Source organism: Collinsella sp. wc0583 (assembly GCF_046116915.1).
GTDB lineage: Bacteria > Actinomycetota > Coriobacteriia > Coriobacteriales > Coriobacteriaceae > Collinsella.
Map to the genome: position 1 here is coordinate 230,686 of NZ_JBJXBN010000003.1, position 44,856 is coordinate 275,541.

At 60.6% G+C, this 44,856-nt stretch carries 42 protein-coding genes and 1 pseudogene (1 of these 43 only partly in view); 36 read left to right on the top strand and 7 right to left on the bottom strand.

What is annotated here, in order from left to right:
* The 5 genes from accD to ACKUUJ_RS03935 all read left to right on the top strand — a co-directional run.
* Window positions 1–924, top strand: partial view of an acetyl-CoA carboxylase, carboxyltransferase subunit beta gene (gene accD / locus ACKUUJ_RS03915; RefSeq protein ID WP_409064726.1) — the 3' portion only. 795 nt of this gene lie to the left of the window's left edge; only the last 924 of its 1,719 coding nucleotides appear in the window; its start codon lies off the left edge, out of view; its stop codon occupies window positions 922–924.
* Window positions 925–964: 40 nt separating this feature from the next.
* Entirely contained in the window at window positions 965–2,179 is a 1,215-nt protein-coding gene (locus tag ACKUUJ_RS03920) for a PTS transporter subunit EIIC (protein ID WP_409064727.1), read from the top strand.
* 151 nt (window positions 2,180–2,330) lie between these two features.
* Complete coding sequence (locus tag ACKUUJ_RS03925; RefSeq protein ID WP_409064728.1) at window positions 2,331–3,485, top strand: cation diffusion facilitator family transporter; 1,155 nt, start codon at window positions 2,331–2,333, stop codon at window positions 3,483–3,485.
* Between the two features lie 39 nt (window positions 3,486–3,524).
* On the top strand, window positions 3,525–4,145 hold the full coding sequence (locus ACKUUJ_RS03930; protein ID WP_409064729.1) for a histidine phosphatase family protein: 621 nt from the start codon (window positions 3,525–3,527) through the stop codon (window positions 4,143–4,145).
* Window positions 4,146–4,176: 31 nt separating this feature from the next.
* A complete protein-coding gene (locus tag ACKUUJ_RS03935; RefSeq protein WP_409064730.1) occupies window positions 4,177–4,404 on the top strand; it encodes a hypothetical protein in 228 nt (75 codons plus the stop codon).
* 99 nt (window positions 4,405–4,503) lie between these two features.
* Here the strand turns inward: ACKUUJ_RS03935 and ACKUUJ_RS03940 are convergent, their stop codons facing one another.
* Both ACKUUJ_RS03940 and ACKUUJ_RS03945 read right to left on the bottom strand, forming a co-directional pair.
* Window positions 4,504–5,265 (bottom strand): DeoR/GlpR family DNA-binding transcription regulator, encoded by a 762-nt coding sequence (locus tag ACKUUJ_RS03940; RefSeq protein WP_217750313.1) that lies wholly within the window; start codon window positions 5,263–5,265, stop codon window positions 4,504–4,506.
* A gap of 15 nt (window positions 5,266–5,280) precedes the next feature.
* Window positions 5,281–6,045, bottom strand: coding sequence for a DeoR/GlpR family DNA-binding transcription regulator (locus ACKUUJ_RS03945; protein ID WP_409064731.1), 765 nt, complete (start codon window positions 6,043–6,045; stop codon window positions 5,281–5,283).
* A gap of 284 nt (window positions 6,046–6,329) precedes the next feature.
* Here ACKUUJ_RS03945 and ACKUUJ_RS03950 point away from each other — a divergent pair, with 284 nt between their 5' ends.
* From ACKUUJ_RS03950 to ACKUUJ_RS04060, 23 genes and pseudogenes are all read left to right on the top strand, one after another.
* Window positions 6,330–6,785: a hypothetical protein gene (locus tag ACKUUJ_RS03950; protein WP_233543591.1), complete on the top strand. Its 456-nt coding sequence runs from the start codon at window positions 6,330–6,332 to the stop codon at window positions 6,783–6,785.
* Window positions 6,786–6,903: 118 nt separating this feature from the next.
* The gene (locus ACKUUJ_RS03955) at window positions 6,904–7,380 is read left to right on the top strand and encodes a PTS sugar transporter subunit IIB (protein ID WP_117647588.1); all 477 of its coding nucleotides are present in this window, start codon (window positions 6,904–6,906) and stop codon (window positions 7,378–7,380) included.
* Between the two features lie 80 nt (window positions 7,381–7,460).
* Entirely contained in the window at window positions 7,461–8,270 is an 810-nt protein-coding gene (locus ACKUUJ_RS03960; protein ID WP_409064732.1) for a PTS mannose/fructose/sorbose/N-acetylgalactosamine transporter subunit IIC, read from the top strand.
* Window positions 8,270–9,100, top strand: a complete 831-nt coding sequence (locus tag ACKUUJ_RS03965; RefSeq protein WP_117862213.1) for a PTS system mannose/fructose/sorbose family transporter subunit IID — start codon at window positions 8,270–8,272, stop codon at window positions 9,098–9,100. The genes ACKUUJ_RS03960 and ACKUUJ_RS03965 overlap by 1 nt, the downstream gene beginning before the upstream one ends.
* A gap of 169 nt (window positions 9,101–9,269) precedes the next feature.
* The gene (locus ACKUUJ_RS03970) at window positions 9,270–10,766 is read left to right on the top strand and encodes a sulfatase (protein WP_117647582.1); all 1,497 of its coding nucleotides are present in this window, start codon (window positions 9,270–9,272) and stop codon (window positions 10,764–10,766) included.
* Between the two features lie 102 nt (window positions 10,767–10,868).
* On the top strand, window positions 10,869–11,969 hold the full coding sequence (locus ACKUUJ_RS03975) for a radical SAM protein (protein WP_409064733.1): 1,101 nt from the start codon (window positions 10,869–10,871) through the stop codon (window positions 11,967–11,969).
* Between the two features lie 101 nt (window positions 11,970–12,070).
* Window positions 12,071–13,555 carry an arylsulfatase gene (locus ACKUUJ_RS03980; RefSeq protein ID WP_117862211.1) on the top strand — a complete coding sequence of 495 codons (1,485 nt, stop codon included), beginning with the start codon at window positions 12,071–12,073 and terminating at the stop codon, window positions 13,553–13,555.
* Window positions 13,556–13,570: 15 nt separating this feature from the next.
* Window positions 13,571–14,182, top strand: coding sequence for a hypothetical protein (locus tag ACKUUJ_RS03985; protein ID WP_117647577.1), 612 nt, complete (start codon window positions 13,571–13,573; stop codon window positions 14,180–14,182).
* 501 nt (window positions 14,183–14,683) lie between these two features.
* Window positions 14,684–15,481 carry a sulfite exporter TauE/SafE family protein gene (locus tag ACKUUJ_RS03990; RefSeq protein ID WP_409064734.1) on the top strand — a complete coding sequence of 266 codons (798 nt, stop codon included), beginning with the start codon at window positions 14,684–14,686 and terminating at the stop codon, window positions 15,479–15,481.
* A 687-nt stretch (window positions 15,482–16,168) separates the two neighbouring features.
* A complete protein-coding gene (gene rplC / locus ACKUUJ_RS03995; protein ID WP_035137484.1) occupies window positions 16,169–16,789 on the top strand; it encodes a 50S ribosomal protein L3 in 621 nt (206 codons plus the stop codon).
* Between the two features lie 46 nt (window positions 16,790–16,835).
* Window positions 16,836–17,462, top strand: coding sequence for a 50S ribosomal protein L4 (gene rplD / locus ACKUUJ_RS04000; RefSeq protein ID WP_006235032.1), 627 nt, complete (start codon window positions 16,836–16,838; stop codon window positions 17,460–17,462).
* Window positions 17,463–17,750, top strand: coding sequence for a 50S ribosomal protein L23 (gene rplW / locus ACKUUJ_RS04005; protein ID WP_022094197.1), 288 nt, complete (start codon window positions 17,463–17,465; stop codon window positions 17,748–17,750). It begins immediately after the preceding gene.
* Window positions 17,751–17,929: 179 nt separating this feature from the next.
* Complete coding sequence (gene rplB, locus ACKUUJ_RS04010) at window positions 17,930–18,760, top strand: 50S ribosomal protein L2 (protein ID WP_022094198.1); 831 nt, start codon at window positions 17,930–17,932, stop codon at window positions 18,758–18,760.
* 32 nt (window positions 18,761–18,792) lie between these two features.
* Window positions 18,793–19,053 carry a 30S ribosomal protein S19 gene (gene rpsS / locus ACKUUJ_RS04015; RefSeq protein ID WP_006235035.1) on the top strand — a complete coding sequence of 87 codons (261 nt, stop codon included), beginning with the start codon at window positions 18,793–18,795 and terminating at the stop codon, window positions 19,051–19,053.
* A gap of 14 nt (window positions 19,054–19,067) precedes the next feature.
* Window positions 19,068–19,439: a 50S ribosomal protein L22 gene (gene rplV / locus ACKUUJ_RS04020; RefSeq protein ID WP_006235036.1), complete on the top strand. Its 372-nt coding sequence runs from the start codon at window positions 19,068–19,070 to the stop codon at window positions 19,437–19,439.
* Window positions 19,440–19,445: 6 nt separating this feature from the next.
* A complete protein-coding gene (gene rpsC, locus ACKUUJ_RS04025; RefSeq protein ID WP_006235037.1) occupies window positions 19,446–20,156 on the top strand; it encodes a 30S ribosomal protein S3 in 711 nt (236 codons plus the stop codon).
* Window positions 20,156–20,551, top strand: a pseudogene (gene rplP, locus ACKUUJ_RS04030) (50S ribosomal protein L16); the annotation flags it as partial. The gene rpsC and the pseudogene rplP, both read left to right, overlap by 1 nt.
* 107 nt (window positions 20,552–20,658) lie before the next feature.
* Window positions 20,659–20,874, top strand: a complete 216-nt coding sequence (gene rpmC / locus ACKUUJ_RS04035) for a 50S ribosomal protein L29 (protein WP_006235039.1) — start codon at window positions 20,659–20,661, stop codon at window positions 20,872–20,874.
* Window positions 20,875–20,890: 16 nt separating this feature from the next.
* Complete coding sequence (gene rpsQ, locus ACKUUJ_RS04040; protein WP_006235040.1) at window positions 20,891–21,151, top strand: 30S ribosomal protein S17; 261 nt, start codon at window positions 20,891–20,893, stop codon at window positions 21,149–21,151.
* Window positions 21,152–21,269: 118 nt separating this feature from the next.
* Entirely contained in the window at window positions 21,270–21,638 is a 369-nt protein-coding gene (rplN, locus tag ACKUUJ_RS04045) for a 50S ribosomal protein L14 (protein WP_006235041.1), read from the top strand.
* 13 nt (window positions 21,639–21,651) lie between these two features.
* The gene (gene rplX / locus ACKUUJ_RS04050) at window positions 21,652–21,957 is read left to right on the top strand and encodes a 50S ribosomal protein L24 (protein ID WP_006235043.1); all 306 of its coding nucleotides are present in this window, start codon (window positions 21,652–21,654) and stop codon (window positions 21,955–21,957) included.
* A gap of 485 nt (window positions 21,958–22,442) precedes the next feature.
* Window positions 22,443–23,522, top strand: a complete 1,080-nt coding sequence (locus tag ACKUUJ_RS04055) for a Gfo/Idh/MocA family oxidoreductase (RefSeq protein WP_349088805.1) — start codon at window positions 22,443–22,445, stop codon at window positions 23,520–23,522.
* A gap of 3 nt (window positions 23,523–23,525) precedes the next feature.
* Window positions 23,526–24,272, top strand: coding sequence for a DeoR/GlpR family DNA-binding transcription regulator (locus tag ACKUUJ_RS04060; protein WP_409064735.1), 747 nt, complete (start codon window positions 23,526–23,528; stop codon window positions 24,270–24,272).
* Between the two features lie 344 nt (window positions 24,273–24,616).
* Here the strand turns inward: ACKUUJ_RS04060 and ACKUUJ_RS04065 are convergent, their stop codons facing one another.
* Window positions 24,617–25,276, bottom strand: coding sequence for an RluA family pseudouridine synthase (locus ACKUUJ_RS04065; protein ID WP_346979514.1), 660 nt, complete (start codon window positions 25,274–25,276; stop codon window positions 24,617–24,619).
* A gap of 15 nt (window positions 25,277–25,291) precedes the next feature.
* Window positions 25,292–27,787: a DUF3656 domain-containing protein gene (locus tag ACKUUJ_RS04070; protein ID WP_409064736.1), complete on the bottom strand. Its 2,496-nt coding sequence runs from the start codon at window positions 27,785–27,787 to the stop codon at window positions 25,292–25,294.
* Between the two features lie 378 nt (window positions 27,788–28,165).
* Between ACKUUJ_RS04070 and ACKUUJ_RS04075 the strand changes: the two genes are divergently transcribed.
* A complete protein-coding gene (locus ACKUUJ_RS04075) occupies window positions 28,166–28,543 on the top strand; it encodes a RidA family protein (protein WP_035137477.1) in 378 nt (125 codons plus the stop codon).
* A 122-nt stretch (window positions 28,544–28,665) separates the two neighbouring features.
* On the opposite strand, the gene ACKUUJ_RS04080 is transcribed toward ACKUUJ_RS04075, so the two are convergent.
* Entirely contained in the window at window positions 28,666–29,322 is a 657-nt protein-coding gene (locus ACKUUJ_RS04080) for a transcriptional regulator (protein ID WP_409064737.1), read from the bottom strand.
* A gap of 351 nt (window positions 29,323–29,673) precedes the next feature.
* Here ACKUUJ_RS04080 and ACKUUJ_RS04085 point away from each other — a divergent pair, with 351 nt between their 5' ends.
* The 5 genes from ACKUUJ_RS04085 (at window position 29,674) to xdh (ending at window position 39,049) form a co-directional block, all read left to right on the top strand.
* Entirely contained in the window at window positions 29,674–31,068 is a 1,395-nt protein-coding gene (locus tag ACKUUJ_RS04085; RefSeq protein WP_409064738.1) for a uracil-xanthine permease family protein, read from the top strand.
* A 196-nt stretch (window positions 31,069–31,264) separates the two neighbouring features.
* The gene (ssnA, locus tag ACKUUJ_RS04090; protein WP_195503601.1) at window positions 31,265–32,620 is read left to right on the top strand and encodes a putative aminohydrolase SsnA; all 1,356 of its coding nucleotides are present in this window, start codon (window positions 31,265–31,267) and stop codon (window positions 32,618–32,620) included.
* Window positions 32,621–32,768: 148 nt separating this feature from the next.
* The gene (gene ygfK, locus ACKUUJ_RS04095) at window positions 32,769–35,768 is read left to right on the top strand and encodes a putative selenate reductase subunit YgfK (protein WP_409064739.1); all 3,000 of its coding nucleotides are present in this window, start codon (window positions 32,769–32,771) and stop codon (window positions 35,766–35,768) included.
* A gap of 11 nt (window positions 35,769–35,779) precedes the next feature.
* Entirely contained in the window at window positions 35,780–36,259 is a 480-nt protein-coding gene (locus ACKUUJ_RS04100) for a 4Fe-4S binding protein (protein WP_195503603.1), read from the top strand.
* Between the two features lie 12 nt (window positions 36,260–36,271).
* The gene (xdh, locus tag ACKUUJ_RS04105; protein WP_409064740.1) at window positions 36,272–39,049 is read left to right on the top strand and encodes a selenium-dependent xanthine dehydrogenase; all 2,778 of its coding nucleotides are present in this window, start codon (window positions 36,272–36,274) and stop codon (window positions 39,047–39,049) included.
* Between the two features lie 660 nt (window positions 39,050–39,709).
* Here the strand turns inward: xdh and ACKUUJ_RS04110 are convergent.
* The gene (locus ACKUUJ_RS04110) at window positions 39,710–40,708 is read right to left on the bottom strand and encodes a hypothetical protein (RefSeq protein ID WP_409064741.1); all 999 of its coding nucleotides are present in this window, start codon (window positions 40,706–40,708) and stop codon (window positions 39,710–39,712) included.
* 655 nt (window positions 40,709–41,363) lie between these two features.
* On the opposite strand from ACKUUJ_RS04110, the gene ACKUUJ_RS04115 reads away from it, so the two are divergent.
* Window positions 41,364–42,743, top strand: a complete 1,380-nt coding sequence (locus ACKUUJ_RS04115; protein ID WP_409064742.1) for an ATP-binding protein — start codon at window positions 41,364–41,366, stop codon at window positions 42,741–42,743.
* Window positions 42,744–43,761: 1,018 nt separating this feature from the next.
* Window positions 43,762–44,496 (top strand): exonuclease domain-containing protein, encoded by a 735-nt coding sequence (locus ACKUUJ_RS04120; protein WP_409064743.1) that lies wholly within the window; start codon window positions 43,762–43,764, stop codon window positions 44,494–44,496.
* Between the two features lie 158 nt (window positions 44,497–44,654).
* Here ACKUUJ_RS04120 and ACKUUJ_RS04125 read toward each other — a convergent pair.
* Window positions 44,655–44,856 (bottom strand): hypothetical protein (locus ACKUUJ_RS04125; protein WP_409064744.1); only part of this gene is annotated, 202 nt, incomplete at its 5' end.

Below are 44,856 nucleotides of genomic sequence, written 5' to 3' on the forward strand. Positions count from 1 at the left end.
GAGATTGCGCTCACGGTAGGCGAGCTGCTGGCGCTGCACGAAGGGCGCGCACCCGGCCTGGGGGCACCACATGAGATCGTGCATACGGGCCGCCGCGGCAAAAAGCTGGGACATTTGTTCAAGCGCTCGGCCGCGCCAAAAACCGCGCTCGAGATTGTCAAGCAGACGCGCTCGGCAGATCGTGCCACGGCGGGCGAGATGATCTCGCTGGGCCTGGATGGATTTGTGGAGCTGCACGGCGACCGCTACTTTGGCGACGATGCCGCTGTGGTGGCTGGCATTGGCTGGAAAGACGGACGTCCCGTAACGGTCATCGCCATCGAGCGCGGCACCACGACCAAAGAGCGTATGCGCCGCAACTTTGGCATGGCGCATCCCGAAGGCTACCGCAAAGCGCGTCGCCTTATGCGCCAGGCCGAAAAGTTTGGTCGACCGGTTCTGTGCCTGGTCGATACTTCGGGCGCGTTTTGCGGCATCGGTGCCGAGGAGCGCGGTCAGGGCGAGGCGATTGCCCAGAATCTCATGGAGATGAGCGGCCTTAAGACGCCGATTGTCTCGGTGGTGACAGGTGAGGGCGGCTCTGGTGGCGCGCTGGCGCTGTCCGTGGCCGACCGCATCCTGATGCTCTCGAGCTCGGCCTATTCGGTCGTGAGCCCCGAGGCCTGTGCGTCGATTCTGTGGAAGGATACCGAGCGCGCGAATGAGGCCGCCGAGGCGCTGAAGCTCACGGCCCCCGATCTGTTGGCGCTCGGCATCATCGACGGCATTGTCGACGATAGGGGCCTGTCACATGAGGAGATTGCCGGTGCCGTCATGTCCTCGGCATTTGATGCCTTCGATACGCTTGGGCGGCTCGACGACGCGACCCTCACAAACCTCCGCTACGAAAAGTACCGCGTAATCGGTCAGTACCGCACGATGTGACAAAGGGACAGTCCGCATGTCACATTGGGAAAGGGTTCCTGTGTCACAAGTTTCTAACACCTCGTTTACAACGACGGTCTCATCAAATGCCATGGCCGTGGTGGACTATCTGTCCAAAAGCATGATGTCGGCGCTGCCGTTTATTGTCTGCGCGGCGTTGTTCCGCACCGTCGCCGTCATTATGGGCGAAGGCATGCTGGGCCTGTGGTCTGCCGATTCCGAAATCTATCGCCTGTTCAACAGTTGGCTCTATAACGCCGGCTACTACTTTTTGCCCATTTATCTTGGTTGGGCGGCCGCCCGCCAGCTCGGTTGTTCGGAGCAGCTGGGCATGATGCTGGGCGGCGTATTGATTGCGCCCGATCTGCTTAAGCTCGTCGATGCCGCATCGACGACGGGGGCATCGATGACTTCCGTGTATGGTCTGCTTCCTGCGCCGGTCAACGATTACACGACGACTGTTATTCCGGTTCTCATCTCGGTGCCCGTGCTATGGCGAGTGGAGTGTTTCTTTAAGCGCGTTATCCCTAAGGCCGTGGCGTTTTCGTTCGTTCCGTTTGCGACCATGCTTGTCATGGTTCCGGTTTCGCTGTGTATTACGGCGCCGGCGGGCAGCTATCTGGGCATGCTGTTGGGCCAGCTTATGTTTATGCTTGGCAATTCCGGTGGCATCGTGTCGCTGCTCACGCTCATGGGGCTTGCTGCGGGCTGGGAGTTCCTAAAGATCGCCGGCGTCAGCAACGTTGTCCTATCGCTCGCCTATGCGCAGTTTATGAGTGTGGGAACGGATTCGTGCATCCTGATCGCCGCGACGATGGCAACGTTCGCCGTTTGGGGCATGCCCTTTGGCGCGTCGCTTCGCGTTGCGGATAAGGACGAGAAGGCGCTCATGCTGGGCTATTCAATCTCGGGTGTTCTTGGCGGCGTAAGCGAGCCGGCGCTGTACGGTTGCGGCTTTAAATATGGCAGGTGCCTGACGTGCATGGCCATTGGCGGCGCCGTCGGAGGCCTTGTTGCGGCCGTGGGCCACGTTACGGCCTATACCATCGGCATGACGAATGTCCTTATGGTCATTGGCTTTGCCACGGGCGGCATCTCGAACCTGCTGTGGTGCTGCGCTGCCGGCGGTGTGGCATTTGCGGTGTCTGCGGCGCTGAGCTACTGCTTTGGCGTGGTGCCGGCGAAGGGACAGACGACGGGGGACGGAGCCGATTCACCCGAAACCTCGAAGAGCGTGGCCGAAGTAAGCGCGTAAACCTGTGCGACACAAGGACGATTCCTTTGCCATATTCCAAGGCCGTGGCCCGTGTGGGTTGCGGCCTTTTTTGTATCTGGGGGACAAAGTGGCTACACTACAATCCGTTTGAGCAATAGATATATAGGTAGTACCGTGGGGGCGGATGTAGATGGTCGAGTGGATTGTTAAGCGTGCGCAGGGCGACCGTGCGCGCGTGGGCACGTTGACGGGCGTGGTGTGTATTCTCGCCAATGTGGCACTATGCGCTGCGAAGGGCGTAATTGGCGTGCTGTCGGGATCGGTTTCGATTGTGGCGGATGCCATGAACAACCTGTCCGATGCCAGCTCGAATATCGTGAGCGTGCTGGGCTTTAAGCTGGCGAGCAAGCCGGCCGACCCCGAGCATCCTTACGGCCACGGTCGCTACGAGTATCTCTCGGGTCTGGTCGTGGCGGCACTCGTGCTGCTGATTGGCGTTGAGCTGGTGAAGTCCTCGGTCGAGCGCGTCATCCACCCCGAACCTGTCGAGTTCTCGCTTGCCCTGGTGGCAGTTCTGGTGCTTTCGATGGTCGTAAAGCTCTGGATGGCGGCCCTCAACCAAAAGCTCGGCGATCGCATTGAGTCCGAGACGCTGCATGCGACCGCGCAGGATTCCAAGAACGATGTTCTTGCCACGGGCGCCGTACTGGCGTGCGCAATTGTTTCGCAGGTGACGGGCATCAACCTTGACGCTTGGGTCGGCCTTGCCGTTGGTGCCTATATTGGCTGGAGCGGTTTTGAACTCATCCAGGATACGGTGAGCCCGCTTTTGGGCCAGACGCCCGATCCTAAGCTGGTCAAGCACATTCGAGACAAGATCATGAGCTATCCCGGCGTTTTGGGCGTTCACGATCTGATGGTTCACGATTACGGCCCGGGCAGGAAGTTCGCAAGCGCTCACGCCGAGATGGCGGCCGAAGCCAGCCCGATGGAAAGTCACGACACGCTCGATAACATCGAGCAGGCGTTTAGGGACGAGGACGGCATGATCGTCACGCTCCATTACGATCCCATCGTGACCGATGACCCCAAGCTGGCGAGCATGCGCCTGCGCATCAACGCTATGGCTCAACAGATCGATAGCCGCCTTTCGATTCACGATCTGCGTTGCGTGCCGGGCCCCACGCACACCAATGTGATCTTCGACTGCGTGCGCCCCTCGGATCTGCAAATGAGTGCCGAGGACCTAAAGCACGCGCTGGCACAACGGGTCGAATCGGAATATCCCAAGTCGGTCGCCAAAATCACGATCGACGAAGACTACGTAGGCCATACCCACGAGTAGGGCTGCGCCGGTAAAGCTAGTTATACAGAAGGGGAGAGCATGAAGCGTCTATATCTACTCCGCCATGGTCAGACGGAATTCAACGTAAAAAAGCTGGTCCAAGGTCGTTGTGATTCACCGCTCACCAATTTGGGTCGTCAACAGGCACAGACAGCAGCCGCATGGCTCAAGGCCCACGGCGTCGTCCCCAACAAAGTGGTCTCATCACCCTTAGGACGAGCCATGGACACGGCAAGTCTCGTCGCATGCGAGCTTCTCGGCCCGGACGCTGCTGTCGAGCCCTGCAAAGGCATCATCGAGCGCTGCTATGGAACCTTCGAAGAAGGCCCCCACGACGCCCTTCCCACCGACGTCTGGGATCCGGGCGAGGACCTGGTCCCCTTTGGAGGAGAAGGAAGCCGCGCGCTGCAAGAGCGCATGGTAGACACCCTCACCAATCTCATGGGAGCCGAGGGCATCGAAACCCTCCTAGCAGTAAGCCACGGCAGCGCCAGCCGCCAATTCATCAAGGCTGCAGCCCCAGAGGGCTTCGAGCTCCCAGCAAAACTCCCTAACTGCGCCATCATGATCTTCGGTTTTGAGGATTCGCAAGAAGAATGCGACGCGTCCCAAGGTAAGTTCACCTTGCAGCAAATCATCGATCCCCAGCAAAGTCTATAGCCTGAGCGAGCAAAGTTAAGCAGACATCAACGTGTCGTCTCCCGAGCTTTGGCTTGACACGCTGAACATCTACAAGGATAACCTTGAGGCCGTCGAGGCGTTCCTGGCCGACGCCCGCGCCATGGGCGACGGTCGTCTCAATGCGGTGCTCACCGGTGCCGGCACCTCCGATTACGTGGGTGAGGTTGTCGTCCTCAACCCCGACCTATCCCTCGTCGAGACCTATCTCGGTGGCGGGAGCGTCTACACTGAGAAGTAGCTGCTGACCTATTTGCGATTTGATGCGAATAATGAGACCCCGATTCGGCTTTATCGAATCGGGGTCTTTGCTGTGGTGTCCAGCTAAATCAAAACAGGCCTATTCTGCGACGATGATGCGAGTTGATTCGAGAACCATGGAACGCTGTTTGTCGTTGACATTTGCATCGGTGATGAGTGCGTCCATTTGATCGAGATTGTAGAAGCCGAAGAAGTCCATCTGTCCGATCTTGCTTGAATCGCAGACAAGGTAACGCTTGGCGGCGCGATCGCAAGCGAGCGCCTGTAAGCGTCCTTCCTCAAGGTTAGAACAGGAGATGGATTGGGCAAGTACGCCGTTGGTGCCGATAAAGCAAGTGTCGATACCGAGCGGGGCGAGAGCATCTTCGGCGATGGGCCCGACGAAAGAACCCGATCGTTTGCGATACTGTCCTCCCAGGGCCCAGATCTCCACATCGTTTCGCGTCTGGAGCATGTTCAGCACGATGATGCTGTTTGTGATGACGCGCAGCCGCATGCGCGGCAGCGCACGGGCGATGAGAGCGCAAGTCGAACCGGGTCCGAGGAAGATGGTGTCGCGCTCTCTGATGAGGTTGACAGCGGTGCGTGCGATATGCTCTTTTTCAGGGGAGCGGATTGAGAGCTTTTCAAAAAACGGGACCTCTTCGGCAGTGGGGGAGCCGCTTGAAAGTCGGATGCCACCGTACTCGCGGATGACGCCAGCGCGTCGCGAGAGCTCATCGAAGTCTCTTCGAGCGGTCATTTCAGATATACCAAAGATTGTTGCGGCTTGGGCAACAGTGACCATTCCGCGCTGAGCGCACAGCTCAAGTAATTGTTCGTGACGTTCGGGTTTAAGCATGGCTTGCCAATTGGATTATGCGGTAATGACGGAGGTATAGGCGCGGAGGGCCTCGATGGTCCGGGGGTCTGCGTCCTCGTTAATGAATGCCGCGGTCATATCCTCCAGTGTGGTGAAAAGGCAGAAGTCGCGCCTTCCGACTTTTTCAGCATCTACAACAAGATAACGCTCCTGAGCTCGAGAAAGAGCGTCTGAGAGGACCATGGCTGCATCGGGACGAGAGCCAAAGACCTCGTTTCCAAAAATACCGGTTGCCGAGACGTAGGCCTTGGGAGCGGATAGACCGTAGGGGCCGCGGCCGTTGTATGGCATGGTGAAAACTCGCGTGTCGTGACGCATCTTGCCACCAACAAAGAATAGATCTATATGTGGATTGTCGGCTAGCAGGTTCAGCACGGGAAGACTGTTGGTGACGACGCGTATGTCCTCCTGGGGCAAATACGAACACATGAGCTCGAGAGTGGAGCCTCCACCGAGAAAGATCGTATCGCCGGCTGAGACGGTTTGGGCGGCGGCCATAGCGGCGGCACGTTTCTGATCAACTTGAAAACGACGTTTCTCCTCATGCGGGGTCAAACGTGAAAGGGCTGTTCCGTGGGCGGAGTGTGGAAGCTGAGCCCCTCCGTGTACGCGCACAAGAAGGCCCTTGTCGGCAAGCTCGGCCAGGTCACGCCTGATGGTCATATCCGAAACAGATAGGGTATTAGATATCTCGTTTACCGATACCGAATGATGTTGGTCGAGCAAGTCGAGAATGGCCTGCTGGCGTTCTGATTTCATGAGTGCCGACTCTCTCATCGAGCGTTTGTTCTTATTTCAATGTAAACGAACAACATTAATAAACGCAAATCGTTCACGAAGGCACATTACCTTTCACCGGTCAAAACATAACGCTCACGGAAAAAACCATCAAATAGGAGGTAAATAAAGCTCATTCCAAAAATCATCTCTTGACCAATAAACAAATATAGACGAACATAGACGAACATAAACGAACAGAACGAACAGAACGAACAGAACGAACAGAACGAACAGAACGAACAGAACGAAGAGAATTAATAAGTATGAAAGGACAGAAGATGCGTATCGGTGTCATCCTTGCAAGTCACGGAGAGTTCGCTCAGGCCGCCCTCGGCGCCGTCGAGATGATTGCGGGCAAGCAGCCTGATGTCATCGCTCTTGGTCTCACCGCCGAGAAGAGCCTGGAGTCTTTCGAGTCCGAGATGCGCGAGGCCTACGAGACCCTCAGCGCCGAGTGCGAACTCGTCGTCACCCTATGCGACATCTACGGCGGCACCCCATTCAACGTGACCACCCGCTGCCTGCTCAACGGCATGAACATGGTCGCCTACACCGGCCTGTCTATGCCCGTTGCGGTCGAGCTCCTGCTCACCCGCGATGGCCTCGATTCCGCCGACGCGGTCCGTGCCCAGCTCACCGCCGCTCACGCCGGGGCCCAGCAGGAGATCAAGGCTCCCGCTCCGGCCGTGGAGGCAGACGAGGACGATTTGGACCTCTAGGCTCGTTAGCCCGTCGATTCGAGTGGCGCTCACCCGTATCCCCCCGAGTGGGCGTCTCGATCGAGTAGAGCATTCGTAAACGGTACTGAAGGAACGTGCAAACGAAAAGGAGAACAACATGGCACTCAAACTCGTCGACATCGATGACCGCCTGATTCACGGTCAGGTCGCCACCACCTGGATTCCCGACTTCGGCATCGAATCGGCAATCATTGTCTCGGATAAGGTCGCCAACGACCCCGTCCAGAAGTCCGTCGCCGGCCTCGCCGCCCCCGACATCAAGGTCTCCGTCTTCGGCGTCGAGAAGTTTATCGAGGTCCTCAAGAAGACCGAGCTCAAGAAAGCCACGATGGTGCTCTTCACCAACCCCATCGACGCCCTCAAGCTGCACGAGAACGGCTTGCCGTTCGACTACCTGAACGTCTCCGGCATGCGCTTCAACGAGCAGCGTCATCGCCTGCACAAGAACATGTCCGTCACCGCCGAGGAAAAGGCCGCCTTCGAGGAGCTCATTGGCCTCGGCGTCGACTGCTGGATGCAGACCACCACGCGCGATTCCAAGGAGCCCGTGTCCGAGCTCCTCAAGAACTACTAAGTAGGTAACCATCTCCGGGCATGTGAGCCCGGGGCGTGCCCATCGGAGGGAACGATGGGCGAATAGGGAAGGAGAGGCTTATGCTTCAGGCACTTCTGCTCGCCATCTGGGCGGGTCTGTGCACTTGGGACCAGTTCGGTCCCCACCTGGGCTTCCGCAAGCCCCTGCTGGCATCCGTCGGCGTCGGCATCATCCTCGGTGACATGACGACCGCCATCATGATCGGCGCGACCATGGAGCTCATGTGGCTCGGCGTCAATAACATCGGTGCCTACGTTCCGCCCGATGTCATCTCCGGCACCATCGTCGGTGCCGCCTTGGGCATTATGGGTTCCACCGACACCGCCAGCGCCATCGCCCTGGCAGTCTCCATCGGCATCCCCACCGCCACCTTGGTTCAGCAGCTGAACATCCTGGTCATGACCACCAACGTCTCGCTTGTTCACGGTGCCGACAAGGCCATCGAGTCCGGTAAGTTCAACGCTGTCAACAAGTTCTTCTGGACCGGTGCTCTGTGCTTCTTCCTGAGCCGCGCCGTCCCCGTCTTCATCGCCACGGGTATCGGCTCCTTCGTGATCGAGGACATCATGGCCTTCCTACAGAACCAGGTTCCGTGGGTTCTCACCGGCTTCTCCACTGCCGGTGGCATGATGCCCGCCGTCGGCCTGGCCATGCTCCTCACCATGATGATGAAGAAGAACATGTGGATCTTCCTGCTGCTCGGCTTTATCATGGCCGCCTTCCTCAACGTCCCGACCGTGGGCATCGCGCTCGCCGCTTGCGCCGCCGCCGGCGTGTGGGACGTCATTACCGAGGGCCAGAAGAATCAACCCGCCCCTGCCGCCGCCTCTGCCGCCGGCTCCGATGATGACGAGGAGTACGATCTCTAATGGGTAAGATCTCCAACTCCACCCTGAACAAGGTCCTGCTGCGCACCCAGGGTTGCCAATTCGCGCACAACTACGAGCGCATGCAGTCGCTGTCCCTGACCTACTGCTTTGCCCCTGTCCTCGAGGAGCTCTACAAGGACGCCCCCAAGGAGGAGCGCGTTAACGCCATGAAGCGCCACCTCGAGTACTTCAACACCCACCCGCTCGCGATCCCCTTCATCCTTGGCATCACCGCCGCCCTGGAGGAGACTACGGATGAGGATCAGAAGGACACCGTCGTCGGCATCAAGACCTCCCTCATGGGTCCCTTCGCCGGCCTTGGTGACTCCCTGCTGAACCTCACCTGGTTCCCGATCGCCGGCTCCATCGGCGCATCTATGTGCGTCGACAACGGCTCCATTGTGGGTCCGCTCGTGATGTTCTTGCTCATCAACCTGCTGTACTGGCCGCTGAAGTACTTCGGCCTGCACAAGGGTTACGAGATGGGCATGGAGCTCGTCGAGAAGGCGGGCGTCCAGGTCTTCGACCGTCTGGGCAACCTCGCCAACGTGCTGGGCGTCATGGTCACCGGCGGCCTGATCGCCACGACCGTTAAGCTCAAGCTTGCCGTGCAGTTCGCCTTCGGTGAGGGTGACCCGCTGGTGCTCCAGGACCAGCTCGACAAGGTGTTGCCCTTCCTGCTGCCTGTCGTTCTGACTTTCATCTGCTATCGCCTGCTCAAGAAGGGCCAGGGCAAGAACTCCGCCCAAATCATCATCGGTCTGATTGTGTTCTCCCTTGTGTTCGCCGCTATCGGTTTCTACTTCCCGGCGTTCAAGATCTTCGCCTAATCGCGAGCTTATCAAAAGGCAAATCGTTTGATGCCCGCGCCCCGCATGCCGGGCGCGGGCCTCGTTGTCTCATGTGCTCTCCATCGTGCGCGATCGGGGTGCGCTCCATTATGCCCATGTGCCTTTGGCGTATCGCCATCTGGCAATTCCAACTATCGAAAGGATGCCAATGAGAACCGTCCTCGTGCTCATGGATACTCTGCGTCGCGACGTCCTGTCGTGCTACAACCCCGCAACCGACGTCCAGACCCCCAATCTCGATGCCTTTGCCGAGCGTTCCTGCGTGTTCGACAACCACTGGATCGGCTCGGCTCCCTGCATGCCTGCCCGCCGCGACATCCTCACCGGTCGCTACAACTTCCTCGAGCGCCCCTGGGGCCCCATCGAGCCCTTCGATGTGACGCTGCCGGCCTGCCTGCGCGCGAACGGCAACTTCTGCCACATCACCACCGACCACTGCCACTACCTACGCACCGGTGGCGAGGGCTACCTCCAGGAGTTCAACACCTGGGATTACTACCGCGGCCAGGAGGGCGACCCGTGGGTCAGCCGCATCGATGAGCCGAATAACATGCCCGAGACCTTCTACGGGCGCGTGCGCGAGCAGTACCAGAAGAACCGTCAGCTCTGGCCCAACGAAGAGGACATGCCGAGCCCCAAGACCTTCCAGTCCGCCTGCGACTGGATCGACGGCAATGCTGGGGCCGACGACTTCTTCCTTATGGTTGAGGCCTTCGACCCGCACGAGCCCTTCGATGTGCCCGACAAGTACATGGAGATGTACGGCGGCACTGGCGAGCTCGACCGCGACTACTTCGAGATTCCTGAGTACAAGCGCGTCTCCGCCACCGACGTCAACAAGGGCGCGGAGGACTACCTGCAGCGCCGCTACAAGGCCCTCGTCACCATGACCGACCGCTGGTTTGGTAGGCTCATCGACAAGCTCGAGGAGCGCGGGATGCTGGACGATACCATGGTCATGGTCACCACCGACCACGGCTATTTCCTGGGCGAGCGCGACTACATGGGCAAAAACTACATGCACCTGTATAACGAGCTCGCGCATCTGCCGTTCATTGTGCACTTCCCGGGTAACGCCCGCGCCGGCGAGCATGCCCGCCAGCTCACTCAGGCCATCGACATCATGCCCACGGTGCTTGAGGCCCACGGCTGCGAGATTCCCGCAGATGTGTGCGGCACCTCCCTCGTGCCGCTCATGACGGATGCTGACGCGCCCACGCGTGGCTACGCCCTGTACGGCGTGCACGCCATGACCGTCAACGTCACCGACGGCCGCTACACCTACTTCCGCGCGCCGGTCGCCGGCAACCAGCCGTGCTTCGAGTACACCGCACTGCCGCACACCATCCGCAAAAAGATGGGTTCGGACTGCCCGGAGGAGATTGAGTGTGGCCGCTACTTCAAACGCACCAAGTACCCGCTGTTCAAGATCCCCTGTAAGAAGCCGGCCCAGATCGAGGGAGCCACGCCGCTCGCCGAGGTCGAGCAGACGATGCTGTTCGACCTTGAGAGTGACTACGGCCAGGTTAATAATCTCGCCGGCAAGGACGACCACGCCGAACAGCGCATGATTGACCTGCTGCTGCGCGGCCTGGAGGAGCATGAGTCCCCGGCCGAGCAAAAGGAGCGCCTGGGCTTGGCCTAAGATTCATGCGGTGATTGTGCGGGCCGGATGCGCCGCCTCGGGTAAGGAGGTGGTTTCCGGCCCGATGAGTGAGGGCTAGCCTGTGCGAAGGGGGTATGTGCCATGTGCGCGAAGCATATTGGCTTTTTGATAAAACCGGCATCGAGTGCTTGCAACATGCGGTGCAGGTACTGCTTTTACTGCGATGTCGCTGCTCATCGCGAGGAGCGGAGCGCCCGCGTCATGGGCGAAGACGTGGCAAGTGCCATCATCGACCGTGCACTCGCCGTGGCGAGTGATGCGCACATTTCTTTCGCCTTCCAGGGCGGCGAGCCCACCCTGGCCGGCCTTGACTTCTTCCATTCGTTCGTCGCGCGGGTGGAGGAGCGCCGTGAGAACCAGCGGGTGAGCTGGGCGTTGCAGACCAACGGCTACCTGATCGAAGAGGAATGGGCCGAGTTCTTCCGCGAGCACGGGTTCCTCATCGGAGTCTCGGTTGACGCTTATCGCGACCTGCACGATTCGATGCGTCCCGATGCGCACGGTGCCGCCACGTACGCGCGCGTCATGAGCGGCGTTCGCCTGCTGCGCGAGCGCGGCGTGGACGTCAACATACTCTCGGTCCTCACCTCGCAGATGGCGGCGCATCCACAGCGCGTCTTCTCCTTCATCAAGCAGGAGAAGATCACCCATATCCAGTTCATCCCGTGCCTGCCGGGCCTCGACGATGAGCGGGACACGTTCTCGCTCGACCCGCGTGCCTTCTCCTCGTTCTACCGCCGCTTGTTCGACTTGTGGTGGCGCGAGCTCGGTGCTGGGCGCTATGTGAGCATCTGGCTGTTCGAGAACGTCATGCAGATGGCGCTCGGGCAGTTTCCGTCGCAGTGCGGTATGCTCGGCCGCTGCGCTCCGCAGTTCGTGGTGGAAAGCGACGGTTCGGTGTATCCGTGCGACTTCTATGCGCTGGATGAGTACCGCGTGGGCGATATTCGCGTCGATTCCCTTGAGGCAATGACGACCTGTGAGACCATGCGCATGTTTTTGAACGAGCCGCGTCGCGATTGCGCGCGGTGCGCCGATTGCCCCTTTGAGGGCATTTGCCATCGCAACTGCAAGCGCCTGAACATCGCCTATTACGATGCGGGCTACTGCGGGCTGCGTGAGTTTTTGGAGTACGCCTATCCCGGCCTGCAGCGCGTGGCTCGCATGTTCACGCGGCGCTGATCCTGCCCGGGTTTTGCCTCGTCGTAGTTGTGTGGGGCTCTGCGCCCCTCCCGCCTTGACCACTCAATCTTCATCCCGTTCCCGTGAGTTTGGAGTTCCCTATGCCCCAGCAACCCAACGTTCTCCTTATCATGTGCGACCAGATGCGCGGCGACTGCCTGGGTATCGACGGCCATCCGGACGTGCAGACGCCCTACTTGGACACGCTCGCCGCCGACGGCATGCTGTTCGAGAACGCCTACTCCGCCTGCCCGAGTTGCATCCCGGCGCGCGCCGCCCTCTTTTGCGGCAAGACGCCCGCGGGCACGGGCCGCGTGGGTTACCAGGACGGTATCGCGTGGGAGTACGACCATATGCTCGCGCAGGAGATGCGCGACGGCGGCTACCAGACCGCCGTGGTAGGCAAGATGCACGTGCATCCGCCGCGTTTGGGCTGCGGCTTCGAGCACATGCGCCTGCATGACGGCTACATCGGCCACTACCGCAAGGCGAACCTGCCGTACTGGATGCACCAGAACGTCTCCGACGACTACATGCGCTTCCTCAAAAATGAACTGGGCGAATTCGCCGACGTGAACGGTTCGGGCGTTGAGAACAACTCCTGGATCACCCATCCCTGGGCCTACGAGGAGCGCCTGCACCCCACCAACTGGGTGGTGGACGAGTCCATCCGCTTTTTGGAGACCCGCGATCGCACGCGCCCGTTCTTCCTCATGACGAGCTTCGTGCGGCCCCACCCGCCCTTCGACGCGCCGCAGACCTACTTCGATCTGTACCGCGACATGGAGCTGCGCGCGCCTGCCGCTGGCGATTGGGATGACGCCGATGCCACCGAGCGCGATGGCATGATCTTGGACAGCGTGCACGGCTGCCGCGACGCCGAGCTGCGCCGCGAGGCCATGGCGGGCTATTATGCCTGCATCACACATATGGACCACCAGATCGGCCGGCTCATCACGGCGCTCGAGAACGACGAGACCTACCACGACACCGTGATCGTGTTCTGCTCCGACCACGGCGAGATGCTCTTTGACCACAGTCTCTTTCGCAAGGTGTTGCCCTACGAGGGCTCCGCGCGCATCCCCTTCATCGTGCACGTGGGCAAAAACGTCGATGTGCCGGGCGGCGAGCGCGTTCGCGGCGTGAGCGAGAGCACGGTGGAACTCATGGACCTTATGCCCACCATCCTCGAGGCGTGCGACCTGCCCGTGCCCGAGGGCGTGGAGGGTGCCTCGCTCATGGGCGAGCTTACCGGCGCCGCGCCGCTGAACCGTGCATACCTGCACGGCGAGCACAGCGGCAGCCGCGAGCAGTCCAACCAGTGGATCGTGACCCCGCATGACAAGTACATCTGGTTCACACGGACCGGGGTGGAGCAGTATTTCGACCTGGACGCCGATCCGCGTGAGGAGCACGACCTCATCGACGCTCCGGAGCGCGCCGCGCGCATCGCCGTGCTCCGTGCCTGCCTGATTGAGGAGCTCGCTGGTCGCGAAGAGGGATATGTTCGTGACGGCGAGTTGGTGGCGGGACGTGCGCCCGCCGTTATGCTTGAGCGCCCCCGGCCCTCGCGCCTCCAACGTTAAGAGAAAGGCCTATCCATGGATATGAAGACGATCGGCATTGTGGTCGTAGTGGTTGCGGTCGGGTTCACCATTTACATGGAGGTCCAAAAGCGCACAACCTTCGCCAAGCTCGAGGCGTACCTGCGCGAGGGCGACCTCAACAACTACCTCAAGGTCCTGAACCGCCCGCTCACTAGCGTGCTGTACCCCAAGTACAACGTGCTTTTCATGCGCTTGAACGCAGCTCTTGCCATGGATGACGTCGAGGCATCCGAGCGCATCATCCGCGAGATGGGTTCGCTCAAGATGAGCGAGGAGCAGACACTCGCGCTGGCGGCAAAGGCGTTCTCCTTCTACGTGGAGATCGGGGATGAGCCCCACGCACGCGAGGTGCTCTCCTACCTCGAGGAGCACGGTGATCGCGAGGCTGCGCGTGCCGACCGTCGCACCTATGACGTCTTCCTCAAGGGCTCGTATGCCTATATCGACGAGATGGAGCGCGCGTTGTCGGAGGCGGCTGGCATGGAAGAGGCCCTGCTCTGCCAGATGCTCTCGGTTCAGTACGAGAACAAGGGTGACGAGGGGCGCGCCGCGTCCTATTGCGAGCGCGCTGAGCGGACGCTCGCAGCAGCCATGCCTGACAAGTAGGGAAGAGTCTAGGCGCTTCATATGCTAGCAATCGTATTCGCCATTGCGTTTTTCGCCTCTACCATCAGTGCCATCTGCGGTGTCGGCGGGGCATCATCATTAAGCCCGTGATGGACGCCGTGGGTGTCGCCGACGTGGCGACCATCAACTTCCTGTCCGGATGCACCGCGAGGACAACATCGGGCACTTCGCCATGAGCGTTTCCACCGCGCTGCTGCTCGACGTCGTCTACGCGTGCATCTTCAACCAGGATTACTTCGCTAACTACTAGCGGCGTGTCGAGACGGTGCGTGGGCCATTGAGGGACTCGGCAGGCAGATTGGCGGGGACGCCTAGCCCTTGGCGCAACGGTGCTCCGCATGAGCGGCGTAAATAGGGACATATCGCGCAGCAGCGTTCGAGATATGTAAAAGTCCACAACCATACGCTGCGGTTTTGAATGATACGAACGCTTGCAATTCGTTGCATAGGGTGTTGCTCGATCGATAGGAGCTTGTTCGGATGGGTCCTCAATACATCTTGGTCTTCGCGGTATGCTTCCTGGCGTCGCTTCTGGGGCCGCTCTGTGGCATCGGCGGCGGCGTGATCATCAAGCCCGTGGTCGACGCGATGAACGTCATGAGCGTGAGCACGGTGAGCTTCCTCTCGAGCATGTCGGTGCTCATCATGTCGCTCTCCACGCTCGCGCAGAACGCGGCGAGCGGGCAGTCTGATATCGACGCGCGGGCGATGTCGCCCATCGCCGTCAGCTCCGCGGTGGGCGGCGTGATCGGCAAGATGTTGTTCAACCGGCTGGGGTCCGTGTTCCCCGACGCCGAGCTCGTCGGCGCGGTCCAGGCCGCCGTGCTCATCGTGCTCGCCGTCCTCGTGCTGGCCTACACGCTCAACAAGGCGCGCATCAAGGGCCTCAAGCTCGAGAATGCGTGGGCGCAGGCGCTCATAGGGTTCTGCGCCGGGGCGTGCTGGTCCTTCCTCGGCATCGGCGGCGGCCCCTTCAACCTGGCCATCCTCGTCTTCTTCTTCGCCATGGAGAGCAAGCCCGCCGCGCAGGCGTCGCTGTTCATCATCGCGTTCTCGCAGACGGCGAGCCTCATCTACACGCTGGCCACGGGCAGCGTGCCCGCGTTCCTCTCCGTGGTCCTGCTGGGCATGGCGGCGATGGCGGTGCTTGGGTCGGTCGTGGGGCGCCGCCTGCTGCGCCGGATGGACTCGGCGGCGGTCGATAAGCTCTACGTGTTCGCCCTCGTGTTCATCATCGTGATCTGCACGTACAATTTCATCCGGTTCTCGGTGCTCTAGTTCTTCGCCCCGAAACGGGATGCCGCGATAATGGAGCTGGAGCGCGGGCCTTCCTCTTCTGCCTTGAGGAGGTCGCCGTGTCCCGCTCGTCTCATGAGCGCCGATGGTGTTGAAGTCCTCTTGGCAATAAGTCGCGGCAGCGTCAGCCGCCAATTCAAAAAAGCCACAAGCGGAAGGCAAACCGATTCAAAGCAAATTCACCCTCCAACAAATAGTGGATCCCCAACAAAGTCTTTAGCCTGAGCGAGCAGAGTTAAGCAGACATCAACGTGTCGTCTCCCGAGCACGGCGGAGGGTCGGAGAAATATATTAAGGTCATCGCGAGTTCCGCACGCAAAGGAAAGCACTTAATGTGCTTTCCGTCTTGCGCAGGACTGTAGAGCAGCAAACTTAATATATTTCGCCGCCCCTCTGCCAAGCCCAGGCGACTCCACGCACTTTACCTGCGTAAACAATGTGAGTGAAATATGAATCTCGATGGATACGCCCGCAGCCGTGTATACTAAACAGCTGTGTGTAACCAGGGGAGTATTCTGGCTGGACAAAATGCCTGCTTAATAGGGTTGTCAGGTAGTCCGGACGCAATACAAGGCTGGGGAGCACGTCGTGTAAGTAGTGGTCCTCTAGGGGCGTACGCTCGGTGGTGTACGCATTGTCCCAAGACCACGCGAGAGTTGGGATCATATCTTGATCAGCATGATTCTCGGCCGCAAGATTGGCATGACCCAGGTTTGGGACGAGGACGACAACGTCGTTCCCGTCACGGTCATCCAGGCTGGCCCCTGCGCTGTCTCGCAGGTTAAAACTCAGGCAACCGACGGCTATGACGCCGTCCAGATCGGTTTCGGCGACATCAAGGCCAAGAACGTGAACAAGCCCATGGCTGGTCACTTCGCCAAGGCTGGCGTCGAGCCTGTCCGCTTCCTTCGTGAGGTCCGCGTCGAGAACGGCGAGGAGCACAAGGTCGGCGAGGTCGTCACCGTCGCTGATTTCGCTGATGTCGAGAAGGTCGACGTTATCGGTACCTCCAAGGGTAAGGGCTTCCAGGGTCGCATCAAGCGCTGGGGTCAGCGCCGCGGTCCTATGACGCATGGTTCTCACTTCCAGCGTCACCCCGGTTCTATCGGTCAGTGCGCCTATCCTGCGCGCGTCCTCAAGGGCGTCAAGATGGCCGGTCACATGGGTAACGAGCGCGTTACCGTCAAGAACCTTTCCGTTGTCCGCATCGATGCCGAGCAGAACCTCATCTTGGTCAAGGGCGCTGTCCCGGGTGCCAAGAATGGTCTCGTCGCCATCCGTATGGCCTAAGGGCCCAGCCCATTTAGCCCAGCGTCATACCAAGGAGAACACTTAAATGGCAAAGTTTGAAGTAAAGAACAGCGAGGGCAAGAAGGTCGCCGAGGCCGAGCTCGCCGCTGAGGTGTACGGCATCGAGCCGAACATCCACGTTATGCACCACATCGTCAAGTGCCAGATGGCCTCTTGGCGTCAGGGCACCCAGTCTGCTAAGGGTCGCTCTGAGGTTTCCGGTGGCGGCAAGAAGCCTTGGCGTCAGAAGGGCACCGGCCGTGCCCGCCAGGGTTCCATCCGTGCTGCCCAGTGGCGTCACGGTGGCGTCGTCTTCGCCCCCAAGCCCCGTTCCTACGCTAAGCGTATGAACAACAAGGAGGTCAAGCTGGCTATGCGCTCCGCGCTGTCCGCCAAGCTGGCCGATGGCGAGCTCGTGCTCGTCGACGACTACGGCTTCGAGAAGCCTTCCACCAAGGCTGCCGTCGCCATGCTCAAGGCTCTCGGTCTTGAGGGCAAGCGTCTGACCATCATCGTTCGCGATGAGGACGTCAACGCCTACCTGTCGTTCCGCAACATTCCCAAGACGTTCATCATCACTGCCGACGAGGCCAACACCTACGATCTCGTCAACAACAACGCCGTGCTGATGCCCGCCGACATCGCCGCTCACTTCGGGGAGGTGCTTGCATAAATGACCGCCCACGAGATCATCATCCGTCCGATCGTGTCCGAGCGTTCCTTCTCCGGCATGGAGCTGAACAAGTACACGTTCGAGGTCGCCAAGGATGCTAACAAGTATCAGATCAAGGACGCTGTCGAGGAGATCTTCGGCGTCAAGGTCGTTCGCGTGAACACCCTGACGGTCAAGCCCAAGACCAAGCGCGTGCGCTATGTCGCCGGCAAGACCCGTTCTTGGAAGAAGGCCATCGTCACGCTGGCCGAGGGCGACACCATCGAGGTCTTTGGCAACCAGGCCTAAGACTCGCTGCTGTTGAGTGAGCTCATGCCTCCCAACTAGGGGAGGCGAGAGCTCAAGGTTTTGGGCGTATAAAATGGACACGCCCGGAACCGTGTATACGTCCGGTGTCATCGCACCCGAGGCAGAACCTCGAATCCCTGTCTGCGATGGCTAACGGATTCCTATTGAAAGGGATTGTAATGGCTGTAAAGCACCTTAAGCCGACCTCCGCTGGTAGGCGTTGGCAGACGATCTCCGATTTCTCCGAGATCACCTGCACCAAGCCCGAGAAGTCTCTTCTCGAGCCCCTGCCCAAGAAGGCCGGTCGTAACAACAACGGCCGCATCACCACCCGCCACCAGGGCGGCGGCGTGAAGCGTCGTTACCGCGTGATCGACTTCAAGCGCAACAAGGACGGCGTGCCCGCCAAGGTTGCCACGATCGAGTACGATCCGAACCGTTCCGCTCGTATCGCTCTGCTGCACTACGCTGACGGTGAGAAGCGCTACATCCTGGCCCCCAAGGGCCTCGAGGTCGGTCAGACCATCATGTCCGGTTCTGACGCCGACATCAAGCCGGGCAACGCTCTGCCCCTCGCCGACATCCCCGTCGGTACGCTCATCCACGCCGTCGAGTTCCAGCCGGGCAAGGGCGCTGCTATCGCCCGTTCCGCCGGTAACTCCTGCCAGCTGATGGGTAAGGAGGGCAAGTACGCTATCGTCCGTATGCCTTCCTCCGAGATGCGCCGCATCCTCGTTACCTGCCGCGCCACCGTCGGTGAGGTCGGCAACGCCGATCACTCCAACATCGTCATCGGCAAGGCCGGCCGTAAGCGTCACATGAACGTGCGCCCGACCGTCCGCGGTACCGTCATGAACCCTGTCGACCACCCGCACGGCGGTGGCGAGGGCAAGAACCACACCTCTGGTCGTCCCTCTGTTACCCCCTGGGGTAAGCCGACGAAGGGCCTTCGTACGCGCAAGAAGAAGAAGGTCTCGAACCAGCACATCATTCGTCGCCGTAAGAAGTAATTTCGGATACCGAGTTTTAGGAGAAAGCACTTATGAGCAGAAGTCTCAAAAAGGGCCCGTTCGTGGAGACTCGCCTTCTCTCGCGTATCACCGCGATGAACGAGGCTGGCAAGAAGGACGTCGTGAAGACCTGGTCCCGCGCGTCCACCATCTTCCCCGAGATGGTTGGTCACACCATCGCCGTCCACGACGGCCGCAAGCATGTGCCCGTGTATGTTACCGAGTCCATGGTTGGTCACAAGCTCGGCGAGTTCGCGCCGACTCGTACGTTCCGTGGCCACAAGGCCAAATAGGGGGTTAACCGTAAATGGCAACTAAGTCTATTGAAACTGAGGCCACCGAGGTTCGCGCCGTCGCTAAGTACGTGCGTGTTTCCCCCAGCAAGGCCCGCCTGGTGGTCGATCTGATCCGCCGCAAGCCTGTCGCTCAGGCCTTCGACATCCTCCACTTCTGCGACCGCGCCGTCGCCGTGGATGTCGAGAAGGTTCTCCGTTCCGCCGTTGCGAACGCCGAGAACAACAACGGTCTGCGTGCCGACAACCTGGTTGTCGCCGCTGCCTATGTTGACGAGGGTCCGACGCTTAAGCGCATCCGTCCCCGCGCCAAGGGTTCCGCTTCTCGCATTCTGAAGCGTACTTCCCACATCACCGTCGTCGTTGCTCCTCGAAAGGAGGCGTAAAGCTGTATGGGTCAGAAAGTCTACCCCACCGGCTTCCGTCTTGGCATCACCGAGAACTGGCGCTCCCGCTGGTTCGCAGAGAAGGATTACGCTAAGACCCTCGGTAACGATCTCGAGATCCGCAAGTACCTCGAGAAGCGTCTTTCCCGCGCAGCTGTCTCCCGTGTCGAGATCGAGCGCGCTGGTGACAAGGTGAAGGTCATCATCCTCACTGCTCGCCCCGGCGTTGTCATCGGTAAGAAGGGTGCCGAGATCGATACCCTCCGCACCGAGCTCGAGAAGGTCGCTGGCGTCTCCAAGGGCCAGCTCTCCGTCGACGTTGTCGAGATCAAGCGCCCCGAGCTCGACGCCAACCTCGTTGCTCAGTCCATCGCTGAGCAGCTCGAGGGCCGCGTTGCCTTCCGTCGCGCTATGCGCAAGGCTGTCCAGTCCGCCCGCAAGGCCGGCGCCAAGGGCATCCGTATCCAGTGCTCCGGTCGTCTCGGCGGTGCCGAGATGGGCCGTCGTGAGTGGTACCGTGAGGGTCGCGTGCCTCTGCACACCCTCCGCGCCAAGATCGACTACGGCACGGCTGTCGCCAGCACCACCATGGGTGCCTGCGGCGTGAAGGTCTGGATCTACCTGGGCGAGAAGCTCCCGGGCCAGCCTGTTCCCAACCCTGCACTCGAGGGCTCTTCCCGTCCTCGTCGTCGTAACTCCGAGAGGAGGGGTCAGTAGTGCTTGCCCCTAAGCGTATTCTTCACCGCAAGGTGCAGCGTGGCTCCATGAAGGGCCAGGCCAAGGGTAATACCGAGCTGCATTTCGGCGAGTTTGGTATCCAGGCTCTCGAGGCCCATTGGATCACCAACCGTCAGATCGAGGCCGCTCGTATTGCCATGACCCGCTACATGAAGCGTGGCGGTCGTGTCTACATCACGATCTTCCCCGATAAGCCCATCACCAAGAAGCCTGCCGAGACTCGCATGGGTTCTGGTAAGGGTAACCCCGAGGAGTGGGTGGCCGTCGTCAAGCCCGGCCGCATCATGTTCGAGGTCAAGGGCGTGCCCGAGGAGGTCGCTCGCGAGGCTCTGCGTCTTGCACAGCACAAGCTTCCCATCAAGACCAAGATTGTTGCTGCCAAGAACGCTGAGCAGCGCATCGAGAAGGAGATGGCTGAGGAGGCCGCTCTCGAGGCCAAGTGGGCTGCTGAGGACGCCGCCGCCGCCAAGGAGGAGAACTAATGAAGCCCGCAGAGATTCGTGAGCTCTCGGACGCTCAGCTCGTTGAGAAGCTGAAGGAAATGCGCGCCGAGCTCTTTAACCTTCGTTTCCAGATGGCCACCAGCCAGCTGGACAACACCGCTCGCGTCAACACCGTGAAGAAGGACATCGCTCGCGTCCTCACGGAGCAGCGCGCCCGCGAGATTGCAGCGGAGAAGTCCGCTGTCGCCGAGTAGGACCTAAGGAGAGAACATGACTGATTCGCGTAACTCGCGTAAGGTCCGTACGGGTGTCGTTACCTCCGTCTCCGGTGCCAAGACCATTGTCGTCACCATCACCGAGCGCAAGCGTCACCCCAAGTACGGCAAGATGATGACCAGCTCCAAGAAGCTGCACGCTCACGACGAGGAGTGCACGGCTGGCGTGGGCGATACCGTCCGCGTTATGGAGACCCGTCCTATGTCCAAGATGAAGCGCTGGCGCCTCATCGAGGTCGTCGAGCGCGCTAAATAAGCAGTCGCTCTTACGACTTGTACGTTTCCGAAGATGTGCGTATGCCTGGTTTGCATACCACAGGCCGCCTAAAGGCTGCGCACCTCTCTTCGGTTCTTAGTTCGGAGGAACATCTACCATGATTCAGATGCAAACCATGCTGAACGTCGCCGACAACTCCGGCGCTCGCAAGATTCGCTGCATCAAGGTGCTTGGCGGTTCCAAGCGTCGTTATGCAGGCATCGGCGATGTGTTCATCGGTGCTGTCCAGGAGGCTACCCCTGGCGCCAACGTCAAGAAGAAGGACGTTGTCCGTTGCGTCGTCGTTCGCACCGTTAAGGAGATCCGCCGCAAGGATGGCTCCTACATTCGCTTTGATGAGAACGCCTGCGTTGTCATCAACAACGATGGTTCGCCCGTCGGCACCCGTATCTTCGGGCCCGTCGCTCGCGAGCTTCGTGACAAGAAGTACATGAAGATCGTCTCGCTCGCTCCCGAGACCCTGTAGTTAGGGGAGATATATGTATATCAAGAAGGGCGATAAGGTCCAGGTTCTCTCTGGTAAGGATCGCGGCAAGCAGGGCGTTGTCCTGCGTGCTCTCCCCGCCGAGAACAAGGTCGTTGTCGAGGGCGTTTCGGTCGTCAAGAAGGCCGTCAAGCCCAACGCTGCCAATCAGCAGGGCGGCATCGTTTCGCAGGAGGCTCCTATCGACGCCTCCAACGTCAATCTCGTTTGCCCCGAGTGCGGTAAGGTTACCCGCGTCGGTCACGAGAAGGACGGCAAGAACAAGCTGCGCGTCTGCAAGAAGTGCGGCCACAAGTTCTAAGCTGCCCGCAACATCAAGTTGCTAGCAAAGGCCCGGTTGCCCCAAGGCACCCGGGCCTTTTTCTATCCCTACTCATTGGGGACAGACTTAAATGACTTGTCGTTGGGGATGTTCTTAAACGGCTAGTTGATGGGGACAGTCTTTAGATTTGTATATCTGGCCATCTGGGATAGGCTTCAACGAAAGCGGCACCTAGGGACAGTCCTTTGATGTCTGGTGCCCCCAGAGGGGAGAAGTAATACAGCTGGCTCTGTCTTTTAGGGCTATGGTGTTCCGCCCCTTTGTGTTTCACAAGGATCGTCCCGTGCGCATTTATGCGCATAGCCATGCGCGATAATGCGCATAACTGCACAAACATCTGCCAACTATGGCTAAATAATGACTGATAAGAAAATAAACACGCAAACACGAGCAGATACGCGCGCAATTGTGCGAATATAGGGTTGTTAGAAATGAAGGACTTCCGATGACTCAGGAGGCACATAATGGCAGATTCCAAACAGGCTCCGCTCGACGCCGAAGCAGCCGCAAAAGCAGCGTTCACTTCGGTCCAGGACAAGCCATTCCCCGATGATATCTTTACGGCTCCCGAGCTTCGTTGGGCTGTGATCGGGTGCGGCGTTATCGCCAACCAGATGGCCCAGTCTCTCGCTCTTGCCGGTCGCAAGCTTGCGGGCGTCGCCAACCGCACGCTGTCCAAGGCTCAGGCTTTTGCTGAGCAATATGGCATCGAGAAGGTCTATGAAACGGTCGAGGACCTCTACGCCGATCCGAACATTGACGCAGTCTATATCACCACGCCGCACAACACGCATATCACCTACCTGCGAGCCGCTCTGGCAGCTGGTAAGCACGTACTCTGCGAGAAGGCCATTACCCTCAACTCTGCCGAGCTCGACGAGGCCCGTGCCATCGCCGACGAGCACAACGTGGTCCTTATGGATGCCACCACGGTGCTCCACATGCCCTTGTATCAGGAGCTGCGCCGCCGCATGGATGCCGGCGACTTTGGACGCATGAACCTCGCCCAGCTCAACTTTGGCAGCTACAAGGAGTACGGCGACCTGACCAACCGCTTTTACAATCGCAACCTTGCTGGCGGTGCCATGCTCGATATTGGCGTCTATGCCCTGTCCGTCATGCGCCTCTTTATGGCAAGCCAGCCCGCTGAGGTCGTTTCGCTGGGCAACACCTGCGAGACTGGCGTTGACGTCGCGGGTGGCATCGTCTGCCGAAATGCCGAGCAGCAGCTGGGCGTCGTGAGCCTTACGCTCCACTCCAAGCAGCCCAAGCGCTCGGTCATCAGCTTCGACAAGTGCTACATCGAGGTCAATGAATATCCGCGTGCCGATCACGCGACCATCGTGTGGACTGCGGACGGCCACCGCGAGGAGGTCCACGCCGGCACCGAGGCTTACGCCCTGTGCTATGAGATGGCCGACCTGGAGAAGGCCGTTGCCGGCGACGACTCCAAGCGCGAGCTGCTGGATTATGCTTCTGATGTTATGGAGCTTATGACCAAGCTCCGCGCCGACTGGGGAGTTGTGTACCCCGAGGAGGAGTAAGCGATGCTTGCGGAAGATAGGCTCAACGCGATCGTGTCGATGGTGCAGCAGGCCGGCTCGGTTACCGTGCCGGAGCTTGCCGAAGCCCTGGGCGTGACGGCGTCTACCATTCGGCGCGACCTGCAGGCGCTCGACCGTGCACACCGTATCGCCAAGGTGCACGGAGGCGCGACGAGTCTGGAGCGTGCGCACGTGACGCGCGACCTGACGATCAGCGAGCGCAGTGATCTCCATAACGATGACAAGGAGCGCATCTGCGCCCGTGCCGCGGCTCTGGTGGAGCCCGATAGCTTTGTGTATATCGATTCGGGCTCCACGACCCTCAAGCTCATCGAGCATCTTCCGCGCCTTGAGGGTGTCACCTATGTGACCGATTCCGTGCTCCATGCTCAGCATCTCGCCCTGTATGGTATGCGCACCGTGGTGCTAGGCGGCGAGCTCAAGCCCGAGACCGAGGCACTCGTCGGTCCCGATGCCTTGGCAACCCTGGACCGCTATAACTTCAACTGCGGTTTTTGGGGTTCCAATGGCATCGCCGCCGAGCAAGGTCTCACCACACCGGATATCGAGGAAGCGCAGGTCAAGCGTATCTCGATGCGCCATACCGCCAAACGCTTCGTAATCTCGGACGCCAGCAAATTTGGCATGGTGGCGCCCGTCAAGTTTGCGGACTTCCGCGACGCAACGATCATCACTACGGGCGAGGTGCCCGCCAAGTACCAGTCGATGGACAACGTCATCACGGTCTAGCGATGGGACAAGGCCAAAACCACCACAAAGGTGCCTGTCCCCATTGTGGTGGTTAGTAACGAAAACCGAGTAGTTTTCTCAATAGAAAAGCGGCAACGTCCATTACGGGCGTTGCCACTTTCGTTGTCTGCCGGTTTTTGTCTAAGTCTGTAACAACTAGACCGTTAAAAGTGGGCCAGGTGTTACAGATTGAGATTTTCCCTTAAGGGGGATTCGAATGTCTCGATCTGTAACAGATAGTCCGGAAAAAGGGTTCTAACTGTTACGGATCGAGACGTTTTGGGATCGCGGCTGAGCCATTGCGGCAAAACCACCACGAAGGTGCCTGCCCTTTTTGGCAGGTTTTAGGGCTCCCAGGGGCAGGGGGCTTCGATGTGGATGGGCTCGCCGGTTACGGGATGCGTAAAGGACACGCTGTGGGCATGGAGCATCAGGCCGCAGGGACGCGGCGTGCCGTAGAGCTCGTCGCCCACCAGGGGATGACGCTCACTCGCCAGGTGCACGCGGATCTGGTGTTTGCGGCCGGTGAGCAGCTCGACATCGATATACGAACGCGTGGGCAGGCCTCGGCGGCTCTTAAGGCGCTTGAGCACCTTCACGCGCGTTTGAGACGGCTTGCCGCTGGCGCCGACGCGCATCTTTCGGCTGTCGTGACGGTCGCGGGCGATGGGCTTGTCGATGAGCTTTTCGTTCCAGTCGATCTTGCCCTCGGCGAGCGCCAGGTAGTGCTTTTCGAAAGCGTGGTCGATCACCATCTGGTCAAAGGCGGGCTGCGTCTGCTTGTCGAGCGAGAACAGCACCACGCCGGTGGTGTCGCGGTCCAGGCGGTTGAGCGGCTGCATGTCGGTCGCGGCAAAGCCGTCGCCCATCGCCAGCAGCAGGTCGCTGGCGTAGTCGGTGAGCGTGCGCTCGCCGGTGCCGTCGCCGTGGACGATCATGCCGGCGGGCTTGTCGATGGCCATGAGCCAGGCGTCGCAGTAGAGGACTTGAGGTTCTTCGTTCACGTGTAAGCCTTTCGGTTAGCTGATTCCCACAAACATGCAGCCCGAGGTCGCCCCGCGTAGGCGGGCGGCGGGCTTGCGGCCGGCCTGCGCTGCCTCGACGGCACGACGGACGCGGGCGACGGCACGGCCCACCTCATCCGTCTCGAGCAGCGTTCCGTCCACCATGAGGCGACGCACGCCGGCGTCGAGCAGCTGAGGAACCTGCGGCGTGAGGTCGATGGGGTAGGCATCGTACAGGCGAGAGCGGCCGTGGATGTCGGTGCGGACGGGCATGACCTTTCCGTCGATATTCTTGAGCGAGAGCTTGCGGGCACGCAGGCGGCAGTTGGCACAATCGTGGATGCAGCCATTGGCAACCTGCAGAATGCAATGCTCGCTTGTCATGACGCGCGGGCGGCCAAAGACGGTGATGCCCAGAGCAGCGGGCGCGGCGGCGCCGAGCGAGACAATCTCGTCGAGCGTGATCTCGGGCGAGAGCCAAAACGCACCGGCGCCGCGCTCGGCAAGCGCCTCCATGCAGGGCGTGTTGTGCACCGGCAGGCAAGAGCGAATCTCGGCTGTGGCGCCGGCATGCGCGGCTACGGCGAGCTCGGAGATATTGCCGACGGCGACGGTGGCTCCAGCATTGATCCAGGGATCGACGCGCTCGTGGTCGACGGCGCGGCAGACCTCGTCGAGTACAGGCACGATACCCTGCCCAAATGCATCGGCGGGGGAGAGCTCGGCCGCATCGAGCGCGTCGGTGGTCATGTAGATGCGCGTTGCACCCTCCACGCGCGCTGCCTCGGCGGCTTCGAGCGAGGTGACGGTGGCGCAGATCTGCGACTCATCGCGGTAGTGCTCGGGCGCGGGGCGGGAATCACTGGTTACAATCGCCGGCAACTCGAGCGTTTTCGCACGCTCCTCGTACGGTGCCAGAATGGCCTCCTCGAGCGCTTTACAGGCGGCGGCGCGCACCTTGTGCACGGCGGAGAAGCCCATACCGCAGCCGGCGTCGAGCGAAATGTCAAAGCTTGCTGCCTCAAAGGGCGAGGAGCCCATGCGGCCTACATGCTCCACCAGATCGGACGCCTCGACCGCACGGGTCTTGGCGGCCTCGACGGTAAAGCCCGTGGCCGTTGCCGCAAGCGAAGGGTTGTCACAGCAGGTGAGTGTGACAGTAAACGGCTCGCCCAGACGCGCCATGACGGACACATCAACAGCTCGGCGGCGCAGCACATCGCGTTTGAGCGCGGCGCCGGCGGCATCGATGGCGCGCTGGCTGCGGATGACGCGCACGCGGCAGCCCTCGGGCATGCTGCGGGGCACGCGACACTCGATGATGTCACCGGCGGCGGCATCATCGGTAGCGATAGTGGTTAGGAACTGGTCGAACTCGTCATCGTGGCGAAGTTCCAACAAGTCGCCCTTGCCCACGGGTTCAAACAGCTCAATGCGGGCGATGGCGGCGCGGCGACGGCGGTCGTCGGGCTTGAGGCCACGCACATCGCGGTTGGCCGGGCGGCTGCCCAGCACCGTGCCCACGATCTGGCCGCGGTTGTTGGAGCGCTCGTAGCTCATCATCTCGTCGCCCGAGGTGCCGTCCTGATAGGCGTGCGTAAAGTCGCGGTTGAAGCAGCGCTTGAGCTGGCGCTGGCGGGCGGCTTCCTCGTCCTTGGCAACGGCGACCCCTGCCAGCATGTCATCAATTTCGTGACGATACACATCAACGATGGAGTACACGTAATCGGGCGCCTTCATGCGGCCCTCGAGCTTGAGAGACGCGGCGCCGGCATCATACAGACGGCGAACGAGCTGTGAGGTGTTGGTGTCACGCGGGCATAGAGCGCGCTCGCGACCGGCAGGGGAGAGCGTGCGGCCGTTCTCGTCGATCAGCTCGTAAGGCAGGCGACAGGGCTGAGCGCACATGCCGCGGTTGGCCGAGCGGCCCGCCATGGCAAAGCTCGAGAGCAGGCACAGGCCCGAGTAGCAAAAGCAGATGGCACCGTGGCTAAAGACTTCAAGGTCCACATCGGGCGCGGCATCGTGAATGGCGGCAATCTCGTCGATGGAAAGCTCGCGCGAGAGGGTCACGCGGTCGGCGCCCTGCTCGCGGCACCAAAGGGTTCCGCGGTCGTCATGGATGTTCGCTTGGGTCGAGATATGCGTCTCGATGCCGGGCATGGTGCGCTTGACCTCAAAGAACAGGCCCCAGTCCTGGATGATGAAGGCGTCGGCGCCCAGCGTGGAGCAGCGATGGATGAGTTGCAGCGCATCGCCCATCTCGGACTGCTTGATGACGATGTTGACCGTGACGTAGACGCGCGACCCGGCCAGGTGTGCAGCACGGCAGGCCTGCTCAAAGGCCTCGTCGGTAAAGTTGGTGGCCTTGCGGCGGGCGTTGAAGCTGCCCATGCCGCAGTAGATGGCGTCTGCCCCGGCGGCGAGTGCGGCGGCAAAGGGCTCGGGCCCTCCGGCGGGCGCCAAGAGCTCGGGTCTGCGGTTGGTGGTTCGACTGGCGGTTACGGTCATATCCTGCCTTTCAAAATGCTCAGACACTCAAAAGTATAGTGGTGCTGTTGCGGCGGACGAGCCCTGTGGCCCAAGCAGGATAAAGTCTTCAGCAGCCCTTGCAGCAAAAATGATCCGTTTCCCTCCGTCCCCTATGGATCACCTGATCCGATGGGGACGGAGGGAAACGGATCATTTTGAGCTTCACCGTCCGGTCGTGCCGTTCAGCGGTCGACAGGCGCCGTTGAGCGATAAAATATTCTCGCAACGTGATAATAATCTTGCATCGCGCGGAAACCTTGAGTACTATCCCAAATCAAGCGCGGTGTTCAGACCGAATTGTGCCTCCCGGTGTGAACGCCGCGCTCACGCTCTCTATCTGATCGTAAGGAGAAAAACATGAGCAAGACCGTCGTGTCTTCCGATAACGCACCTGCAGCCATCGGCCCGTATTCCCCCGGCATCCAGACCGGCAACATGGTGTTCCTGTCCGGCCAGCTGGGCATCGACCCCGCAACCGGCAAGATGCCCGAGGGCGTCGAGGCCCAGGCTAAGCAGTCCCTTGCTAACGTCGAGGCCCTGCTGACCGCTGCCGGTGCCACCTTTGCCGATGTCGTCAAGACCACGGTCTACCTGGCCGACATTGCGGACTTCGCTGCCGTGAACGAGATCTACGCCTCCAAGTTCGAGGCCCCCTTCCCCGCGCGCAGCGCTTTCCAGGTTGCCGCCCTTCCGGCCGGCGGTCTGGTCGAGATCGAGGTCGTCGCCGCTCTCTAAGGTGTTGGCGAAAACAAAACATGACATGCAAAAAGACCCTGCAGTGCGCGTGAACTGCAGGGTCTTTTGTCAAGCGATGCGACAAAAATGATCCGTTTCCCTCCGTCCCCAAGGGTTAACGTTTAGCCTTCCTTGCGGACTTTTTGCAGGTAGCGGTAGACGCTGGGCTCCGAGATGCCCAGCGCGGTGGCGGCGCAGGCCACGGCGCCCTTGAGCATGAACACCCCGTTGCCGTTGAGGTGGCGAATGACGTCCACGCGGTCGCTCTGACCAAGCGACGCTACATCCAGCCCGCGCGCGCTCAGCAACTCGGAAATACTGCGGTCGATGAGTTCCTGCGTAGACTCCGAAAGGCTTTCGACCTCGATAGACGCGGGCTCCGCCTGTCTAGGCGCCGCGTCGAAGCAGGCCATGAGCTGCTGCGCCATGGCGTTGATGGAGCGCACGGTCGAGAGGTCGGTGTTGACGCAGAGCATACCGACAATCTCGTCATTCTCGCGGATAAAGTACGTCGCCGACTCCAACGTCTTGCCACCGGCACCGCGCCCCTCGTAGCCCGTAATAAACGGCAGGTCGCGATACTTGGCGTCGTGCATGATCTTGAGTGCCAGGTCGGTGGCGGGACCGCCGACCTTGCGGCCGCTCACGATGCCGTTGCGAATATCGACGATGGCGTGGTCGGGATCCGAGAAATCGTGCAGCACGATTTCGCTGTTTTTGCCGAGTATCTGCTCCAGGAAATCGACCATCGGCAAAAAGCGACGTACGGTCTCGTTCACGGGCAACTCCTTTTGGTTCTATCGAAGTGTTCATAACAATTTTTTATCATGGTAACACGCTGCTCATCATCTCGTATATCAGCAGGTACATTGCGTAATACAGACGAACGGTAGGAATTTGGCGGTAAACGGTTGACCAAAAGAAAAGTTAGATGTTATTTTGACCAGACACTTTCCTGACCTGCGGAAATGCGTTATCTCAGCTGAAGAATAGTCTGATAACAAAAAATTATTATTGAGAATGAGAATCATCTTTAATACGATATGCAACGAAGGCACAACCTCAACCCCGCACTGCGTCACAATAGAGCGTTAGATGCGAAAACAACTATTTCGAGGATTGGTGGTCAAATGACCCAGGAGACGGTTACGAACGGCACTGAAGCCCTGTTCACTCGCGAAGGCATGCCGCCCGTTAGGGAAATGATCCCGTGTGCCCTTCAGCATGTACTGGCATCGTTTGCCGGCATCATTACACCGGCGGTCATCATGGCCGGTGTCTACGGCTTTAATAGCCAGCAGAGCACCGACATCATCCAGGTTGCACTCATTCTTTCGGCAATCGACACGGCCCTTCAGGCCTTCGCTCCCTTCCGTCGTATCGGCGGCGGCCTGCCCATCGTCATGGGCGTTTCGTTCGCGTTCCTGCCGGCCCTTCAGGCCATGGGCGCCTCGGGCTTTAGCTTTGGCGCGCTGCTGGGCGGCGAGATCGTCGGCGGTGCCGTTGCGGTTCTCTTTGGTCTGGCCTACAGCAAGATCAAGTGGCTGTTCCCGCCCGTCGTGACCGGTACGGTCATCTTCTCCATTGGCGTCTCTCTCTATCCCACGGCCGTCAAGTACATGGCCGGCGGTATGGGTACGCCGCTGTGGGGCACCCCGCAGGCCTGGTGCGTCGCTCTTATCACCTTCGCCGTGGTCTTTGCGCTCGCCAACTTTGGCAAGGGCACGCTCAAGCTGGGATCCGTGTTCTTTGGCATGATCGTTGGCATGATCGTCTCCATCCCCTTTGGCATGATCGACTTCTCCAGCGTCGCCACCGCTCAGGTCTTCGCCCTTCCCAAGCTTATGCCCTACGCGCTCGAGTTTGATCCCGAGGTCTGCATTACCCTCGCTGTCGTGTTCCCCATGGTTGCCATCCAGGTTATCGGTGACGTTTCCGCCGCCTGCCTGGGCTCCATCGACCGTATGCCCACCGAGCGCGAGCTCTCCGGCGCTATTGTGTCTCAGGGCCTCACCTCTATGGTCGGCGGCCTGCTGGGCGGTCTTCCCACCAGCGCCCTTGGCCAGAACGTGGGCATCATCTGCTCCAACAAGGTCGTCAACAAGTGGGTCTTTGTGATCATCGCGGCCGTCTTTGCCATCGCCGGCCTGTTCCCGCAGCTCTCTGCCGTCCTTTCCGCCATCCCGCAGCCTGTCATCGGCGGCGCGACCGTCGGCGTCTTTGGCACCATCACCATGAACGGTGTGCGCATGTTCACCCGCGAGGGCCTCACGCAGCGCACCACCACCATCGTCGGCACCTCGGTCGTCTTTGGCCTGGGTATCTGGATGGCCAGCGGTTGCCTTGCCGGCGAGGGCATGCCCACCTGGGTGTCCACCGTCATCGGCTCCAACGCCGTGACCCCCACCGCCATCATGGCCATTGTCCTTAACCTGATTCTTCCGCAGACGCCGGTCGTGGCTCAGCACATCGATGCCGCCAAGGATGCCGCTGTGGATCTGGTCCTGCCCGAGAGCAAGAAGTAACCGATTCGGTGCTATTCGCCGGCGGACGCATCGCCTCGTCCGCCGGCGCCATGCGGCGCCAAGCCGCACTTCAAAGGGCTTGTCCCTTTGGTGAAGCGTTGACGGGAGAGGGCCCGTTTCCGGTGTAGGCCGGCGCTTCGCACTTCCGCCATGTCAGAGGTGTCAAACCCCGCCTCTGATGTTGAAGGGAGCATTTATGCTTCTGGTCGCTAACGGTTCTGTCTTTACCCGCAACGCTCAGACTCCGTTCATTCCCAACGGTGCGGTCGCTATTGACGGAGATACGATCGTCGAAGTGGGCCCCGAGCGCGAGCTCAAGGCCAAGTACCCGGATGCCGAGTACGTCGACGCCCAGGGCAACCTCATCATGCCCGGACTTATCAACTGCCACACCCACATCTATTCGGGTCTGGCCCGCGGTCTTGCCATTAAGGGCTGCAACCCCACCAACTTCCTGGAAAATCTTGAGCAGCAGTGGTGGAAGATTGACGACAACCTAACGCTCGACGGCACCAAGGCAAGCGCCTATGCCACGATTTTGGATTCCATCCGCGACGGCGTCACCACGATCTTCGATCACCACGCGAGCTTCTGCGAGATTCCGGGCAGTCTCTTTACCATTAAGGACGCCGCTCAGGAGCTGGGCATGCGTTCGTGCCTGTGCTACGAGGTTTCCGACCGCCGTGGCCAGGAAAAGTGCGATCAGGCTATTGCCGAGAACGCCGAGTTTGCCCAGTGGGCCGCCAAGGAGCGTCGCGATAACGACAACCACATGATCGCCGCCATGTTTGGCGGTCACGCCACCTTTACGCTGTCGGACGAGACCATGGATAAGATGGCCGAGGCCAACAATGGCCTGACCGGCTTCCACATCCACGTGTGCGAGGGCATGAACGATGTGTGGGACTCCCGCCTCAACCGCGGCGGCATCAGCCCCGTCGAGCGCCTGCTGCAGCACAACCTGCTCGGTCCCGACACCATGCTCGGCCACTGCATCCACGTGACGCCCGCCGAGATGGATATCGTCAAGGAGTCCGGCACCTGGCTGGTTAACAACCCCGAATCCAATATGGGCAACGCTGTGGGCTGCGCCCCCGTGCTCGAGTTCTTCCGCCGCGGCATCCCCGTGTGCATGGGCACCGACGCCTACACCCACGATATGCTCGAGAGCCTTAAGGTCTTCCTGATCATTCAGCGCCACAACGCCGCTATGCCCAACGTGGGCTGGTGTGAGGCCATGACCATGCTGTTCGAGAATAACGCCAAGATGGCCAGCAAGTATTTCGATCGCAAGCTCGGTGTGCTCGAGGCCGGCGCTGCCGCCGACGTCATCGTCATGGACTACAAGCCCTTTACGCCGCTGAGCGAGGAGAACATCGACGGCCACATGCTCTTTGGCATGATGGGCAAAAACTGCCGCACCACCATCATCAACGGCCGCGTCCTGTACAAGGATCGCGAGTTTGTCGGTATCGATGAGGACAAGATCAACGCGTGGACCATGGCTGAGTCCAAGAAGCTCTGGAGCACGCTCAACGATCGCGCCTACTAATTACAAGTAGATTCACGCGCGCCGGATGTTTCGCCGCATCCGACGCGCGTATAGGCGACCTCCGCGGGGTCGCCGGCGCTGTGCTAGCGCTACACCGTATTTGCGCCCGCCGCGCGGTCTCGCCGGGCGTTACAGAGAGGAGCTCATTATGAGCGACATCATGAGGCCGATCCCGTTTTCGCAGCTGATGAACTGGATCATCGAGGAGCACAAGACTCAGGGCGCCGTCTTTGGCGTGCGCAAGATGGTCACGACCAACCAGGAGGGCGCGCTTCCCATTTTTGACGAGCGCATCGAGACTCCGTTTGGCCCGGCCGCCGGCCCCAACACGCAGCTTGCCCAGAACATCGTGGCATCCTACGTGGCCGGTTCCCGCTTCTTTGAGCTTAAGACCGTTCAGGTTATGGACGGCGAGGAGCTCTCCAAGTGTGTGAACAAGCCCTGCATTGTGGCGCAGGACGAGTGCTACAACTGCGAGTGGTCGACCGAGCTCGAGGTTCCGCAGGCTTTTGCCGAGTACGTGAAGGCATGGTTCGCCTGCCACCTCATCGCTCGCGAGTACGGCCTGGGCAGCCCGGACGGCTTTGTCTTTAACATGTCCGTGGGCTATGACCTGGAGGGCATCAAGAGCCCCAAGGTCGATGCCTACATCGAGGGCATGAAGGATGCCAGCGGCTCCGACGTCTGGAACGAGTGCCGCGCATGGGCGCTTGCCAACCTGGACAAGTTTGAGCATGTCGACGCCGCGTTTGTCGAGTCCATCCCGGCACGCGTCTCCAACTCCATCACCGAGTCCACCCTGCACGGCTGCCCGCCGGCGGAGATCGAGCGCATCGCGACCTACCTCATCACCGAGAAGGGCCTCAATACCTACATCAAGTGCAACCCCACGCTGCTGGGCTATGAGTTTGCACGTCAGCGCCTCAACGAGCTGGGCTTTGACTACATCGTCTTCGATGACACGCACTTCCGCGAGGACCTGCAGTGGGCCGACGCCGTGCCCATGTTCGAGCGCCTGATTGCCCTGTGCGCCGAGCGCGGCCTGGAGTTTGGCGTCAAGCTGACCAACACGTTCCCCGTCGACGTGACGAGGAACGAGCTGCCCTCCACCGAGATGTACATGTCCGGCCGTTCACTGTTCTCGCTGACCATCGAGGCCGCCCGCCGCATTACCGAGCAGTTCGATGGCAAGCTGCGCATCAGCTACTCCGGCGGTGCCACGGTCTACAACATCCGTGCCCTGTACGATGCCGGCATTTGGCCCGTTACCCTGGCGACCGACGTGCTCAAGCCCGGTGGCTACGAGCGCTTTAGCCAGATGGCCGGCGAGTTTACCGATCTGGACGGCAAGCCGTTTGAGGGCGTCTCTCTCGAGGCCGTGACTGCGATCCAGACCGACTCGCTCACCAACCCGCTCTACAAGAAGCCGCTGCGCCCGCTGCCCGACCGCAAGGTCGCCGGCAAGAGTCCGCTTTCCGACTGCTTTACCACGCCGTGCCGCACGAGCTGCCCCATCCAGCAGGATATTCCCGCCTATCTGGCGGCTGTTGACGAGGGCCGCTACGAGGACGCGTTCAACATTATCATCGAGCGCAACGCCCTGCCGTTCATTACCGGCACCATCTGCCCGCATCCCTGCGGCCGTGCCTGCGAGCGTGCATTCTACGAGCCCGAGGGCGCCCAGATTCGCGCCAGCAAGCTCAAGGCCGCCCGCGAGGCCATGACCGCCGTGCTGCCCAAGCTGCGCGCCCAGGCCATCGCCAACGACGGCGAGCGCAACGTTGCCGTTATCGGCGGCGGCCCGGCCGGCCTGGCGACGGCGTTTTTCCTGACGCGCGCCGGCGTGCCCGTCACCATCTTTGAGGCTCGCGATTCGCTCGGCGGCGTGGTCCGTCACGTGATTCCCGAGTTCCGCATTGCGAGCGACGATATCTCCCACGATGCCGAGCTCTGCCTGGCCTTTGGTGCCAAGGTGCAGCTTAACGCTCGCGTGGATTCCATTGACGAGCTCAAGGCCCAGGGCTTTACCGACGTGGTCGTGGCCACCGGTGCCTGGATGCCCGGCTCTGCGGGCCTGGGCGAGGGTGCCGAGCTCGATGTACTGGAGTTCCTCGAGGCCGCCAAGAAGGGCGAGAAGCTCGAGCTGGGCGAGGACGTCGTGGTCATCGGCGCCGGCAACACCGCCATGGACGCCGCCCGCGTGGCCAAGCGCCTGGCTGGCGTAAAGAACGTGCGTCTGGTGTATCGTCGCACTAAGAAGCAGATGCCCGCCGACGAGGAAGAGCTCGATCTTGCTCTTGCCGACGGCGTTGAGTTCTGCGAGCTGCTGGCGCCCAAGGCACTCAACGGCGCCGTGCTGACCTGCGACGTTATGGAGCTTGGCGAGCCGGATGCAAGCGGCCGTCGCAGCCCTGCCGCCACGGGCGAGACCGTCGAGCTTCCCGCCACCACGGTGATCTGCGCCGTGGGCGAGGGCATCGATGCCAGTCTGTACGATGCCGCGGGCGTCGAGCACGACCGTCGCGGCCGCCTTGCCGCCACCTCCACCGGCGTTGAGGGCGTCTGGGCCGCGGGCGACTGCCGCCGCGGTCCTGCCACCGTGGTTGAGGCTATTGCCGACGCCGCCGAGGTCGCCCGTGCCATCGCCGGCGTGGACTTTAACAAGTACGCCGATTGCAACGAGCAGGCTGGCCGCGAGGACACCTGCTACGAGCGCAAGGGGTCGCTGTGCTGCGACAAGCGCAACTGCACCAAGACCCGCTGCCTGGGCTGCGGCTCGGTGTGCGAGGTCTGCTGCGACGTGTGCCCCAACCGCGCCAACGTGGCCATTAAGGTGCCGGGCCTGGCCAAGCATCAGGTCGTCCATGTCGATGGCATGTGCAACGAGTGCGGCAACTGCGCCGTGTTCTGCCCCTACCAGGAGGGCCGTCCCTACAAGGACAAGCTCACCCTGTTCTGGAGCGAGGAGGACATGGAGAACTCCGAGAACGAGGGCTTCCTGGCCGTGGACGAGGACCACTTTAAAGTCCGCGTCGCCGGCACGGTCCGCACCGTCTCGGTCGATGCCGTCAACACCGGTCTTCCCGAGGCCGTCCGCCTGACCATCAAGGCTGTGCGTGACAACTATTCGTACCTTCTTAAGAAATAGGCGAGTCTCTTATGGCCAAATCCATTCAACATCACGTGGCCTACGTTGCCTGCGGAAGTGGTTGCGCCTCCGCAGGCGGCGACGCCCGCTGCAGCGAAGGCTGCATTGGCTGTGGCGCCTGCGTTACGGCCTGCCCTCACGGCGCCATTGCTCTGGTCGATGGCGTCGCCCGCGTGGATCGTTCTAAGTGCACGGGTTGTGGCCTGTGCGGCATGGCGTGCCCGCAGCGCGTGATTGCCTTCGTCCCCGGCTACCAGAACATTCTGGTGCGCTGCAACAACACCGATAAGGGCGCCATCGCCCGCAAGATCTGCGACACGAGCTGCATCGGTTGCGGCATGTGCGCCAAAAAGTGCCCTGCCGGTGCTATCCGCATCGAGGACAACTGCGCCCACATCGACGGTGCGGACTGCCTGTCGTGCGGCATGTGCGCCGTCGTCTGTCCGCATGGCGCCATCCACGACCGCACCGGCATCGCCGCCGGCGTGTAGAAGGGAATCACCATGGCACAGGAATTCACTTTTACCGTTAACGGCGTCGAGCGCACGACGACCCAAAATAAACCGCTGCTGCGCTACCTGCGCGACGATCTGCACATTCACTCCGCCAAGGACGGCTGCTCCGAGGGCGCGTGCGGTACCTGCACCATCCACGTGGACGGCGCGGCCGTCAAAGCCTGCGTACTGACCACCGCGCTTGCCGCCGGCCGCAACATCGTGACCGTCGAGGGCCTGCCCGAGGACGTGCGCGAGGCCTTTGTGTACGCCTTTGGCGCCGTGGGCGCCGTGCAGTGCGGCTTTTGCATCCCCGGCATGGTCATGGCGGGCGCAGCGCTCATCGCCGAGGACCCCGAGCCCACCGAGGAGCAGATCAAGTACGCCATCCGCGGCAACGTCTGCCGCTGCACCGGCTACAAAAAGATTATCGAGGGCATCGCACTCGCCGCAGCGGTGCTCCGCGGCGAAAAGCAGATCGACGAGGACCTGGAGCGCGGCGACGACTACGGCGTGGGCAAGCGCGCCTTCCGTATCGACGTACGCAAGAAGGTGCTCGGCGAGGGCAAGTATCCCGACGATATCGACGAGCTCGACCAGCCGGGCCTGACCTACGCCAGCGCCGTGCGCTCCAAGTATCCGCGCGCCCGCGTGCTCTCCATCGACACCTCCAAGGCCGAGGCCCTGCCCGGTGTGGTGGGTATCCTGCGCGCCGAGGACGTGCCGGTCAACCAGGTCGGCCACCTTATCCAGGACTGGGACGTCATGATCGCCCAGGGCGATATCACCCGCTGCGTGGGCGATGCCATCGTGCTGGTGGTTGCCGAGGACGAGGCGACGCTCGAGAAGGCCAAGAAGCTCGTAAAGATCGATTACGAGCCGCTGGAGCCTGTGCGTAACATTGTCGAAGCCAGGGCTGCCGACGCCCCGCGCCTGCACGACAGCTTCTTTGCCTTTGGCAACACGGTGGAGCTCAAGGATAACGTGTGCCAGAGCCGTCACGTGACGCGCGGCGACGCCGCCAAGGCACTGGCGGAGAGCGCGTTCACCGTGACGCAGCGCTTTACCACGCCCTTTACCGAGCATGCCTTCTTGGAGCCCGAGTGCGCCGTTGCCTTCCCGTACAAGAACGGCGTCAAGGTGCAGTCGACCGATCAGGGCGCCTACGATACGCGCAAAGAGTGTGCCCACATGTTTGGCTGGGATAACGAACCCGAGCGCGTGGTCGTCGAGACCATGCTCGTGGGCGGCGGCTTTGGCGGCAAGGAGGACGTGTCCATCCAGCACCTGGCCGCGCTCGCTGCCTATAAGTTCCAGCGTCCTGTGAAGTGCAAGCTCACTCGTGCCGAGTCGCTTGCATTCCATCCCAAGCGCCACGCCATGGACGGTACCTTTACACTGGGTTGCGACGCCGAGGGCAACTTTACCGGTCTGGATTGCGAGATCAACTTTGACACCGGCGCCTACGCGTCGCTGTGCGGCCCGGTGCTCGAGCGCGCCTGTACGCATGCCGTCGGCCCCTACAAGTACCAGAATACCGACATTCGCGGCTTTGGCTACTACACCAACAACCCGCCCGCCGGTGCGTACCGAGGCTTTGGCGTTTGCCAGTCCGAATTTGCGCTCGAGAGCCTGATCGACCTGCTGGCCGAGAAGGTCGGCCTGGATCCGTGGGAGATTCGCTACCGTAACGCCATCGAGCCGGGTGAGGTTCTGCCCAACGGCCAGATTGCCGACTGCTCCACGGCGCTGAAGGAGACGCTGCTCGAGGTCAAGGATGCCTACTACGCGCATCCCGGCCACGCCGGCATTGCCTGCGCCATGAAGAACGCCGGCGTGGGCGTGGGCCTGCCCGATGCCGGCCGCTGCAAGATTCGCATCGAGGATGGCCGCGCCGTGGTCTACGCCGCCACGTCCGACATCGGCCAGGGCTGTAACACCGTCTTTTTGCAAGACGTTGCCGAGGCCTGCGGTCTGCCGCTGAGCTGCATTGCCAATGGCGAGTGCTCCACCGAGAACGCTCCCGACTCCGGCACTACGTCTGGCTCGCGTCAGACGGTCGTGACCGGCGAGGCCGTGCGCGGCGCCGCCTTCCTGCTGCGCGATGCCATGCTTGACATCGAGGCCGGCAAGCCTGCGCCCGCCGCTCCCGTGAGCGCGCATGGCGACGGCGTCAAGATCGAGTACGACGACGGTCGCGCCTATCAGCTGCGCACGCAGGAGCTCGTCGCCGGCCAGGGTATGCATCCTCAGGATCCCGCGGCAGCCATCAAGGCGCTCGAGGGATGCGAGTTTGGCTACGTGTATCTGGAGCCGACCGACAAGCTGGGTGCCGACGTTCCCAACCCCAAGAGCCACATCTGCTACGGCTTTGCCACGCATGTGGTCATTTTGGATGATGACGGCCGCGTGAGCGAGGTCTATGCCGCGCACGATTCCGGCAAGGTGGTCAACCCCATCTCCATTCAGGGTCAGATCGAAGGCGGCGTGCTTATGGGTATGGGCTATGCGCTTACCGAGGACTGGCCGCTCAAGGACTGCGTACCCCAGGCCAGGTACGGCACGCTCGGGCTGTTCCGTGCGCCCGAGATCCCGGATATCCATGCCATCTACGTGGAGAAGGACGAGCTGCTGCCCGTGGCATATGGCGGCAAGGGCATCGGCGAGATCGCCACGATCCCCACGGCGCCCGCCGTACAGAACGCCTATCGCGCATTCGACGGCAAGCTGCGTCCGGATCTGCCCATGGTGGATACGCCATACAGCCGCGCCCGTCACCGCGGGTAGGGTAGGGCGCAGACGACATTGCTGACGGGCTGTTCGCGCTCAGCATCAACTACATATGCTGTGCCTTTGGCCCCAGCTCCATCGCGAGCCGGGGCCTTTTGTTTGGAGCGGAAACTACGTCCCGGAATTGGCGCTCAGAATGGGATGCACTTTCCGGTAGAGCCTCTGGCGGAAAGCGTGCCCCGGAATTCGGCTCCAGAGTGGGGTGCGCTTTCCGGTTGGAGCTTCAAATGGAAAGTGCATCCCGGAATCCGCGCCTGGAATGGGATGCGCTTTCCGGAACAGCCCTCAACCGGAAGCTGCGTCCCAGTATTTCGCTTCAGGGTGGGATGCCGTTTCCGGCTGAACCCTCAGGCGGAAAGTTCATCCCAGAATTGACGCTCAGAGTGGGACACGGTTTCCGGATAGAACCTCAGCGGAAACTGCGTCCCAGTTTGAGCGTCTATTCCGGGATGCAGTTTCCGCTGAAGGACTCAACCGGAAAGCCTGTCCCATTCTGAGACGGGATTCCGGGGCACGCTTTCCGCTAGGCCCGCCATCCGGAAAGTGCATCCCGTTTTGAGCGTCCAGACTGGGACGCGCTTTCCGTTGGCGTGGCCGTTGGGAAAACGCGGCCCAGATAGGGGGGATGCGATCCGGCGATGCGCGGCCTAGCAGCTCCTACAGCTCCACTTCGTTGAGCCACGCCGGCAGCGCGGTCTGCCGGATGCCTGCCGTCTGCAGCTTTTTGGCGAGCATTCCTGCCGAGCGGACCTCGTTTATGGTAAAGCGCAGCAGAGGGTGACCGTAGAGCGATAGGTGCGCCTCGCGCTGTCGTTCGGCAACGAGCGCCTCGGCGGTGGTGCGCCCGGCTAGCATGGCCTGGTCGGTATATTTGACGAGCCCGTCGAGCTCGCCCAGCGTGAGTTCCCGCGCCTGGCGCTCCCAAGCAAAGTCCGTTCGTATGGGCTTGGCCGAATCGAAGGGGTCCGTAAGCTCGTATTGAAGCCAGTCGGGCGCAAAACCGGTCTCGATCATGACGGCGCGGGCGACCGATTCCCCACCGCTCTCGGCGCGGACGTCGGCATATCGAAGCGTTGTGAGGGCCGTACGAATCGCGCGACCATTGCGGGCGGTCGTTCGTTGCTCGACGGCCTCCATCAGCTGTTCCCGCGCAAGGCCGAACTTTGAGATCGCCGAATCGGCAATGGGCATGCCGTCGGCAAAACCAGTTTGCAGCAGGCAATCTGTGGCCGTTTGGATGGGCGGCGTTACCGATATGCCGGCTCTGTGTATTGCTCCGGCCGGCTCAATCTGGTGCCGCTGAATATGCGCGCCCGGGCGAGCCGACGGCTTTGTGGCGCTGCAGGCATGCACGACATTCAGGTGTCGCCACGAGACCTCGAGCCCCAGCAGGCAGGCAGCCGAAAACGCGCAGAACGTCCAATCGGGGTGGATGATCGCAAGGGCGCGAATAATCTCGCAATGACGCTGCGCCCGGTTGAGCTCATCCCAGCGTATTTTGCGCGCGAACAATCCCGGCATGGGGGAGACGACCGTGCTGCCGGTGCGCCGAAGGAGCGCTTTTCGGATCGCCGCGCTCGGGGGAATCAGACAGCGCCCCTCTTGTTCGGCTTGGTTCAACAGCTGGTCGATGAGTTGGTCATTGCAATGGGTCATGAGCTACCGCCTCCTTTTGGGTAGCAAAAACGTATCAGCCGGAACTTGCCGCTCAGCTGACCAAAAGCTGACCAAAATCTAACCATGCAGGTAGATGGCCTGGTTTTGACGCCATTTTTTGAAGCCGAATCGGCGGGCGGTAATCGACATCCGTGAACGGTAGCTAGTTATGAAGCCTTGGTAAGTTTCGGGACGTGTACTTTTTCGAAAAAGAGCAATCTATCTGCTGTTTTGTGTTTCTGGATCGCATATTTGAAGGCATGTGATAAAGGCGGCGGATCGTCGACTGGTATCTGCGGAAACTGTGACCCAGATTTCGGCCCCAGGGTGGGATGCCGTTTCCGGATCGGGCCTCAAACGGAAATTGCATCCCGGAACGAGCGCTCAGAGCGGGATGAACTTTCCCAACGGGGCCGCAGGCGGAAATTGCGTCCCGGATTCAAGCCTCAGAACGGGACGCACTTTCCGGATGGCATGTTTGGCGGAAACTACGGCCCAGTTTTTGGCTCCAGAACGGGATACATTTTCCGGAACGGTCCACGTGCGGTGGTGTATCGACCCTTTTGCGTGCGCCGCTTGTCGAATTACGTTATAGCTAGCTATATTATAGGAAGGTATAATATAGCTAGCTATAACGTAAGGGAAGAATGGCCCTATGTTTATCGGAAGAACAGCGGAAATGTCCGAGCTCAATCGACTGTATGGCACGGGCTCCTTTGAGATGCCTGTGATTTACGGCCGCCGTCGTGTGGGTAAAACGCGCCTTATCACAGAGTTCATCCAAGGCAAGAAGGCTATTTACTTTCAAGCTCGTCGTACCAATGCGGAGGCAAACCTGCACGGCTTTAGCCAGGCGATACTCGCGGGTTCGGTTGGTGCTGCAGGCGTGTCGTTTTGTAGTTTTGACGAGGCGTTCGATGCATTGGCCACCATGGCTCGCACGGAACGTTTGATTGTCGTGATTGACGAGTATCCCTATCTCGCCCAATCGAATCCCGAGATCAGCTCGTTGCTGCAAGACAAGATTGATCACCTGTACAAAGAGACCAGGCTCATGCTGATTCTATGCGGCTCGTCTCTTTCGTTTATGGAGGAACAGGTGTTGGGCTACGAGAGCCCGCTATACGGTAGGCGTACGGCCCAGTTTAAGATCATGCCGCTCGATTTTATGACGACCCTCGGCCTGTGGCAGAGCATGAGTCGCGAAGACGCTGCAGTTTGCTATGGCATGACGGGCGGCATTCCTGCATATATCGAGAAAGTCGATCCTGCTGCACCGCTCAAGGACAACATCAAACGTCTTTTTCTTACTCCTACGGGCTATCTCTTTGAGGAGCCGAGTAACCTGCTATTGCAAGAGTGCCGCAATCCCGAGCAATATGATGCGATCGTGCAAGCAATTGCTCAGGGGCGCTCGAAGATCTCGGAGATTGCGAGCTCTACGGGAATCCCTGCGAGCAACGTAAAGAGCTATGTGGATAAGCTGGCGTCGCTTGGGATTGTCGAGCGCGAGCTGCCCCTAAACGAGACGAGCAATAAGCGAGCCGTGTATCTGCTGAGCGACCAGATGTTTAGGTTCTGGTACAAGTTTGTTCCGCAGAACATCGGGCTGATTCAAAACGATATGGCCGAGATGGCGTATAAGCGCATTGAGCCGCACGTATCGGATTACATGGGCACGGTCTTTGAGCTTATATGCAGACAATACGTGTACGAACTCGCGCGAGCGGGCCAGCTCGATGTGGTTCCGGCGAGCGTCGGGCGCTGGTGGGGGACGGATAATCGCACGCATACGCAGGAAGAAATCGACTTGATTGTTGACGACGGCGAGGGCACTGCACTGTTTGCGGAATGCAAATGGCGCAATGAACCGGTGGACGAAGACGTGCTGCAAAAGCTCGTGTACCGAAGCGAGCTCTTTAGGCGGCAGCATAAAAGCTACGTGATCTTCTCGAAGCGTGGCTTTACGCAAGGATGTCAGGAAGCTGCGGCGAGCAGGGGAGATACCAAGCTGATTTCGTTTGCCGAGATGTGAGTGCGGGGTAGCTCTGCTCGAGAACAAGAGCCTGTCCTCGAATTGCTGGAATGGGGCCCTTCTTTTGTCGTGTTGGCTGCCGGCGGAATGTCGGCGGAAAGCGTGTCCCGGATTATAGCTCCAGAGTGGGATGGCCTTTCCGGATCGGCCCCTCGCGGAAAATGCATTCCGGAATGAGCGCTCAGACTGGGACGCATTTTCCGGATCGGCCTTCAAGCGGAAGCTGCGTCCCAGATTCTGGCTCCAGAGTGGGATGCCGTTTCCGGTTGAGGTCTCTGGCGGAAGCTGTATCCCGGAATCGAGCTTCAGAGTGGGACGTGCTTTCCCGTCAGGAGCTCAAGTGGAAACTACGTCCCGGATTCAAGCCTCGGAATGGGACGCGCTTTCCGGATGGGCTTCAAGCGGAAACTGTGTCCCAGAATCGACATGGCTTCAAGTGGAAAGCGCGTCTTAGAATGCCGCGCCGGCGTTTTTGGCGGTTGTGGTTGGAAAGGGAAGCATTGCCTACACACGCGACGACGGCGTGGCGGTGATCCCCATGGCGGCACTTGGGGCGTAGTGTTTTTGCGGGCGTGCCGTGCTTCCTTTACCGAAAATCCATTTGGTAAACCAGATGCTCGCGGATAGAATAAAGTTGACGGCGGCCCAAGTTCTGGAGAGCTGGGCAGCGCCGTTGCTTGGTCAAGAGGTCAGTGCCTTAATGGCAGCGACTTGTTATGCTTCGAATGCTGCTTGAGTGCCTCGGAAAGTTCGATAAGCGCCGTGAAGAGCGAGACCAAAGCAACCAAGAGCTCTGTGAGCTCTGATGGGCCCGGGATGACCGCTGATTCAAGTCACCGGGCCTCAATCTTTTTTATCCATTTGAATAGAGTGGGCGGCGCCCTTGGGGTCGACCGTATGGCGTGTGCCTGGCGCGCGTGGCATTGCGTCCCGCCTTCATGTCCGCACGGGCGCCTATCCTTACGGCAATGTAGCCGCCTATGTAGCAAGCGGCAGTTGACGGAGAAAGGCCCTAACCGTGTCAGCTGAAAAGACGCCGGGTATCTCGGCTATCGATACGACGAACTTTGCGCGCCAGATTGTGCTGGACTTTGAGTTTGCGCCGGTGCCAAAGCAGCGCCAGCGCCGTGGGCTGCGCAACGAGATTATCGAGGTCGGCGCCGTCAAGCTCGATTACCACGGCAACGTTATGGGCGAGTTCTCGCAGTTTGTGCAGACGGAATTTACCGAAGGCGTTGCGTTTCCCGTCCGCGAGCTTACGGGGATATCGGCTGTGGATACCGCGATGGCCGATCCGCTCTATGTGGTGATCAAAAGGCTCAGCGATTGGATTGGTCGCTACTCCGCCCAGATAGTTTGCTGGAGCGGGACGGATCGTCGACAGCTTTTGACCGAGTGTCAGGCAAAGCACATCGACCTTTCCGCATTTCCTACGGACTGGGCCGACCTGCAGGCGTTTTACACCTCGATCATGGACGTGGGCAGCCACGGGCGCGTCTCTTTGAGCGATGCGGCAACGTGGTTCGGCATCGAGTTTGACGAGTCGACGGGGCACGCCCACAGTGCCCTGGCCGATGCGCGCGTGACCGCCAAGTTGCTCAAGCAGGTGATGGACGGGGACTATCGAGTGAGCCCGCGCGCCCAGGAGATCCGCCAACGGTGGGGGATGGGCGAGCGAGCTCAGACGCGCCTTTCCAGCAAGTGCCCCGAGCTGAGCGACCTGCTGCTGAGGCTGAAGGCGGAGGGGGGGTAGGCCTTTTGAGAACGCCATTCGGTTTGGCATGGCGGGGCTGTAAGCGCGACTTCGCCCTGCTGTTTGAATCGAAGCGTCAACCAGTATGACGGGCTGTCTGATCTGTCTGCCTACGCCATCGCGATCCCGCGCGCCGCACTCAGTAGCTCATACTCCCTTTAGTTCCACTGATGCAGCTCAGCGGCATCGACGGCATCGCGACACAGGTCCAGGAACACCTCGGCTCCCTCGCAGAAGCACTCACGGGCAAAGGTGCCAGATCCGTCCGCAACGCACGCGCCGTCAGACACTATGACCCAATCCAGGGGCACGGAAACGACAGGAGCCCCCGCTCGTGACCGCGGGTCGGGGCTGCGACAA

Excerpts from the sequence above, each read along its gene's own strand:
- rplV (WP_006235036.1), top strand. The coding sequence starts at position 19,068 with ATGGCAACTAAGTCTATTGAAACTGAGGCCACCGAGGTTCGCGCCGTC.
- ACKUUJ_RS03925 (WP_409064728.1), top strand. The coding sequence starts at position 2,331 with ATGGTCGAGTGGATTGTTAAGCGTGCGCAGGGCGACCGTGCGCGCGTG.
- ssnA (WP_195503601.1), top strand. The coding sequence starts at position 31,265 with ATGCTTCTGGTCGCTAACGGTTCTGTCTTTACCCGCAACGCTCAGACT.
- ACKUUJ_RS03975 (WP_409064733.1), top strand. The coding sequence starts at position 10,869 with ATGTGCGCGAAGCATATTGGCTTTTTGATAAAACCGGCATCGAGTGCT.
- ACKUUJ_RS03945 (WP_409064731.1), bottom strand. The coding sequence starts at position 6,045 with ATGAAATCAGAACGCCAGCAGGCCATTCTCGACTTGCTCGACCAACAT.
- ACKUUJ_RS04115 (WP_409064742.1), top strand. The coding sequence starts at position 41,364 with ATGTTTATCGGAAGAACAGCGGAAATGTCCGAGCTCAATCGACTGTAT.
- rpsC (WP_006235037.1), top strand. The coding sequence starts at position 19,446 with ATGGGTCAGAAAGTCTACCCCACCGGCTTCCGTCTTGGCATCACCGAG.
- ACKUUJ_RS03965 (WP_117862213.1), top strand. The coding sequence starts at position 8,270 with ATGGGTAAGATCTCCAACTCCACCCTGAACAAGGTCCTGCTGCGCACC.
- ACKUUJ_RS03970 (WP_117647582.1), top strand. The coding sequence starts at position 9,270 with ATGAGAACCGTCCTCGTGCTCATGGATACTCTGCGTCGCGACGTCCTG.
- ACKUUJ_RS04055 (WP_349088805.1), top strand. The coding sequence starts at position 22,443 with ATGGCAGATTCCAAACAGGCTCCGCTCGACGCCGAAGCAGCCGCAAAA.
- ACKUUJ_RS03930 (WP_409064729.1), top strand. The coding sequence starts at position 3,525 with ATGAAGCGTCTATATCTACTCCGCCATGGTCAGACGGAATTCAACGTA.
- ACKUUJ_RS03960 (WP_409064732.1), top strand. The coding sequence starts at position 7,461 with ATGCTTCAGGCACTTCTGCTCGCCATCTGGGCGGGTCTGTGCACTTGG.
- ACKUUJ_RS03985 (WP_117647577.1), top strand. The coding sequence starts at position 13,571 with ATGGATATGAAGACGATCGGCATTGTGGTCGTAGTGGTTGCGGTCGGG.
- rplD (WP_006235032.1), top strand. The coding sequence starts at position 16,836 with ATGGCAAAGTTTGAAGTAAAGAACAGCGAGGGCAAGAAGGTCGCCGAG.
- rplB (WP_022094198.1), top strand. The coding sequence starts at position 17,930 with ATGGCTGTAAAGCACCTTAAGCCGACCTCCGCTGGTAGGCGTTGGCAG.
- ACKUUJ_RS04070 (WP_409064736.1), bottom strand. The coding sequence starts at position 27,787 with ATGACCGTAACCGCCAGTCGAACCACCAACCGCAGACCCGAGCTCTTG.
- ACKUUJ_RS03980 (WP_117862211.1), top strand. The coding sequence starts at position 12,071 with ATGCCCCAGCAACCCAACGTTCTCCTTATCATGTGCGACCAGATGCGC.
- ygfK (WP_409064739.1), top strand. The coding sequence starts at position 32,769 with ATGAGCGACATCATGAGGCCGATCCCGTTTTCGCAGCTGATGAACTGG.
- xdh (WP_409064740.1), top strand. The coding sequence starts at position 36,272 with ATGGCACAGGAATTCACTTTTACCGTTAACGGCGTCGAGCGCACGACG.
- rplW (WP_022094197.1), top strand. The coding sequence starts at position 17,463 with ATGACCGCCCACGAGATCATCATCCGTCCGATCGTGTCCGAGCGTTCC.
- ACKUUJ_RS04100 (WP_195503603.1), top strand. The coding sequence starts at position 35,780 with ATGGCCAAATCCATTCAACATCACGTGGCCTACGTTGCCTGCGGAAGT.
- ACKUUJ_RS03940 (WP_217750313.1), bottom strand. The coding sequence starts at position 5,265 with ATGCTTAAACCCGAACGTCACGAACAATTACTTGAGCTGTGCGCTCAG.
- rpsS (WP_006235035.1), top strand. The coding sequence starts at position 18,793 with ATGAGCAGAAGTCTCAAAAAGGGCCCGTTCGTGGAGACTCGCCTTCTC.
- ACKUUJ_RS04085 (WP_409064738.1), top strand. The coding sequence starts at position 29,674 with ATGACCCAGGAGACGGTTACGAACGGCACTGAAGCCCTGTTCACTCGC.
- rpmC (WP_006235039.1), top strand. The coding sequence starts at position 20,659 with ATGAAGCCCGCAGAGATTCGTGAGCTCTCGGACGCTCAGCTCGTTGAG.
- ACKUUJ_RS03955 (WP_117647588.1), top strand. The coding sequence starts at position 6,904 with ATGGCACTCAAACTCGTCGACATCGATGACCGCCTGATTCACGGTCAG.
- ACKUUJ_RS04060 (WP_409064735.1), top strand. The coding sequence starts at position 23,526 with ATGCTTGCGGAAGATAGGCTCAACGCGATCGTGTCGATGGTGCAGCAG.
- ACKUUJ_RS03990 (WP_409064734.1), top strand. The coding sequence starts at position 14,684 with ATGGGTCCTCAATACATCTTGGTCTTCGCGGTATGCTTCCTGGCGTCG.
- rplX (WP_006235043.1), top strand. The coding sequence starts at position 21,652 with ATGTATATCAAGAAGGGCGATAAGGTCCAGGTTCTCTCTGGTAAGGAT.
- rpsQ (WP_006235040.1), top strand. The coding sequence starts at position 20,891 with ATGACTGATTCGCGTAACTCGCGTAAGGTCCGTACGGGTGTCGTTACC.
- ACKUUJ_RS04110 (WP_409064741.1), bottom strand. The coding sequence starts at position 40,708 with ATGACCCATTGCAATGACCAACTCATCGACCAGCTGTTGAACCAAGCC.
- ACKUUJ_RS04075 (WP_035137477.1), top strand. The coding sequence starts at position 28,166 with ATGAGCAAGACCGTCGTGTCTTCCGATAACGCACCTGCAGCCATCGGC.
- ACKUUJ_RS03950 (WP_233543591.1), top strand. The coding sequence starts at position 6,330 with ATGAAAGGACAGAAGATGCGTATCGGTGTCATCCTTGCAAGTCACGGA.
- rplN (WP_006235041.1), top strand. The coding sequence starts at position 21,270 with ATGATTCAGATGCAAACCATGCTGAACGTCGCCGACAACTCCGGCGCT.